Annotated in this window: 55 protein-coding genes and 2 pseudogenes (2 of these 57 only partly in view); 22 read left to right on the top strand and 35 right to left on the bottom strand. The window is 66.2% G+C overall.

Going from position 1 to position 56,609, the window contains the following annotated elements:
- Window positions 1–837, bottom strand: the 5' portion of a protein-coding gene (locus BST42_RS10595; RefSeq protein ID WP_083118542.1) for an acetyl-CoA C-acetyltransferase. Its footprint begins 375 nt before the window's first position; the window shows 837 of its 1,212 coding nt (coding positions 1–837); the start codon lies at window positions 835–837; the stop codon falls past the left edge of the window.
- 196 nt (window positions 838–1,033) lie between these two features.
- Here BST42_RS10595 and BST42_RS10600 point away from each other — a divergent pair, with 196 nt between their 5' ends.
- Window positions 1,034–2,248 carry a pyridoxal phosphate-dependent aminotransferase gene (locus BST42_RS10600; protein ID WP_083118543.1) on the top strand — a complete coding sequence of 405 codons (1,215 nt, stop codon included), beginning with the start codon at window positions 1,034–1,036 and terminating at the stop codon, window positions 2,246–2,248.
- Between the two features lie 3 nt (window positions 2,249–2,251).
- Here the strand turns inward: BST42_RS10600 and BST42_RS10605 are convergent, their stop codons facing one another.
- The 4 genes from BST42_RS10605 to BST42_RS10620 are packed head-to-tail and all read right to left on the bottom strand — an operon-like array spanning window position 2,252 to window position 4,776.
- Window positions 2,252–2,704 carry an SRPBCC family protein gene (locus tag BST42_RS10605; RefSeq protein ID WP_083118544.1) on the bottom strand — a complete coding sequence of 151 codons (453 nt, stop codon included), beginning with the start codon at window positions 2,702–2,704 and terminating at the stop codon, window positions 2,252–2,254.
- A gap of 59 nt (window positions 2,705–2,763) precedes the next feature.
- Window positions 2,764–3,843 (bottom strand): CaiB/BaiF CoA transferase family protein, encoded by a 1,080-nt coding sequence (locus BST42_RS10610; protein ID WP_083118545.1) that lies wholly within the window; start codon window positions 3,841–3,843, stop codon window positions 2,764–2,766.
- Window positions 3,844–3,857: 14 nt separating this feature from the next.
- Window positions 3,858–4,301: an SRPBCC family protein gene (locus BST42_RS10615; RefSeq protein ID WP_083118546.1), complete on the bottom strand. Its 444-nt coding sequence runs from the start codon at window positions 4,299–4,301 to the stop codon at window positions 3,858–3,860.
- A gap of 34 nt (window positions 4,302–4,335) precedes the next feature.
- The gene (locus tag BST42_RS10620) at window positions 4,336–4,776 is read right to left on the bottom strand and encodes an SRPBCC family protein (RefSeq protein ID WP_083118863.1); all 441 of its coding nucleotides are present in this window, start codon (window positions 4,774–4,776) and stop codon (window positions 4,336–4,338) included.
- Window positions 4,777–4,868: 92 nt separating this feature from the next.
- Here BST42_RS10620 and BST42_RS10625 point away from each other — a divergent pair, with 92 nt between their 5' ends.
- On the top strand, window positions 4,869–5,222 hold the full coding sequence (locus BST42_RS10625; RefSeq protein WP_083118547.1) for a UBP-type zinc finger domain-containing protein: 354 nt from the start codon (window positions 4,869–4,871) through the stop codon (window positions 5,220–5,222).
- On the opposite strand, the gene BST42_RS29595 is transcribed toward BST42_RS10625, so the two are convergent.
- Together BST42_RS29595 and BST42_RS10630 are read right to left on the bottom strand one after the other, a co-directional pair.
- A complete protein-coding gene (locus BST42_RS29595) occupies window positions 5,105–5,518 on the bottom strand; it encodes a hypothetical protein (RefSeq protein WP_165760821.1) in 414 nt (137 codons plus the stop codon). The genes BST42_RS10625 and BST42_RS29595 overlap by 118 nt on opposite strands.
- Before the next feature lie 50 nt (window positions 5,519–5,568).
- Window positions 5,569–5,961 (bottom strand): nuclear transport factor 2 family protein, encoded by a 393-nt coding sequence (locus tag BST42_RS10630; protein ID WP_083118548.1) that lies wholly within the window; start codon window positions 5,959–5,961, stop codon window positions 5,569–5,571.
- A 32-nt stretch (window positions 5,962–5,993) separates the two neighbouring features.
- Between BST42_RS10630 and BST42_RS10635 the strand changes: the two genes are divergently transcribed.
- Window positions 5,994–6,974, top strand: a complete 981-nt coding sequence (locus BST42_RS10635; RefSeq protein ID WP_083118549.1) for a cation diffusion facilitator family transporter — start codon at window positions 5,994–5,996, stop codon at window positions 6,972–6,974.
- Between the two features lie 60 nt (window positions 6,975–7,034).
- Window positions 7,035–8,249, top strand: a complete 1,215-nt coding sequence (locus BST42_RS10640; RefSeq protein ID WP_264048197.1) for an enhanced intracellular survival protein Eis — start codon at window positions 7,035–7,037, stop codon at window positions 8,247–8,249.
- Window positions 8,250–8,259: 10 nt separating this feature from the next.
- Here BST42_RS10640 and BST42_RS10645 read toward each other — a convergent pair whose 3' ends face one another.
- Window positions 8,260–8,859 carry a TetR/AcrR family transcriptional regulator gene (locus BST42_RS10645; protein WP_083118551.1) on the bottom strand — a complete coding sequence of 200 codons (600 nt, stop codon included), beginning with the start codon at window positions 8,857–8,859 and terminating at the stop codon, window positions 8,260–8,262.
- A 74-nt stretch (window positions 8,860–8,933) separates the two neighbouring features.
- On the opposite strand from BST42_RS10645, the gene BST42_RS10650 reads away from it, so the two are divergent.
- Entirely contained in the window at window positions 8,934–9,422 is a 489-nt protein-coding gene (locus tag BST42_RS10650) for a DUF2834 domain-containing protein (protein ID WP_083118552.1), read from the top strand.
- On the opposite strand, the gene BST42_RS10655 is transcribed toward BST42_RS10650, so the two are convergent.
- From BST42_RS10655 to BST42_RS10665, 3 genes are all read right to left on the bottom strand, one after another.
- Complete coding sequence (locus BST42_RS10655) at window positions 9,395–10,486, bottom strand: alkene reductase (RefSeq protein WP_083118553.1); 1,092 nt, start codon at window positions 10,484–10,486, stop codon at window positions 9,395–9,397. The genes BST42_RS10650 and BST42_RS10655 overlap by 28 nt on opposite strands.
- A gap of 42 nt (window positions 10,487–10,528) precedes the next feature.
- A complete protein-coding gene (locus tag BST42_RS10660) occupies window positions 10,529–11,884 on the bottom strand; it encodes an HNH endonuclease signature motif containing protein (protein WP_083118554.1) in 1,356 nt (451 codons plus the stop codon).
- Between the two features lie 98 nt (window positions 11,885–11,982).
- Window positions 11,983–13,011, bottom strand: a complete 1,029-nt coding sequence (locus tag BST42_RS10665) for an LLM class F420-dependent oxidoreductase (protein WP_083118555.1) — start codon at window positions 13,009–13,011, stop codon at window positions 11,983–11,985.
- A 62-nt stretch (window positions 13,012–13,073) separates the two neighbouring features.
- Between BST42_RS10665 and BST42_RS10670 the strand changes: the two genes are divergently transcribed.
- A complete protein-coding gene (locus BST42_RS10670; protein WP_083118556.1) occupies window positions 13,074–14,573 on the top strand; it encodes an acyl-CoA carboxylase subunit beta in 1,500 nt (499 codons plus the stop codon).
- Window positions 14,574–14,579: 6 nt separating this feature from the next.
- Here BST42_RS10670 and BST42_RS10675 read toward each other — a convergent pair.
- Window positions 14,580–15,285 (bottom strand): annotated as a pseudogene (locus tag BST42_RS10675) (SDR family NAD(P)-dependent oxidoreductase).
- Window positions 15,286–15,395: 110 nt separating this feature from the next.
- Here BST42_RS10675 and BST42_RS10680 point away from each other — a divergent pair.
- Window positions 15,396–15,998, top strand: coding sequence for a TetR/AcrR family transcriptional regulator (locus BST42_RS10680; RefSeq protein WP_083118557.1), 603 nt, complete (start codon window positions 15,396–15,398; stop codon window positions 15,996–15,998).
- 16 nt (window positions 15,999–16,014) lie between these two features.
- Here BST42_RS10680 and BST42_RS10685 read toward each other — a convergent pair whose 3' ends face one another.
- The 3 genes from BST42_RS10685 to BST42_RS10695 are packed head-to-tail and all read right to left on the bottom strand — an operon-like array spanning window position 16,015 to window position 18,478.
- Window positions 16,015–17,094, bottom strand: a complete 1,080-nt coding sequence (locus BST42_RS10685; protein ID WP_207569478.1) for a TIGR03857 family LLM class F420-dependent oxidoreductase — start codon at window positions 17,092–17,094, stop codon at window positions 16,015–16,017.
- Entirely contained in the window at window positions 17,058–17,432 is a 375-nt protein-coding gene (locus BST42_RS10690) for a nuclear transport factor 2 family protein (RefSeq protein WP_083118559.1), read from the bottom strand. Before BST42_RS10690 ends, BST42_RS10685 begins: the two co-directional genes overlap by 37 nt.
- Window positions 17,429–18,478, bottom strand: a complete 1,050-nt coding sequence (locus tag BST42_RS10695; RefSeq protein WP_083118560.1) for a phosphotransferase — start codon at window positions 18,476–18,478, stop codon at window positions 17,429–17,431. Before BST42_RS10695 ends, BST42_RS10690 begins: the two co-directional genes overlap by 4 nt.
- 34 nt (window positions 18,479–18,512) lie before the next feature.
- On the opposite strand from BST42_RS10695, the gene BST42_RS10700 reads away from it, so the two are divergent.
- A complete protein-coding gene (locus tag BST42_RS10700; protein ID WP_165760830.1) occupies window positions 18,513–19,121 on the top strand; it encodes a TetR/AcrR family transcriptional regulator in 609 nt (202 codons plus the stop codon).
- Here the strand turns inward: BST42_RS10700 and BST42_RS10705 are convergent.
- Both BST42_RS10705 and BST42_RS10710 read right to left on the bottom strand, forming a co-directional pair.
- A complete protein-coding gene (locus BST42_RS10705; protein ID WP_083118865.1) occupies window positions 19,109–20,218 on the bottom strand; it encodes an alpha/beta hydrolase family protein in 1,110 nt (369 codons plus the stop codon). The genes BST42_RS10700 and BST42_RS10705 overlap by 13 nt on opposite strands.
- Window positions 20,219–20,223: 5 nt before the next feature.
- Window positions 20,224–21,730, bottom strand: a pseudogene (locus BST42_RS10710) (flavin-containing monooxygenase).
- A 131-nt stretch (window positions 21,731–21,861) separates the two neighbouring features.
- Between BST42_RS10710 and BST42_RS10715 the strand changes: the two are divergent.
- The 3 genes from BST42_RS10715 to BST42_RS10725 are packed head-to-tail and all read left to right on the top strand — an operon-like array spanning window position 21,862 to window position 24,673.
- Window positions 21,862–22,866, top strand: a complete 1,005-nt coding sequence (locus tag BST42_RS10715; RefSeq protein WP_083118562.1) for an aromatic ring-hydroxylating oxygenase subunit alpha — start codon at window positions 21,862–21,864, stop codon at window positions 22,864–22,866.
- Complete coding sequence (locus BST42_RS10720) at window positions 22,863–23,471, top strand: cysteine hydrolase family protein (protein ID WP_083118563.1); 609 nt, start codon at window positions 22,863–22,865, stop codon at window positions 23,469–23,471. The genes BST42_RS10715 and BST42_RS10720 overlap by 4 nt, the downstream gene beginning before the upstream one ends.
- A complete protein-coding gene (locus tag BST42_RS10725; RefSeq protein ID WP_083118564.1) occupies window positions 23,471–24,673 on the top strand; it encodes a cytochrome P450 in 1,203 nt (400 codons plus the stop codon). The genes BST42_RS10720 and BST42_RS10725 overlap by 1 nt, the downstream gene beginning before the upstream one ends.
- A 43-nt stretch (window positions 24,674–24,716) precedes the next feature.
- Here BST42_RS10725 and BST42_RS10730 read toward each other — a convergent pair whose 3' ends face one another.
- Entirely contained in the window at window positions 24,717–26,180 is a 1,464-nt protein-coding gene (locus tag BST42_RS10730) for an aldehyde dehydrogenase family protein (protein WP_110918567.1), read from the bottom strand.
- A gap of 215 nt (window positions 26,181–26,395) precedes the next feature.
- On the opposite strand from BST42_RS10730, the gene BST42_RS10735 reads away from it, so the two are divergent.
- Window positions 26,396–27,607: a CaiB/BaiF CoA transferase family protein gene (locus BST42_RS10735; protein ID WP_083118868.1), complete on the top strand. Its 1,212-nt coding sequence runs from the start codon at window positions 26,396–26,398 to the stop codon at window positions 27,605–27,607.
- On the opposite strand, the gene BST42_RS10740 is transcribed toward BST42_RS10735, so the two are convergent.
- Window positions 27,604–29,790, bottom strand: coding sequence for a molybdopterin-containing oxidoreductase family protein (locus BST42_RS10740; RefSeq protein ID WP_237159358.1), 2,187 nt, complete (start codon window positions 29,788–29,790; stop codon window positions 27,604–27,606). The two genes, BST42_RS10735 and BST42_RS10740, sit on opposite strands and share 4 nt — an antisense overlap.
- A 68-nt stretch (window positions 29,791–29,858) precedes the next feature.
- On the opposite strand from BST42_RS10740, the gene BST42_RS10745 reads away from it, so the two are divergent.
- From BST42_RS10745 to BST42_RS10755, 3 genes are read left to right on the top strand one after another with little or no spacing between them, the layout of a single operon-like run.
- On the top strand, window positions 29,859–31,004 hold the full coding sequence (locus BST42_RS10745; RefSeq protein WP_083118566.1) for a thiolase family protein: 1,146 nt from the start codon (window positions 29,859–29,861) through the stop codon (window positions 31,002–31,004).
- Between the two features lie 4 nt (window positions 31,005–31,008).
- The gene (locus BST42_RS10750; RefSeq protein ID WP_083118567.1) at window positions 31,009–32,190 is read left to right on the top strand and encodes a CaiB/BaiF CoA transferase family protein; all 1,182 of its coding nucleotides are present in this window, start codon (window positions 31,009–31,011) and stop codon (window positions 32,188–32,190) included.
- Window positions 32,191–32,229: 39 nt separating this feature from the next.
- Window positions 32,230–33,459, top strand: a complete 1,230-nt coding sequence (locus tag BST42_RS10755) for an HNH endonuclease (protein WP_083118869.1) — start codon at window positions 32,230–32,232, stop codon at window positions 33,457–33,459.
- 100 nt (window positions 33,460–33,559) lie between these two features.
- On the opposite strand, the gene BST42_RS10760 is transcribed toward BST42_RS10755, so the two are convergent.
- The 10 genes from BST42_RS10760 to BST42_RS10805 form a co-directional block, all read right to left on the bottom strand.
- On the bottom strand, window positions 33,560–34,756 hold the full coding sequence (locus BST42_RS10760; protein ID WP_083118568.1) for a cytochrome P450: 1,197 nt from the start codon (window positions 34,754–34,756) through the stop codon (window positions 33,560–33,562).
- The gene (locus tag BST42_RS10765) at window positions 34,753–35,949 is read right to left on the bottom strand and encodes an acyl-CoA dehydrogenase family protein (RefSeq protein WP_083118569.1); all 1,197 of its coding nucleotides are present in this window, start codon (window positions 35,947–35,949) and stop codon (window positions 34,753–34,755) included. The genes BST42_RS10760 and BST42_RS10765 overlap by 4 nt, the downstream gene beginning before the upstream one ends.
- 9 nt (window positions 35,950–35,958) lie before the next feature.
- Complete coding sequence (locus BST42_RS10770) at window positions 35,959–37,197, bottom strand: amidohydrolase family protein (protein WP_083118570.1); 1,239 nt, start codon at window positions 37,195–37,197, stop codon at window positions 35,959–35,961.
- Entirely contained in the window at window positions 37,194–38,387 is a 1,194-nt protein-coding gene (locus tag BST42_RS10775; RefSeq protein WP_083118571.1) for an acyl-CoA dehydrogenase family protein, read from the bottom strand. The genes BST42_RS10770 and BST42_RS10775 overlap by 4 nt, the downstream gene beginning before the upstream one ends.
- Window positions 38,388–38,394: 7 nt before the next feature.
- Window positions 38,395–39,432: an acyl-CoA dehydrogenase family protein gene (locus BST42_RS10780; protein ID WP_083118572.1), complete on the bottom strand. Its 1,038-nt coding sequence runs from the start codon at window positions 39,430–39,432 to the stop codon at window positions 38,395–38,397.
- The gene (locus tag BST42_RS10785; RefSeq protein ID WP_083118573.1) at window positions 39,433–40,260 is read right to left on the bottom strand and encodes an amidohydrolase family protein; all 828 of its coding nucleotides are present in this window, start codon (window positions 40,258–40,260) and stop codon (window positions 39,433–39,435) included.
- A complete protein-coding gene (locus tag BST42_RS10790) occupies window positions 40,257–41,867 on the bottom strand; it encodes an acyl-CoA synthetase (RefSeq protein ID WP_083118574.1) in 1,611 nt (536 codons plus the stop codon). The genes BST42_RS10785 and BST42_RS10790 overlap by 4 nt, the downstream gene beginning before the upstream one ends.
- 2 nt (window positions 41,868–41,869) lie before the next feature.
- Complete coding sequence (locus tag BST42_RS10795) at window positions 41,870–43,078, bottom strand: amidohydrolase family protein (protein ID WP_083118575.1); 1,209 nt, start codon at window positions 43,076–43,078, stop codon at window positions 41,870–41,872.
- A 13-nt stretch (window positions 43,079–43,091) separates the two neighbouring features.
- Window positions 43,092–43,934 (bottom strand): enoyl-CoA hydratase, encoded by an 843-nt coding sequence (locus BST42_RS10800; RefSeq protein WP_083118576.1) that lies wholly within the window; start codon window positions 43,932–43,934, stop codon window positions 43,092–43,094.
- A gap of 242 nt (window positions 43,935–44,176) precedes the next feature.
- Entirely contained in the window at window positions 44,177–44,974 is a 798-nt protein-coding gene (locus tag BST42_RS10805) for an SDR family NAD(P)-dependent oxidoreductase (RefSeq protein ID WP_083118577.1), read from the bottom strand.
- 197 nt (window positions 44,975–45,171) lie between these two features.
- On the opposite strand from BST42_RS10805, the gene BST42_RS10810 reads away from it, so the two are divergent.
- A complete protein-coding gene (locus BST42_RS10810; RefSeq protein WP_083118578.1) occupies window positions 45,172–45,906 on the top strand; it encodes a TetR/AcrR family transcriptional regulator in 735 nt (244 codons plus the stop codon).
- A 43-nt stretch (window positions 45,907–45,949) separates the two neighbouring features.
- On the opposite strand, the gene BST42_RS10815 is transcribed toward BST42_RS10810, so the two are convergent.
- The 3 genes from BST42_RS10815 to BST42_RS10825 all read right to left on the bottom strand — a co-directional run bounded on the left by BST42_RS10815 (window position 45,950) and on the right by BST42_RS10825 (window position 48,857).
- A complete protein-coding gene (locus BST42_RS10815) occupies window positions 45,950–47,125 on the bottom strand; it encodes a thiolase family protein (protein ID WP_083118871.1) in 1,176 nt (391 codons plus the stop codon).
- Window positions 47,126–47,206: 81 nt separating this feature from the next.
- Window positions 47,207–48,073 (bottom strand): enoyl-CoA hydratase/isomerase family protein, encoded by an 867-nt coding sequence (locus BST42_RS10820; RefSeq protein ID WP_083118579.1) that lies wholly within the window; start codon window positions 48,071–48,073, stop codon window positions 47,207–47,209.
- A gap of 10 nt (window positions 48,074–48,083) precedes the next feature.
- On the bottom strand, window positions 48,084–48,857 hold the full coding sequence (locus tag BST42_RS10825) for a FadR/GntR family transcriptional regulator (protein WP_083118580.1): 774 nt from the start codon (window positions 48,855–48,857) through the stop codon (window positions 48,084–48,086).
- A 123-nt stretch (window positions 48,858–48,980) separates the two neighbouring features.
- Between BST42_RS10825 and BST42_RS10830 the strand changes: the two genes are divergently transcribed.
- Genes BST42_RS10830 through BST42_RS10850 form a run of 6 tightly spaced genes read left to right on the top strand, consistent with a single transcriptional unit; the run spans window position 48,981 to window position 53,622 of the window.
- Window positions 48,981–49,760 carry an enoyl-CoA hydratase/isomerase family protein gene (locus BST42_RS10830; protein ID WP_237159359.1) on the top strand — a complete coding sequence of 260 codons (780 nt, stop codon included), beginning with the start codon at window positions 48,981–48,983 and terminating at the stop codon, window positions 49,758–49,760.
- 17 nt (window positions 49,761–49,777) lie between these two features.
- Complete coding sequence (locus tag BST42_RS10835; protein WP_083118582.1) at window positions 49,778–50,590, top strand: enoyl-CoA hydratase/isomerase family protein; 813 nt, start codon at window positions 49,778–49,780, stop codon at window positions 50,588–50,590.
- Entirely contained in the window at window positions 50,581–51,372 is a 792-nt protein-coding gene (locus BST42_RS10840) for an enoyl-CoA hydratase/isomerase family protein (RefSeq protein WP_083118583.1), read from the top strand. The genes BST42_RS10835 and BST42_RS10840 overlap by 10 nt, the downstream gene beginning before the upstream one ends.
- The gene (locus tag BST42_RS10845) at window positions 51,372–52,823 is read left to right on the top strand and encodes a class I adenylate-forming enzyme family protein (RefSeq protein WP_083118584.1); all 1,452 of its coding nucleotides are present in this window, start codon (window positions 51,372–51,374) and stop codon (window positions 52,821–52,823) included. The genes BST42_RS10840 and BST42_RS10845 overlap by 1 nt, the downstream gene beginning before the upstream one ends.
- Window positions 52,813–52,980, top strand: coding sequence for a hypothetical protein (locus BST42_RS29600; protein ID WP_165760822.1), 168 nt, complete (start codon window positions 52,813–52,815; stop codon window positions 52,978–52,980). The genes BST42_RS10845 and BST42_RS29600 overlap by 11 nt, the downstream gene beginning before the upstream one ends.
- A gap of 33 nt (window positions 52,981–53,013) precedes the next feature.
- Window positions 53,014–53,622 carry a maleylpyruvate isomerase N-terminal domain-containing protein gene (locus tag BST42_RS10850; RefSeq protein ID WP_083118585.1) on the top strand — a complete coding sequence of 203 codons (609 nt, stop codon included), beginning with the start codon at window positions 53,014–53,016 and terminating at the stop codon, window positions 53,620–53,622.
- Here BST42_RS10850 and BST42_RS10855 read toward each other — a convergent pair.
- The 3 genes in view from BST42_RS10855 to BST42_RS10865 are tightly spaced (at most 1 nt apart) and all read right to left on the bottom strand, a layout consistent with a single transcriptional unit that may run on beyond the window.
- Entirely contained in the window at window positions 53,607–54,290 is a 684-nt protein-coding gene (locus BST42_RS10855; RefSeq protein ID WP_083118586.1) for a GntR family transcriptional regulator, read from the bottom strand. The genes BST42_RS10850 and BST42_RS10855 overlap by 16 nt on opposite strands.
- Window position 54,291: 1 nt before the next feature.
- Window positions 54,292–55,485 (bottom strand): acyl-CoA dehydrogenase family protein, encoded by a 1,194-nt coding sequence (locus BST42_RS10860; protein WP_083118587.1) that lies wholly within the window; start codon window positions 55,483–55,485, stop codon window positions 54,292–54,294.
- Window positions 55,482–56,609 carry the 3' portion of an acetyl-CoA C-acetyltransferase gene (locus BST42_RS10865; protein ID WP_083118588.1) on the bottom strand. The gene runs 93 nt beyond the window's last position, so the window shows 1,128 of its 1,221 coding nt (coding positions 94–1,221); its start codon lies off the right edge, out of view — the gene reads right to left on this strand; the stop codon is at window positions 55,482–55,484. Before BST42_RS10865 ends, BST42_RS10860 begins: the two co-directional genes overlap by 4 nt.

The following is a 56,609-nucleotide window of genomic DNA, read 5'->3' on the forward strand; positions in this document are numbered from 1 at the left end:
GCCCTGAGACTTGCCCGCGGCTTCGCTGCCGATGAGCACCAGAGCGGCGCCGTCGACGATGCCGGAGCTGTTGCCGCCGGTGTGGACGTGGTTGATCTTCTCGACCCAGTGGTACTTCTGCAGCGCCACGTCGTCGAAGCCGGCCATCGCGGCCAGTCCCTCGAATGCGGACTTGAGCTTGCCGAGGCCCTCCACGGTGGTGCCGGGGCGCATGTGCTCGTCGTGGTCGAGGATCAGCAGGCCGTTCTGGTCCTTGACCGGGACCACGGACTTGGCGAAGTAGCCGCCCGACCAGGCCGCGGCGGCGCGCTCCTGGGACTGCGCGGCGTAGGCGTCGACGTCCTCACGGGAGAAACCCTCGATCGTGGCGATCAGGTCGGCGCCGATGCCCTGCGGCACGATGTAGTTGTCGAACACGGTGGCCGGGTCGGTGAACATCGCACCGCCGTCGGAGCCCATCGGGACGCGGCTCATCGACTCGACGCCACCGGCGAGGACCATGTCGTCCCAGCCGGAGCGGACCTTCTGCGCTGCGGTGTTGACGGCTTCCAGACCGGATGCGCAGAAGCGGTTCAGCTGGACGCCACCGACGGTGTCGGGCATGCCTGCCGCGATCACCGCGGTGCGGGCGATGTCGGCGCCCTGGTCGCCGACCGGGGACACGCAGCCCAGGATGACGTCGCTGATCAGGTTCTCGTCGAGGTCGGGGAAGCGCGAGCGCAGTTCCTCGATCAGGCCGACCACGAGGTTCAGTGGCTTGACTTCGTTGAGCGATCCGCCGCGCTGCTTACCGCGCGGGGTTCGGATGGCCTCGTAGATGAAGGCTTCTTCGGACATGTGTGTTTTCTCCAGGTCCTGTTCGGAATTGGGCGTGACGACCTACTCGACAGTCGTCCTCTGCCCGCGAAGCCTACCAAGGCCGCCCAACCGGATGGTTGGGCAGTCGCTCAGGTCAGGCCGGTGCGGTGAACCCAACTGCCGATGAGAATTGACGAAACCGCTGATAATCGAGCCTCCGGCTAAGCTCCGCACCATGACGGGTTCGCATGAAGGCGGCCGTCCGGCTCCGGTCGACCGGTTGCAGCCGTACGCGGTGACGATCTTCGCCGAGATGTCGGCACTGGCCGCCCGGATCGGCGCGGTGAACCTGGGCCAGGGCTTCCCGGACGAGGACGGCCCGGCCGGGATGCTGGCGGCCGCGCAGAAGGCGATCGCCGAGGGCGTCAACCAATACCCGCCCGGGCTGGGCATCGCCCCGCTGCGCGAGGCGATCGCCGCCCAGCGCAAGCGGCAGTACGACGTCGACTACGACCCGGAGACCGAGGTGCTGGTCACCGTTGGCGCCACCGAGGCGATCGCGGCCGCCATCCTCGGCCTGGTGGAGCCGGGCTCGGATGTGCTGTTGATCGAGCCGTTCTACGACTCCTACTCCCCTGTCATCGCGATGGCCGGCAGCCGGCGGGTGCCGGTGCCGCTGGTGCCCGACGGCCGCGGCTTCGCCCTCGACGTCGACGCCCTGCGCGCCGCGGTGACGCCGAAGACCCGCGCGCTGATCGTGAACTCGCCGCACAACCCCACCGGCATGGTGCTCGCGGACCGAGACCTGCGGGCGCTGGCGGCACTTGCGGTCGACGCCGACCTGCTGGTGATCACCGATGAGGTGTACGAGCATCTGGTGTTCGACGACAAAAAGCATCTGCCGCTGGCGGCCTACCCCGGCATGGCCGAGCGCACGCTGACGATCTCCAGTGCCGCCAAGATGTTCAACTGCACCGGCTGGAAGATCGGCTGGGTGTGCGGCAGGCCGGATCTGATTGCCGGGGTGCGGGCGGCCAAGCAATACCTGACTTACGTGGGTGGCGCACCGTTTCAGCCCGCGGTCGCCTACGCGCTGAATTTCGAAGAGGCCTGGGTGAGTGCGCTGCGAGATTCATTGCAGGCCAAGCGGGATCGGCTCTCGACGGCGTTGTCCGAGTTGGGCTTCGGCGTCCACGACAGCGCGGGCACCTACTTCCTGTGCGCCGACCCGCGGCCGCTCGGCTATTCCGACAGCACCCAGTTCTGCGCGGAGTTGCCTACCAAAGCCGGGGTCGCGGCAATCCCGATGTCGGCGTTCTGCGATCCACACTCTCCCCATATCGGCGAGTGGAATCACTTGGTGCGCTTCGCCTTCTGCAAGCGCGACGATACTCTCGACGAGGCGATCCGCAGGCTCGGCGCGCTAGCACGCGGCCGCGACCTCGCCTAGCGACTATTCGCGCTGAAGCGATCCCTTGCCGCTGAGTACGAAGCCACGGAGGCCTTCGGTCGCGGCGATCAGGACCGCTTTCTTCGCCCGCTTGACCAGGAAGTGCGGCAACGGTGTGGACGGTTCCAGGGTGAGATCGAACCGGACGCGGGTCGCCTCACCCTCGGGGTGCAGGGTGTATTCGCCGTGCTGGGCATGCTGTTGCGCGGTCCGGTCGGCGTCCCAAACCACCCAGTCTGGTCCCCAGTGGTATTCGACGATTTCGTGGTCGATGATCCCGAGCACCTTGACGGTGACCTTGACCCGCCGCGGCCGTCCGTCCGGATAGCGATCCACGACATGGGCATGCTTGTGGACCGACGACCACGTCGGCGCCGCCTCGATATCGGCGATGGCATCGAGGATGGCCTCCGGCGGGGCGTCGATCACGATCTCGCGCGATGCCCGTACCGCCACAATCAGCAAACTTAGTTACTCGGTGGGCCCGCTGTGTCGGCTTTGGCCCAGTTGAACCATTACCAATCTATGTCGGCCAGCGATGTGGTGGTTTGCGGCGGCTGCCCCACCGGTCCGGCGGCGCTGCGGGAAAACCGCGGCGCCGGAGCTGCCTGGTCGGTGCCATCAACGTTAATAACGGTGCGGCGCGCCAGAAGATGCTCGTTGCAGGCGGCCTCGGTCCAGCTCAGCACCGGCGTGACGCACGCGTCGGTGCCTGCGAAGATCGCGGTCCACTCCGCACGGGTCTTATCGGCGAAGGTCGTCGCAAAGAGCTCACGCATCTCGGGGTAGCGGTCCCGCTCGAATTGGCCGGGCACATCTTCGGCCGGCAACCCGAGCCCGGCCAGCAATTGGGCGAAGAACTGGGGCTCGATCGACCCGACCGCCATGTACCCGCCGTCGGACGTCTCATAGGTGCGGTAGAACGGTGCACCGCCGTCGAGCAGGAAGGACTCACGCTGGTCTGCCAGCGAGCCGGTCGCCTTCATCGTCCACATCATCTGGGCCAGCACGCTAACCCCATCGACCATCGCCGCGTCGATCACCTGGCCCTGGCCGGACTTCTCCCGTTCGTAGAGGGCGGCGACGATGCCGAGCAGCACCAGCATCGAGCCGCCGCCGAAGTCCGCGACGAGGTTCAGCGGTGCCACCGGCGGCCGGTCGCGGTAGCCAATCGCGCTCAGCGCGCCGGTCTGCGACAGGTAGTTGATGTCGTGGCCGGCGGTCGACGCCAGCGGCCCGTCCTGACCCCACCCGGTGATGCGGGCGAAGATCAGCCGCGGGTTGACCGCCGCACAGTCGTCGGGCCCGATGCCGAGGCGCTCACAGGTGCCGGGCCGGAAGCAGTCCAGGAGCACGTCGGCTTTCGCCGCCAGGCCGAGCAGCGCGCCGGGTTGGTTCTTGACGTCCAGGTCGACGACCCGCTTGCCGCGGTGCATGAGGTCGACGTTCTCCGGCGGCATCTGCAACCCGCCAGGTCTGCGCACCCGCACCACGTCTGCGCCCAGGTCGGCCAGGATCATGCCGGCGTGCGGGCCCGGGCCGATCCCGCCGAGTTCGATCACTCTCACCCCGGCCAGGGGTCCGGTATTCGTCACGACTGAAAGGTAGCTCAGCCGTTCTTCTTGGTCCGCAGAACCTGCTTGCGCAGCCCGTCTGTTGCGGTCTCCATCAAACCTTTGGCGCCGCGCTTGATCACGAACCCGGGCAGCGGAACCAGCGGGTCGACGGTCAGCTCGAACCTAACCCGCGTCGACTCACCGTCGGCGGTCAGCGTGTATCGACCCTCTTGTGCGCGTTGCTGTTTGGAGCTGGCCAGGGTCCAGCTGACCCCGTCGGCATGGACGGCGTAATCCAGCACCTGCTCGTCGTTGATGCCGACGACCTTGACCGTCTGGCGGGACTTGCTCGGGCGACCCTCGGAGTCTCGCTCGAGCACCTCCACCTTCTGGTGCGCCTGCGACCACTTCGGCAGGGACTCCAGGTCGAACAGCACGGCGAGGATCTCCTCGGGCGTCGCCTCGATGGTGACCTCGCGAGTTTCGGTGACGGCCATGTCCGCACCATTGCCCGCGAGCGCGATTCCGAAACTATCCCTTGTTGACCTTCAGCACCTGCTTGCGCAGTCCGTCGGTCGCGGTCTCCATCGCACCCTTGATGGTGCGCTTGACCACGAACCCGGGCAGCGGCACCGCCAGGTCGATCGACAGGTCGAACCGCAACTTGGTCTTGTCGCCGTCGGGCGTCAGCGTGTACTTGGCGTCCTGCGAACGCAATTGGCCGGCCTTGACCAGCGTCCAGCTCACCTCGTTGTCGGCCCAGGTGTATTCGACGATCTGCTCGTCGGTCAGACCCGCCGCCTTGATCTTCATCTTCACCTTGTGTGGTCTGCCGTCGTCGTAGGCCTCCAGCACCTCTGCGCTCTGGTACTGCGGCGACCAGGTGGGTGTCGATTCGACATCGGCGATGACATCGAGGATCGCTTCGGGACTGGCCTCGATCACGACCTCGCGGGAATCTTTGACTGCCATGGGCGTGACCATAGTTGGTGCGGACGATTTGCACGTGAGTTCTCCCGTGAGGGCCAACTGTTTTCGCGGCCGCGTCCCCTAAGCTCGCAGACATGGCTGAAGCGGTAGATCCGTCGGTTCCACCGAGTGGCACCGGATGCGTCGAATGCGACGCCGCCGGCGGATGGTGGGTGCACCTGCGGCGCTGCGCCGCCTGCGGGCATATCGGCTGTTGCGACGATTCGCTGATGCGGCATGCCGCCGCGCACTGGCGGTCGAGTGGACATCCGATCATCAGATCGTTCGAGCCGGGTGAGGACTGGTTTTGGGACTACCAGACCAACCAGTACTACGACGGTCCGGATCTGGCCCCGCCGGAGAGCCGGCCGTCCGAGGAGACCACCCCGGGTCCGCGCGGCCGGGTACCGAGCGACTGGGTGGAGATCCTGCGCAGCCGCGCCGACTGAGTCAGCGCGTCGGCGCCGCCGCGGGGCCGCACGCACACGGTCGCGTAGAGGTCGTCGCGGGAAGCCAATGTCTCGTCGTCGACGATGACCCGCTTTTTGCGCAGCACCGAGCGGCCACACGCGACGAACGGAACGGGGGTCGCCCGGCCGTCCGCGGACACTTGCACCGAGTCCGCGAATCGGGTGCCGAGCTCTCCCGCCTCGAAGTGCACGATGTACCGGATGGTGAAAAGCCAAGTGCCGTCGGGACGCAATTCACCGCGGACGATCAGGGAGTCGTCGCCGATCCGCGCCATGCCTCATAGTGCTCCGCCGGCGCGGCGGATGTGCGGACCCACGCCGAGGATTACGCCAATCCGGCGGCGGCCATTTCCTTTTCAAATTCCACGGCCATCAGCTCGGCGAATTTCGTGACGGCCTTCAGCGGGCGCAGCATCACGGTGAACTCGTCGATGAGCCCGTCCTCGCGGACGTGCAGGAAGTCACAGCCGTTGATCTCGAGGTCGCCGACCTTGGCGACGAACACCAGCGCGTGGTCGGCCTGGCCTTCGCCGCCGATCTCCTTCACGTAGGTGAGGTCGGCGAACACTCGCGAGACCGCCCGCAGGATGACGCCGATCTGGTCGCGGCCCTGGTAGGGCTTGTGCGCGATCGGGCTGCGGAAGACCACGTCCTCGGCGCAGAGAGCGGGCAGGGCATCGAAATCACCGGCTTCGACGGCGGCGCGGAACGCATGCATGTGGTCAGCATGCCACGGGTACCCCAGCGGGGATGACTGCGACGAAGAACCTCCTCGGTGAAGACGCGGCCGGCGCGGCGCAGGGTGAGAGCACGAAGACGGTGGCCATCGCGTTCGGCGCCAACCTGGTCGTCGCGGTGGCCAAGACGCTCGCGGGTGTGATGTCCGGGTCCGCATCGATGGCGGCGGAGGCCGCGCACTCGTGGGCCGACACCGGCAACCAGGCGTTTCTGATGATCGCCAATCGCCGCGCCAGTCGTGCCGCGGACCGGGAGCGCCCGCTCGGCTACGGCCGGGAGGCCTACGTCTGGTCGCTGCTGGCGGCAGTCGGACTGTTCGTCGTCGGCGGGACGGTCTCGGTGTGGCGCGGGGTCAACGAACTGCTCGACGACCGGCCTGCCGATGAGCACTACCTGGTGGCCTATGTGGTGCTGGGGATCGCGCTTGTCATGGAGGGCATCTCGTTGACGCAGGCCGTGCGACAGCTACGCACCGCTGCTCATGTGATGGACCGCGAAGTGCTCGAGTACGCGATGCAGACGTCCGATCCCACGGTGCGCGCGGTGTTCGCCGAGGACACAGCCGCGTTGATCGGCATCGTGCTGGCCGGTGCCGGTATCGGTCTACATCAGCTGACCGGGGTGGCGGCCTGGGATGCGGTCGGCTCGATTCTGGTGGGGCTGCTGCTCGGCGTGGTGGCGGTGCTGCTGATCGACCGCAATCGCGGGTTCCTGACCGGAGAGCCGGGGACCCCACAACTTCGTGACGCCGTGGTCGCGCGGATCGAGGCGCTCGACGAAGTGGCGTCGGTGCGCTTCGTTCGGCTCGAATTCGTCGGGCCACGACAGCTTTTCGTGGTGGCCAGCGTGGACCTGGTGGGCGATCAGATCGAGTCGCGAATCGCGCACACCCTGCGCGAGCTGGAGGGCAAGCTCGAGGCCAACCCGCATATCGTCGATGCCGTGTTGACGATCGCGGAGCCGGCCGAACTCGACGACACCGTGCGCCACTGAGCCTCGACCCTCGGAAAAATCCGAATGCGATTCGACCGAGGATGTGACAGCGTCGCAGGTGTGGCCGGCCCGATTTCGACATCCCCCGATGTGACGTTGCGATTCGCCGGCGATGACGACTGGCCGGCGATGAGACGGTTGGCAGCCACCTGCTTCGGGTCCTTCCGTGACGCCGAAACCACGGCTGTCTGGCGGTCGATGGCCGCGCGCGACGGCGTGGTGATCGCCTGTGACGGTGCCGATCTCGTCGGCATGGCGCTGCCGTTGGATCTGGAGCTGACGGTGCCGGGCGGGAAACTTCTGCGCGCTGCCGGCATCACGTGGGTGGCGGTCGCCCCGACGCACCGCCGGCGCGGTGTACTGCGGGCGATGTTCGTCGAGCTGCACAACTGGATCACGCGCGCGGGGTACCCGATCGCCGCTCTACTGGCCAGCGAAGCCACCATCTACAGCCGGTTCGGATACGGGCCGGCCACCGATGAGATCAGCGTGTCGGTCGATCGCCGAGGCGCCGAAATGCACAGCTCCGTCCCCCGCATGGGCGGGGTTCGGGTGGTCGACCCGGTCACCCACCGCGACCAGCTCGCCGACATCTATGAGCGATGGCGCAGGCGCACTCCTGGCGGGCTGCACACGCCCGCGGCCCTGTGGGATGAGGTTCTGGCAGATCGCGAATCCGCCCGCCGCGGTGGTAGCCCGCTGTTCGCACTGCTGCATGCCGACGGCTTTGTCATGTATCGCACGCACGTCGCGGAAACGAAGTCCGTCGAGGTCACCAAGTTCACCGCGGTGACCCCGGACGCCCACATCGCGTTGTGGCAGACGCTGCTCGGACTCGATCTGATGACGTCCATCACAGCCGACATTCATCCCGGCGATCCGCTGCGGTACCTGCTCGCCGACCCCCGCCGGATGCGCACGGTCAACACCGAGGATGCGTTATGGCTGCGGATCATCGACATCCCCGCAGTGTTGGAGGCCCGCTCGTACCTCCATGAGGTCACGGCCGTCCTGGACGTCTCGGACGATGAGCTCGGCGGCGGGGGCCGCTATCTTCTGAGCATCTCCGACGGCCGCGCCCGGTGCGTGCCCAGTGACGCGCCAGCCGATGTGCGCCTTGATCTTTCGATACTGGGCAGCATCTATCTCGGGGCGCACCGGCCGTCGGTGTTCGCGGCGGCACATCGCCTGCAGTGTCCGGATCCACAACTGCTTCGCGGGCTCGATCTCGCCTTCGGGTCCGAGGTCCCCGCCGAACTCGGCTTCGGGTTCTGACCCGACCCGGTCACTCGTCGATGATGCCCTTGCGCAACGACTCCAACGCGGTGCGGCACAGCCTGCCCAATTCGGCCAGTGACGTGTCTTCGCCGATCATCCAGAGTTCCATCGCACCGAAGACCGCGGCGGCGATGCACCGTGCCGTCACGATCACCCGCAGACGCTCGTCGGGCGTGGTGGCCGGGGCGCTCTGCGACAGCTGGTCTGCAATGGCGTCGGCGAATTCGGCCTCCACCTGGCGGGTGTGCCGAACGATTCGACCCGCGTCGAGTTCCTTGGCCCGCAGCGCCGCGATCTGCGCGACGGCTTCGGGGTCATACGGCGAGGCGTCGATGGCCGATTGCACCGACTCGATGATCGATTCTCCGGGCGAGCGGGCCTGCAGGGCGGCCCGGAACCACTCCAACCCGACGTCATAGTCGGCGAACAGCAGGTCGTGCTTGGAGGTGAAGTGCCGGTAGAAGGTGCGCAGTGATACCCCCGCGTCGTCGGCGATCTGCTCAGCGGAGGTGTCCTCGACACCCTGGGCCAGAAAACGCACGAGCGCCGCACGGCGCAGGGCGTCGCGCGTGCGCTCGCTGCGCGCTGTCTGAGCAGGGCGAACCACGGAGGTAACCTACCTCAAAAAGAATTGTCAAAATTGACAAAACGATTACCCAACTTCACTACAGTTACGAAGCCATGACGCTCCTCGTTCATGCAGTGCTGGCCGTTCTCGTCATCGCGTGGATCATCGGATCCAATTCGGCGGTATTCCGCCGGCCGGCCAACGGTCCCGCGGTCAGTGCCCTCGAGATCGTGTACTACCTGGTGGGCATCGCGTCGGTGGCGCTGGGCTGGTACTTCAACATTCAGTTCGTGCATCAATACGCCGACGGCTCGGGCAACGTGTTCACCGGCGCGGGCAGCTGGTGGCAATTCATCACGTTGGGCTACGACAACCCGGCAGCGGCGTCAGCCAGCCAGGACTACACGATCGGCAATGTGATCCTGCTGCCGCTGTTCACGATCGTCGACGGTTACCGGCGCGGGATTCGCCGGCCGTGGCTGTTCTTCGTGTCGAGTCTGTTCACCAGCTTCGCTTTCGCGTGGGCGTTCTATCTCGCCACCGTCGAACGCCAGCGGCTGCACGAGAAGTCAGCTCAGGCAGTCGGCGCCAGCGTCGGGTAGTCGACGTAACCCGCCGGGCCCGGCGAGTAAAACGTCGCCACGTCGGGCTCGGTCAGCTCGGCACCGGTGCGCAGCCGTTCGATGAGGTCGGGATTGGCCAGGTATGCCCGGCCGACCGCGGCGGCGCTGATGGCACCCCAGTCGGCCAGGTTCTCCAGCTCGCAGAAGCTGGTGTCGACTTCGCGACCGGTGTTCAGGACGAACGGTCCTGACCACAGCGCCCGCACGATTCCGAACTCCGGAGAGTCGGGATTGATCAGGACGTGCAGGTACGCCAGACCCAGCGGCGAAATGCGTTCCAGCAGAGCCTCATAGGCCGAGACGGTGTCGACCTCGTTGACATCACCGGCCCCGTTCCCGGGCGAGATGCGCAGACCGACCCGATCGGCACCGATCTCGGCGGCGACCGCTTCGACGACCTCCGCGGTCAGCCGAGCCCGGTTCTCTGCCGATCCGCCGTACCGGTCGGTGCGGGTGTTGGTGGCGTCGGCCAAGAATTGGTGCAGGAGATAGCCGTTGGCGGAATGGATTTCGACGCCGTCCAGGCCCGCGTCGACAGCGCGGCGTGCGGCAGCGCGGAATTGCGCTACCACTCCGGCGATTTCGTCGGTAGCCAACGCCCGCGGCACCGGCAGCGGCTTCTTGCCGGTCGGGGTGTGGGCGAGCATTTTCGCCGCGATTGCGGACGGCGCCACCGACTCCGCACCACTGATGTCCGGGTGCGCCATCCGGCCGACGTGCCAGATCTGCATGAACATCAACCCGTCTTGGGCGTGCACGGCGGAAGCCACCTCGGCCCACTTCTCCTGCTGGCTGTCGGTGTAGATGCCAGGGGTGTTGACGTAGGCCCCGTTGCCCGCCTGGGAGATGGCGGTGGCTTCGCTGATGATCAGCCCGGCCGACGCACGCTGCGCGTAGTACTCGACCTGCAGGTCGCTCGGCGTGCCGTCCGGTTGGGCGCGCGACCGGGTGAGCGGCGCCATGAAGAGGCGATTCCGCGCGGTGTTCGCCCCGATGGTGATCGGCTGGAGCAGGGCTGAGTCGTCGGTCAGCGTGAACGTCATGCTTGCCTACAAGCCCCACGAGGCTCCATTCATTCCCCGGCCTCACGGATCCTCGTCTTTCGGCAGGAAACGTTCAGGGTGGTGATAGTCGTTGACCCCGCCGATCAGCATCGGTAGGTGTGGCGGTGGGATCCATTCGGTGTCGCCGCCTGCGAGTTTGCGGGTCGTCCAGCCGCCGGTTTCCACGAGCTGATTATCCGGTGGGCAGGCGAAGGCCAATTCGTCGATATCGGTGGCGCCGCCGTGTTTCCAGTCTTTGGCGGCGTGGTGGACTTGGGTGGCATATCCGGGCACCGTGCAACCCGGCTTGGTGCATCCTCGATCTCTGGCGTGCAACACAATTCGTTGATCGGCCGAGGCGATGCGTTTGGTGCGGCCCAACCACAAGGCTTGGCCGGTGACTCCGTCGAAGATGGTCAGGTAGTGGTAGCTGTGCCGGGCCATCCGGATGACGTCGGTGATCGGCAGCATCGTGCCGCCGCCGGTGATGCCGTGGCCGGTCGCGTTCTGCAGTTCCTGCAAGGTGGTCGACACGATCACGGTGACGGGTAGGCCGTTGTGCTGCCCGAGTTTCGGATCACCGAGGGCGCTGCGCAACATCGCCATCAACGCATCATGCTGGCGCTGCCCGATCGTACGAGAATCCACTTGTGCCTGTTCGTGGGTAGGCTCACCCTCGGTGACCGCGGTTTGATCGGCCGGGTTGCACATGCCCGGGGCAGCGAACTTGGCGAACACCGCCTCGACGTAAGACATCATCTCCGGGGTGGCATTGATCCGGATCTCGGTCATCCCGTCGGGCTGTTGGCGGCCCGCCACCGCGGAGCGTTTGCGGGCTCGGTCCTCATCGGAGAACTGACCGTCCGGGTTGATCTCCAACGCCAACCGATGCGCCACCCGGCTCAATTGATCCGGGCGCATCTGTGTCGCCTTCTCGGCCAGGAACAGCTCGGCGCCGTCACGGACCTCGGCGGGCACATCAAAGGGCAACTGTGCGAGGAACTTCGCAATGATCCGCACATGCTCGCCATCGAGGTTCCCGTCGCGCCACGCCTGCGCCGTACCGGGCTGACGCGGCGCCAGCGGCTCCCCGCTCAACGCGGTGCGCGGGCTCAGAGGCTCAACTACCTCGGCGCGGCGCTTGGCCTCCGCCGGCGTGATCCGCAACCAATCGGCCAGCACCTTGCCCGGCTTACCACCGATCTCGCTGACCTCACGCCGATGCAACTCATGACTGAGGTCGTAGCGCACCACATCGTGATGGCGGGTCGCCTTCTCACACCGGGCGGCCAACTCCAACACATCCATCACCGCAAGCCCGGCCACATCCACCTTCGACAACGTGGACAACGCCGCATCGATCGCGTCGAGCGCCTCACCCACCTCGATCGAAAGCATGTTGGAATTTTATCCCGGGCAACCGACAAAAACAGACGTCGAAATCGATCTGTGGATGAAGTCGGATCTGGGGATAAACCACTGAGCCCCAGAAGAACTCAGCCCGCGCGCACCTCATCGAGAAACGCACGTGCGGTGTCATCAGACGCGGACGACGGCAACCCGATCATCACCCGGTCGATGATCCCGTCGCAGCGCTCCCGCAGCGCGGCAGCCAGACCGTCCAGGGGCGCCACAACCGCGAACGTGGACAGGATCTCATCTGAGATCAGCGTCGCCATCGTGTCCCACTGGCCGTCCAGCGACAGGCGGTGCAACTCGGTCTGCAGATCGCCCCAGCCGTGCAGCTCCAACACCTTTCGGTAAGCGGGCGTGGAGGCGTAGAACGCGATCTGTTTACGCGAGGCTGCCGCCGCGGCCGCCATCTCGGCCTCATCCGCACCGGTCACCACGAATACCGGTGCCATAATCTGAAATTCGTGGCGGGCGCGCCCCGACGTGGCCAGCCCCCGCTGCAATGCAGGAATCGTCACCTCGTCGAAATACCGCTTGGTGGTGAAGGCGTGCGCGATCAGACCGTCGGCCACCTCGCCGCACATCTGCGTCATCAATTCACCGACGGCGGCGATCATCACCTTCGGCGACCCGTACGGGTGCGGTTCGGGGACGAACATCGGTGTCATGAGCCGATGGGTGTAGAACTCGCCATCGAACCTCAGCTTGGTGCCGTCGCGCCAACTGGCCCAAATCTCGTGCAGCGCAGTGACGAACTCGCCCATGCGTCGGACGGGATGGCTCCACGGCATGCTGAACCGCTTCTCGATGTGCGGTTTGATCTGCGTTCCCAGTCCGAGCAGGAGCCGACCGCGTGAGTAGTCCTGTAGATCCCACCCGATGTTGGCCACGGTCATCGGATTGCGGGCGAAGGCCACCGCGATCGACGTTCCCAATTCGATCTGCGTGGTGTGCTCTGCCGCCAGCGTCAGAGGAAGGAAAGGGTCATGGTTGATCTCCGCCGTCCAGCACCCGTCGTAACCGAGCCGCTCGACCTCGCGGGCCCCGTCGACAACGCCGGCAAGCCGGCTGATCACCCCTCGGTCGACTTTGAGACTGCCGACCTCGCCCATGTCGGCAGACGCTACAGTAAGCAATTCAGTATGGTCAACGCCGCCACGGTAAGGACACGTCGATGAGCAATGCGCAGGACTGGCAGGAGACGCTCCACGACCTGAGCCGACGCCGTCAGCATGCGCATTCCATGGGCGGCGAGGAACGCCTGGCCAAGCACCACGGCAAGGGAAAGCTCGACGCCCGCGCGCGCATCGACCACCTCCTCGACCCCGGCAGCTTCCAAGAGTTCGGCACCCTCGTCGGTGGCGAGGTCGCGGCGGACGGCTTGGTTGCGGGTGCGGGTCGCGTCGACGGGACGCCGGTCATGGTGGGCGCCGAGGACTTCACCACCCTGGCAGGCAGCATCGGTCCTGGCGGCAATGCCAAGCGCTATCGGCTCGCCGAGCTCGCGCTACGCAACAAGATCCCGTTGGTGATGTTGTTGGAAGGGGCCGGTTTCCGCGCCGCCGGCGGCGAACACTATGGCCGCACACCGACCGATCTGATCGCGCAGGCGCGTTGCTCAGGCAAGGTTCCGACCATCTCCGCCGTACTGGGCCCATCGGCGGGCCACGGCGCACTCGTGGCTCCGGTCTGCGACTTCTCGATCATGAGCGAGCAGGGTGCAATCTTCACCGCAGGCCCTCCGGTCGTCAAAGAGGCGACCGGCGAAGACATTTCGAAGGAGGAGCTTGGCGGACCGACGGTCGCGCTGCCCAGCGGTGTGATCCACAATGTCGCCGACAGCGATGAGGCGGTACTCGACGACATCCGGCGCTACCTGTCCTACTTCCCGTCCAGTGCGTGGTCGTATCCCCCGACTCGGTTGTACGACGAGGAAGCCGGGCCTCGCCCTACCCCCGAGCTTCTCGACATCATCTCTCGTGACAACCGCAACATCTACGACATGCGCACTGTCCTCGACATCGTCTTCGACGAGCCGGACTGGTTCGAGATCCAGCCGAAGTTCGGCCAGGCCATCATCTGCGCGCTGGCGCACCTCGGCGGCTATCCCGTTGCGGTCGTCGCGAATCAGCCCACCGAGCTGGCCGGGTCGATCGACGCCGACGCCGCCGACAAAGCTGCGCATTTCATCATGGTCGCCGACTCGTTCCACCTGCCGATCGTGTTCCTGGCCGACAACCCCGGCATGCTGCCGGGCAGCCAGTCCGAGCGCAACGGCGTACTCCGAAGCGGAGCAAGGATGTTCGCCGCCCAGACGGCAGCGACGACGTTGAAGCTGCATGTCACCCTGCGCAAAGCGTTCGGGTTCGGATCGATGGTGATGTCGCTCTTGGGTTTCGACAATCAGGTGGCGACATTCGCCTACCCCGGAGCCACCATGGGGGCGATGAGCGCGGCCGCGTTGAGTCGCGCCTCACACGCCAACGAAGACGTCACCGAGATTCTCAAAAGCATGGAACTCGAGGCCTCCTACCGTTCGGCAGGCAGCCTCGGCTTCGATGAACTCATCTCGCCGGAGGAGACCCGCAACGCATTGGTCCTCGCCCTGCAGCGCGGCATCTTCAGCCGTCAGGAAGTGGCGGAGCCGGTGAGCCGGACGGTGATCACGCCCTAGCCACCCTCAGAGCACAAAGGCTTGCGGTGGCCCGGACAAGGTGGCCTTGGCCCGCAAACCGATCGCGTCGGCGATCTCGATATCGCCTGCTTCCAGCCCGTCGAGGGCCAACTCGACGAGTGCGGCAGGTTCGGTGACCGAACCGTCGGGGAACTCGATTCCGGCACTGCGCGCGAAGTCGAACAATGTCTCGGTTCCGATGAGTCCTGGCATCAGACCGACGACTTGCGTTCCCTGACTTGCCAATTCGACGCGCACACCGTTGGTGAGACCCCATTCGGCCGACTTGGCCGCAGCGTAGGCGGTGTTGCCGTCCACAGTGAGCCACGCGGCCGCCGACAGCACGTTCACGATGGCTCCGCCGCCGTTGCGTGCGAGAACCGGCGCGAACGCCCGGATGACGTTCAGTGTGCCGAAGTAGTTGGACTCCATCACCCGCCTGACGGCCGCCAGGTCGCCCGTTACCAGGTTGCCGCCCGCGGTATCGGCGGCGTTGTTGATCAGGACGTCGACGTCGCCGGCGATCTCGGCGGCGGAGCGCACCGATTCCGGGTCGAGGATGTCCAGGCGCAGTACCTCGGCCCCCGGAATGTCGACGAGCTCGGGCCGTGGCGTACACCCTGGCCCCGCGACGGAGCAGTTCAGTCGTGAACTGCGCCCCGATTCCGCGATTGGAGCCGGTGACCAAAGCTGTGGAACCTGCCAATTTCATCTGTTCTCCGCGTGATTCGAGGCCGGGGGGATAACCTGACCGGTCGGTCATGTTGACTTCTCCACCGTATGCGAAAGATGACCGCACGGTCAACTTGCTAGCATACGGGGGTGACCTCATCCGCTCGTGCCTTGCGTGCCGACGCCGCGCGTAACCGCGAGTCGCTACTGGCTGCGGCGGAGGAGGTGTTCGCCGAGCGCGGCGTGGAGGCTTCGGTCGCCGATATCGCGCGTCGTGCTGGGGTGGCCAAGGGCACGGTGTTCCGGCACTTCGCCTCCAAGGAGGATCTGATCGCCTCCCTGGTCTGCGACCACCTGGTCACCCTCACCGACGCCGCGCACCGGTTGGCGGATGCCCAGGATCCTGGCGCGGCGCTGCTGGAATTTCTCACCATCGCAGCCGACCAACGGCGTCAGCACGACCTGACCTACCTGCTGACGTACAGCGCGAATGACACCAGGGTGGTAGCGATCCGCGATGAGGTGCATGCCGGCGTGGAAAAGCTCGTGTCGAACGCCCACGCTGCCGGCGCGATCCGCCCCGATGTCACCGGGACCGACGTCTTCCTGCTGATGTGCGCACCGGTGCACGTGATGGATGGTCTTTCCGATCCGCCGCCCGACTTGTGGCGGCGCTACCTGGCGATCATTTTCGACGGGTTACGTCCGGAGGGTGCAAGCACGCTACCGCTGCCTGCGCCGGAATTGTCCTGAGCCGTAACGCCTTCGGCTACCCCACCGCATGCCGGTAGGCCGCGACCACCGGCTCCAACTCGTCCGGGGTGGCGCCGTGCATGATCACCGCGTCGGCACCGTAGTCGAACTCCTTGCGGATGCGGTGGACACACTGTTGCGCCGACCCGGTGGCCGACGGCTCCAGCCACTCATCGGGAATCAGCGTCGCGATGTGCTCGATCTGTTCAGCCGTTGCCTTGTGATCGATCCCGCCACCCACCGACTGCACCACGGAGTCCGCGCGGAAGCGTTCCAGCACAGCGGGATCCCAGTTGTTCGTGGTGACCATCAGCTCGCCGTAGCCCTGCAGATAGGTGGCCAGCCGCGCGACGGTCTTCTTCAGCCGCAACTCCTCGGGCAGATGATCGCCCACGGTGGCGAAGCATGACCAGACCCGCACGTCGGCCGGATCTCGGCCGGCCTGTTCGGCGGCGTCCTTGACCGTCTTGACGCAGCGAGTCAACGTCTCCGGGGTGAAGTAGGTGTGCAAGATGACGTCATCGAATGCCCGGCCGCCCAGCTTCAACGTCTCCGGGCCGAACGCCACCAGCGCCAGCCTGATGTCCTCGTTGAAGTCCGGATCGAGGAACAACACCGGGTACTTTCCGAGTGGCCCTTCATGATTGAAGATCAGCTCGCCGTGCCACAGCCGCCGCATCACCTGGGCGAAGTCTTCCATCTGCGCGGTGGTCACCGGTGGGATACCAAACGCCCCGTAGATCGCCGCAATGCCGCGACCGATGCCGAGCGTGAACCGGCCGCCGGAAAGGCGGTGCATGGTGGTCGCCCACGAGCCGGTGATCAATGGATGACGGGTGTTGTGATTGGTTGCCGCGGTGGCGATCTGCATGCGGCTGGTGACGGCAAGCGCCGCACCGACCAATGACGACGCCTCCTTGACGTTCCAACGCTCGGAGATGAACCCGGTACCGAAGCCCAGCTCCTCACCGCGGCGCGCTTCGTCCATCAGCGTGGCCGGCCCCTCGCCGCCGGCTCCGGCCAGCAGGTAGTAGCCGAGCTCATCGAGCACGCGTTCACTCACGCCCAAACTCCTTGTTTGTAGCCGCAGTTCCATACTTCGGTGATCCGGCCGTCGACGACGCGGAAGATCTCCATACTTCCCACGTCGACTCGCGTGCCGTCTTTGAGCGTCATGGGTGACTGGTAGACGATCGCGACGTGCTCGCCGTCATCGCCGGCCACCATCAGGTTCAGGTCGAAGCGGATCTCGTCGAACATCTCCAGATGGTCGACGACGCGCTGAACGGCCTCGGCATGGGTGAGCACCACGGCTTCACCGACCTCGTGCCGAATCACACTGTCGCCCAGCAGTTCCTCGGCCAGCGCGACATCCCGGTCGTTCCAGACCACCAGGTTGTACAGCTCGACGACCTCGCGTGCGCTGCGGCTCATCCGAACACCTCGAGCGCATCGATGTCGGTGATCGCCGCCACGGCCCGATCGGTCAGCGTCAGACAGAGGTCACGTGAGCGCTGCGGCAGCGCATCCCAACCGAGCAATGTGATGACGGGCAACACGATCAGGAATCCTGTCGCCAGCCGGTAGTGCCGCCACGCCTCGTCGAACGAGTAGCCGATGTCGCCGAGGTCCTGGAGGTATCCGCGCACCAGCGTCTCGTCCTGGCCGCGCCGGATCTCGGTGGGTAATCCCTGGCTGACCAGGTAGGCGATATCGGCCGCACCCGCACCGACACAGGCGAACTGGAAGTCCACCACCTTCATCTCCTCGCCCGAGAAGAACATGTTGTCGGCGCGGATGTCGCCGTGCAGCAACATCGACCGCTCAGTCAAGCCGTCGAGCGCGCTCGCAGCATGCTCGGTGAACCGCTCCGCGAAACGCGACACCGACTCGGGCAACGGTGCCGCCGAGTGCGTTCGGTAGATCTCCCAGCCGGGCCCGAAGGCTGGCACCAGTAGATCGCGGACGGCGGGCATGTCGAAACTGGGAAATACCCGCAGCGCAGCGATATTGGACGGTTCGACCGACCAGGCGTGCAATCCGGCCAACTGCTGGATGCACAGCCGCGCGCGTTCGATCGACAATCCGGCGAGGTGGTCGGCGTTGTCCCAGTCTCGGAGGTCCTCCATCACCAGCACGAAGTCGGCGCAATCGTCGGCCATCCGAGCCGCGTAGACGTGCGGCGAGTCCATCGGTGCGCGGCTCGCGATATCGCGATAGAACGCCAACTCCCGCCGGTAGCCGCCAAGCAGCTCCATCGCGCCGCGGGCTTCCGACTGTGCGGCCAGCTTGGCGATCACCGTCGGCGGAACTCCCTCGCCGGTGAGGTGCAGGCGATACAGCAGCGACGAGAATCCGCTGTCCTGGGCGATCTGCTCGGCGACGACGTCGGTCACGGTCGCGCCCAATGCCTCGGTGAGCCATGCCGGGTCGACTGCGTGGATGCTTGACGGCACCCTTGCCGTCGCTGAAGTCACCATCGCAAGATAGTTGCGAGGTGTTTAATATGCAAGGGTGCCCTCCCCCGCACGCGGTCTGACGCAGCCCGAACGAGTCGAGACGTCCCGGCGCCGCCTGATGGAAGCCGCCGCCGAGCTCATCGTCGAGAAGGGCTGGGAGGCAACCACTGCCGCCGAGATCGGGCGCCGAGCCGGCTACAGCCGCACCATGGTGCACGCCCGTTTCGGCGGCAAGGAGGCGATCCTCGAGGACTTCCTGCAGGAGTACGTCAGTCGGCTCAACCCGGAACTCGTTCCGTACCCGACCGGCATGGACCAGGTGCTTGCCCACATCGACCGGATACGTGACCTGTACGCCCATGACCGGGACGTATTGCGCGCGATGTTCGTCTCCACCTTCGAGGCGATGAAGACAACCTCGCCACTGCGCGACCGCGTCCAGGGCCAGTTGACCGGGGGCATCGCCAACGTGGCCGACGGACTACGGAAGGGACAGCGCGACAACTCGATTCGACCGGACATCGATCTGGACCGCGCGGTCACCGATATCACCGCCGCGTTCTTCGGTCTCGCCTTCCAGTGGGTCGCGCTGCCCCCAGGCTTCGACCTGGACGCCGAGCTGGTGCACGCGCGGGAGCGGATCGTCCGCGACTACGGCGCCTGAGTCAAGGCCCGCAGGAACTGCTCGGTCTGGGCGTGTACCGCACCCGAGAACAGATGCCCGACGTGCCCGCCGTCGTGCCAGTACAGCTGCCCGCCCCAGCGTTCGTGCAGAGCCAACGCGGACTGCCGGTAGGCCATCTGGTCGTGCCACGCCCCGACGATCAGCCGCCGGTCCGGAGGCGGTAACGGGTCGAGGGCGAGCGGGTCGATCACCGAGGTCAGGTCGGACACGATGTCGGATGCCATTGCCGCACCGATGATGTCGGCCGCCGACCCCCACCGGTGCAGATGCCGGGCGATCATCCCATTCAGTCCGAGGATCGGCGTGTAGAGCGCGACGGCGCGAACCCGGTCGTCCAGACCCGCCACCAGCGCCGCGACCGCACTGCCCAACGACAACCCGGACACCGCGATCGTGGTCGAGTCGGGTTCGAGCCAGTCGATCACCGCACGTACTTCGGAGACAGCCCGGACCATTCCCGCGACGTTCGCGACCGGGTCGGTGCCGGGATACGCCGGCCAGCGGTCGCGCCGCGGACCATGTCCGGGCTGGACGGGCAACGCGACATTGAAGCCGAGCTCCCGGTGGATGCGCCCGACCCTGGCGACGAGGATGTCGGACATGCCGCCCTGGCCCGCGCCGTGTACCCACACCAGCCAGGGCCGCGGTCCGTCGGAGTGGCGGAACAGCACGACCTCGGCTCCGGCGGGGCCGTCGTGACCTTCCGCGGCCAGCGCCGTGGGCAGATGCGGGTCGTGGTCGTAGCTCATCCGGTCATAGGAAAGCACCCCGGCGCTGACCTGACGAATGCTCTTGACCTCCAATGGCTCCGGCACAGGATGCGCTCCGGCCACGCCGAGCGCGGCCACTTCGGCCGCGACCCCGGCATAGTCTTCGACCGGCCGGTCCAGCCGCGGTGGCGACGACATCAGGGTCATCCCGGTGACCACCAGTTCGTCAAGGGCGACCTCGGCGACCTGCCGTAGACCGCGCCCGGACAACGGACTCCAGTCCTGCGACAGCTGCAACGCGGCCAGCGACCGCGGCAGCACGCCGCCCAGTTGGGTAGCCAGCCGGTGTGCGCTGCTCAGCCCCATCCCGCTCACTCCAGCAGGAAGCCGGCGTAACCCGCGTCGGCGATCTCGTCGCAACGGCGCCGGTACTCGGGAATGCCTGCCGTGTAGCCCATGTACATCCGTTTCTTACCGGGAACGTTGGCGCCGTTGTACCACGAATTGCAGCTCGGGTGGACCAGAACTGTCGCTGCCACAAGTGATGTGGTGTGCTCGATCCACTCGCGCTGCGCCTCGGGCGTCGCCTCGATGGTCCGGTGGCCGTTGGCCATCAGGTAGGCGATGCAGTCGCCGATCCATTCGACATGCTGTTCGAGCGCGGTGACGAAGTTCGTCGCCGCCGACGGGCTGCCCGGTCCCTGGACGGTGAACAAGTTCGGAAACCCGGTGACGGCCAACCCGAGGTAGGACACCGGACCCTGTTCGGCCCATACGTCCCGCAACAGCACGCCATCGCGGCCGCGCACATCGATGCGGGTGAGTGCACCTGTCATCGCGTCGAATCCGGTGGCGTAGATGATCACGTCGAGGTCGTAGTCCTGAGTTGACGTGGAGATACCCGCCGGGGTGATCGTGCGGATCGGATTCCTGCGGAGGTCGACCAGCGTGACGTTGTCGCGGTTGTAGGTCCGGTAATAGCCCTGGTCGATGATCGGCCGTTTGCAGCCGAATGGGTGGCTCGGCACCAGCGCCGCGGCGGTCTCCGGATCGTCGACGACCCTGGCGACGGCCTCGCCGTACAGTGCGGTGGCCATCCGGTTGGCTTCGATATCGAAGAAGATGTCGCCCCAATTGAGTGCACCCATCACGCCGCGCTCCTCGACGGCACGCAACTGCTCCTCGCGGCTGGCCGTCTTGATCGGCGGGCTGGCGAGCATGTCGATCAGCACTGAGAAGGCCGAGAGTCGTGCCGCACCGACCGGGTGCTGGCGCTGCGCTTGCCGGATCTCGCTGTAGTTCGACTTCAACTCGTCGAGTTCGCCGGCCTCGAACTGCCGAACCTCCCACGGCAACGTGAACGCAGGCGACCGCTGAAAGACGAAGAGCTGCGCCACCTCCCGCGCGATCACCGGGATCATCTGCACTGCGGTCGAACCGGTGCCGATGATGCCGACCCGCTGGCCGGACAAGTCGAAACCGCCCTCGGGCCACTGGCTGCTGAACAGCGAGTCGCCGGCAAAGGTACCCATCCCGGGGATGTCGGGTTCCAGCGGGATCGACAGGATGCCCGAGCCGGATATCACGGCGCAGGTCAAGGCGGTCGGCGACGAAGTTGAGGTACGCCTCGATCTCCGGCTGGGCGGGCATGGTCTCGGTCCACACCCACTCCTGCTGAATCTCTTCGGAGAAGCTGTACGAGTACTCGATACTCTCGATGTCGCACCGGGCGCCGGGATATCGGTTGAACAGCCAAGTGCCGCCGATCTTTTGGGCCTTCTCCAGCACCTGCGCCCGGAGCCCGAGCTGCCGTAGCCGGTGCAGCATGTACAAACCGGAGAACCCCGCTCCGATCACAAGCACATCTGCACGATCCATCATCCGACCCTTCGCCGCACCGCACAGCGGATGCGACTGTAATGATTACAGTATTGGAACCGGCCGGATCGCCGGTTCCGCCAAACCCTCAGGTGGGCGATGCGGTACACATCGGTTCGAGGAGGTTCCGCGTGAAGGTTCCGTTCACTTGGAAGGTCACCGGCTGGTTCATGATCGGCTGGTCGGCGGAGTACGCCGTCGGTGACGTCCGGCCGCTCCACTACTTCGGCGAGGACATGGTGATCTATCGCGACCAATCCGGCGAGCTGCACGTGCTCGAGGGCCACTGCAAGCACCTCGGCGCGCACATCGGGCACGGCGGCACCGTCGTCGGCGACTGCATCGAGTGCCCGTTCCACGGCTGGCGCTGGGGGCCCGACGGTGCCAACACCTATATCCCCTACCAGCCGGATCGGCCCAATAAGGGACTACGCCTTCGGACCTACCCCGTCGAGGAGCAGCACGGCTGCATCTTCCTGTGGCACCACCCGGGCGGTGAGCCACCCCGGTGGGAGCTGCCCGACATGTTCGCCAAGTTCCCGCAATTCACCGCCGCCCCGGACGAGTACTACCGCCCGTACCCGGAGTTCTCCCGCTTCGCCGGGAACGAACCGGTGCACCCGCAGATCGTGGCCGAAAACGGGCCGGACAGTTCCCATTTCCACTACGTCCACCACGCGACGGTCACGCCGGTCTGCCTGGAGTGGGAGGCAGTCGATGAGGAGTGGCGGTTCGTCACCGGCTGGCCCGATGCACGCAGCGGCGACCCGAACGCCATGGCCTTGCGGATCCACAGCCACTTCTCCGGGCTTGGCTTCGCCATCAGTGCGTTCGAGGGCACGTCGAACCACCGGCTGATCTTCGCCTGCACACCCGTCGACGACGAAGTGTCCAATATGTTCTATTCGATCTGGTGGCCGCGAAAGACTGGGGACACCAGTGACATTCCGCCGGCCGACATTCGCGAACGGGTGGAGAAGCAGTATCTGGGCACGGTGTGGGACGACCTCGAGATCTGGCGGTACCAAAAGTACGTCGAACACCCGGCGCTGGCGAAAGTTGACGCGAAACCCTATATGGCAATGCGCAAGTGGGCTCTGCAGTTCTATGACGTCTCGGCGGCGGCACCGGTATGAACGCCGATCTCGTCGACCCGGGCCATACCGTCATCGTCACCCAGGAGTTACAGGGCGCCGTCGTCGGACCCGGTGCCGGACTGGCAGCATTGGCCCGCGAAGCCGAGCGTGAGGCGCTACCCAACATCACCCGCCTGTTGCCCGCGGCGCGGACGGCCGGGGCGACCGTGGTGCACTGCCTGGCTCAGCGCAGGCGTGATGGACTCGGCTCCAACCACAACGCCACGCTGTTCGCGATCGGCGCGCGGGCGGTGGACATCGCGCCGGGCAGCCCCGGTGCCACGCTGTTGCCGCAATTCGGGCCGGAGCCAACCGATCTCGTCCTGAGCCGGTGGCATGGCCTTGGCCCGATGGGCGGTACCGATCTCGACCCGATCCTGCGCAACCTCGGTGCGACCACCGTTGTCGCCGTCGGGGTGTCACTGAACGTGGCGATTCCGAATCTGGTGATGGACGCCGTCAACGCCGGCTACCGGGTGGTGCTGCCGCGCGATGCGGTGGCCGGGGTACCCACCGAGTACGGCACCGCCGTCATCGAGAACACCCTGGCCTTGCTTGCCACCATCACCACCACCGACGAACTCATCGCGGCCTGGGAGGCATGATGGACACCGATACCGCAGTGCCGCAATTGCCTGCTGATTATCTGCGCGATCCCTATCCGTTCTTCGCCGAGATGCGCCGCGGCCCTGGGATCTTCCGCGGGACGGTGATGGATTACTCGAAGACGCCGGAGTCGCTGCGCCCGAAACAGGAGTATGCCGCGGTGTCCTTCGACGCCGTGAACAAGGTGCTGCGCGACGGGCGGGTGTTCAACTCCTCCATCTACGACTCCACCATCGGACTGTTCATCGGGCCGTCGTTGCTGGCGATGGAAGGCAAGGCCCATTGGGATCACCGCAATCTGGTCTCCGCGGCATTCAAGTCGAAGTCGTTGGCGCGCTGGGAACCTGAGGTGGTCCGCCCCATCGTCAACGGTCTGATCGATGAATTCATCCGCGACGAGCACACCGACCTGGTCCGGGCATTCACCTTCGAGTTCCCAACCCGCGTCATCACCCGGCTTCTGGGTCTACCCGAAGAAGATCTGCCCACCTTCCGGCGCCGCGCGGTCCAACTGATCAGCTACGCCGTCGATTACCGGAAAGCATTCGAGGCCTCGACGGCGCTCAAGGACTATTTTCTCGAGCAGATCGACAAACGTCGGTCGACGCCGACCGACGACATCATCGGCGATCTGGTGAGTGCCGACATCAACGGGGAGAAGCTGACCGACGAGGCGATCTACTCGTTCCTGCGACTGCTTCTGCCGGCCGGGCTGGAAACCACCTACCGGTCGTCGGGCAATCTGCTCTATCTGTTGCTCACCCATCCCGAGCAGTTCGCGGCGGTACAAGCCAACCGGGAACTGCTGGCGCCGGCCATCGAGGAAGGCCTGCGCTACGAGACCCCGCTGACCACCGTGCAGCGGTTCGCCACCGAGGACAACGAACTGGAAGGTGTTGCGATAAAAGCCGGTTCGGTGATCGACGTGTGCATGGGCTCGGCCAACCGCGATGCGAACCGCTGGCCGGACCCGGAGAAATTCGACATCTTCCGCAAACACACCCCGCACATCACGTTCGCGGCGGGTGAGCACACCTGTATGGGGCTGCACCTGGCCCGGATGGAGACCCGTGTCGCGCTGGAGTCTCTACTGGATCGACTGCGCGACATCACGCTGATCACCGACGGCGATCCGCACATCCACGGCCAGCCGTTCCGGTCACCGACCGCGCTGCCGGTGACTTTCACCGCGGTCCGCTAGGCGACGGCAACCTTGTTGTCCAACTTGCTCATTGGGCCTCCTCCTATGACTGGCGTGGGGCGCGGAACGCAAGTGTCTTTGTTTCCAGGTACTGCTCGAATCCCTCGAGGCCGCACTGGCGGCCGACGCCGCTGTCCTTGTAACCCCCGAACGGGGCATCGGCGCCGTAGAACATTCCGCCGTTGACACCGACCGAGCCGGTGCGGATCCGGCGCGCGACAGCGGTGCCACGCTCCACGGACCCCGACAGCACCGCGCCGGCGAGCCCGTAGACGCTGTCGTTGGCGATGCGGACGGCTTCGTCGTCATCGCGGAACGGGAGCACCACCAGCACGGGCCCGAAGATCTCCTGCTGAGCGATCGCGGACCGGGGGTCGGCACCGATGATCACCGTGGGTGCGACGAAATACCCACCGGCGAGGTGCTCCGGCAGACCGTCGACATCGCCTCCGCCGACGACGATTTCGGCGCCGTCACGACGAGCCTGGGCGCACGCGTCGAGCACCCGCTGCTTCTGCGTGGCGCTGACGAGCGGGCCGACGAATGTGCTCGGCAGCGCCGGGTCACCGACCGGCACCGACTGGAAGGCCGCGGTGATCGCGGCCAGTGCCTCCGGGTAGCGCGATTCATGGATCACCAACCGCGTGGTGAGCGCGCAGGCCTGCCCGGCATGCACGCATACCCCGACCGCTCCACCGACGATGTGCGCCGGGTTGGCATCGTCGAGCACGATCAGCGCCGACTTGCCGCCCAGTTCCAGGAATGTGCGCTTCATGGTGTCGGCACCGTCACGCATCAACTGCTTGCCTACCGCGGTAGATCCGGTGAACGACACCATGTCCACCCGCGGGTCGGTGGCCAGCAGTCCCGCGACACCGTTGTCGGGGGTGGGCACCACGGCCAGGACACCGGGCGGGACGTCGGTGTGCTCGGCGACCAGCCTGCCGATGCGGGTGGCGTTCCACGGGGTGTTGGGATCGGGTTTGAGGACGACGGTGTTGCCGGCCGCCAGCGCGGGGCCGAGCTTGTTGAGGATGACCTCGATCGGGTAGTTCGACGGGGTGATCGCCGCGACCACGCCGACCGGCTCCTTGACGACGGTGCGGACGTTGCGATCGCCGAAGAGACCCCCGCCGTCCAGCGTTCGCTCCCAGCCGAATTCGTCGATCAGCCGGGACGGGTAGCGCAGCGAGTCGGTCAGCGACCACTCCAATTGAGCGTCGCCCGTCGACATCACCGGGCACCCGACCTCCGCGACGAGTTCCTCGCGCAGGTCTTCCTTCTCGGACTCCAGGGCGGCCTGTAGCTGGGCCAGGCACCGCTTGCGCAGCGGGCGGTTGGTAGACCAGTCGGTGTCGTCGAAAGCCCGCCTGGCCGCTGCGATGGCGCGGTCCATATCGGCGGGCCCGGCGGCGGCAGTCGCCCCCAACACCCGTCCGGTCGCAGGACTGACGTTGTCGAACTCGGCGCCGTCGGCCGCCGCAGCGAGTTGCCCGTCGATGAGCATCCGGGTTTCGGCCCGCTGTGCCGCCCGCAGCCCGAGCTCCACGCTCGCTCCCTGCTCACACACTTCAGACACCACCTTCCGCTCTGGGATGGTCAACGGTAAACGTTACAGTAGCCGCCTGGAGGGGTGTTGAGCCCATTCCTCGACCCGCCGAGTCCGGGGTGTGAGAATGTGGTTACCACGGTCGGGCGAGAGGAATGATCTTGATCAAGGTGATGGACGGCATCCGGGTATTGGAGGTCGCGCAGTTCACGTTCGTTCCGGCGGCCGGGGCGATCCTGGCGGACTGGGGCGCCGACGTCATCAAGGTCGAGCACCCGGTCCGCGGCGACACTCAGCGCGGCTTCATCAACATGGGTGGTTTTCAGCTCGACCCGAACCGGCACCCGCTGATCGAACATCCCAACCGCGGCAAGCGCAGCGTCGGCATCGACGTTTCCACGCCGGACGGCCAGGAGGTGCTCTACGAGATCGCCAAGACCGCCGACGTCTTTCTGACCAACTACATGCCGCAGGCCCGGCAGAAGAACAGGTTCGACGTCGAGCACATCCGCGCGGTCAACCCGAACATCATCTACGCCCGCGGCAGCGCGTATGGCGACAAGGGACCCGAGCGCCTGGTCGGCGGCTTCGACGGCACCGCGTTCTGGACACGCAGTGGCGTCGGCCACGCGCTCACCCCGGAGGAGCTCGGAGGCGCTCTGCCGCAGGGCATTCCGGCGTTCGGTGATTCGATCGGCGGGATGAACATCGCCGGCGGCATCTCCGCTGCGCTGTTCCATCGGGAGCGGACGGGCGAGGCGGTGGAGATCGACGTGTCGCTGCTGAGCACCGCGTGGTGGGCGGCCGGCGCAAGCGTCACCCAGGGCATGGAGACCGGCGAGACCATGCGGTCGCTGATGCCGGGCTCCATGACATCGGTCAATCCGTTCATGGCCAACTACCTGACCTCCGACGGCGGCACGATCAACCTGTGCATCGTCAGCCCGACCGGCTACATCCGCGACACCTGGGAACATCTCGGCTTGGCAGAACTCGCCGACGACCCCCGGTTCTCCGACGTGATGCCGCTGATCCAGAACGCCGAAGAGGGTGTCCGGCTCATCACCGAGGCCATCGCCGCCAAGCCGTTCGAGTACTGGCGTCAGCACCTCAAGACGATGAAGGGCCAGTGGGCGCCGTTCCAGAGTCTGGTCGATCTGGCTACCGACGAGCAGGCGATCGCCAACGACATGATCGTCGAGGTGGAGGCCGCTGATGGCGGGGCACCGTTCAAGGTGGTGCGCGGGCCGGTCCAGTTCAATCATGAAGCGCTGCAAACCACCCGCGCCCCGCAGGCCAGTGAGCACACCGAGATCGTGCTGATGGAGATCGGCATCGACTGGGACCGCATCGAGGCGCTCAAGGAGTCCGGCGCGATCGCTTAGGTGTCGACTCGCTCGACGCGAACCGGGACGCCGGTCAGCCAGGCCATCCCCGCCAGCGACTCGACGTCTTCGGGCTCGCTCGACGTCAACCGGTTGACGTTGGACCCGCCTGCGCGATTCGCCAGTTTCCAGGTACCGGTGCCGGTGTGCCCCCAGCCGTGCGGAACGGCGATCACTCCGGCCATCAAGTCCTTGGTGGTCATCACCTCGACGGTGATCTGGCCGTACGGCGACGATACCCGCACCACGTCGCCGTCAGCGATGCCGTGTTCGGCTGCGTCGTCGACTCCGATGAGTGCCCGGTGACCCCGCTGGCCTCGCATCAGCAGGGGCGCATTGTGCATCCACGAGTTCTCCGACCGCGGCTCGCGCATCCCGATCATCCGCAGTGGATAGCCCTCGGGATGTCCACTGCTGCCGAGCTTCTCGACCTCGGCGCCGATAGCGGAATGATTCAGCCGGACCCGGCGGGACAGATAGGCCACCGAGTTGCGCAGCGCACCGGTGCGGATATGCGGTGCCACCACCACACCGTGCGGATGGTCCTCGATCAACCGGCGATGGGTCAGCCCGCCGCGACGCAAGCCGAACAGGTCACCGCCCTGTGACAATCGGATCAGCGCGTCGATCATGATCCGCGGCTGGAGGTTCACCCCGAAGCGGCCCAGTACTTTTCGGGCAGTCGTGAACACCGCGAAGGCCGGTATGCCGGGGGCCAGCCGGGCCATCAGATCGGCAATGATGTCCCATTCCGGCCGGGCCTGTCCTGCCGGGGCGACCACAGCGTCGGTGGCCTGCCGAAACGGCGTGGCCTGGAAGGCCTGGAAGGTGTACGGGAAGTCGTCGCGTTCGTACATCGTGGTCACCGGCAGGATGTAGTCAAACCTGCCGGTCGTCTCGGTGACGTAAAAGTCAAGGGCGACAGACAATTCCAGGGAGTCGAAAGCCGACTCGAGTTCGTCGCCGTTGGGCACCGACAGGACCGGGTTGCCCGCCGAGACGAACATCGCCCTGATCTGGCGGTCGCCCGGCGTCATGATCTCCTTGGCCATCAGCGCGGCCGGTTCCATCGCGACGGCGATGGGGATCCCCCCGATCCGCGACCGATTGCGATACGAGCGGCGCATCGCAAGACCCATCATCGTGGCCTGCCAGCGTCCACCGACGGTCTCCATCGAGCTGAACACCGATCCGCCGGGCGCATCGAGGTTTCCCGCAACAAGATTCACCGCATCGATCAGATAGGTGGTCAGTGTGCCGTAGCGACCGACGCACGTCCCGAGCCTGCCGTAGACGGCCGCCCGCGGTTCGCGCACCAGATCCCGGGCGAGGGACCGGACACTGTCGGCATCGATGCCGGTGTGCGCCGCGGTGACCTCCGGGGTGAACGGCGCGCACAGCGACTGCAGCCAGTCGAGGCCGTCGGCCTGTGCGTTCACCCGTGCGGTGTCGACGAGGCGCTCGGCGAACATCACCTGCAGAAGCGACAACAGCAGGAACGAATCGGCGTCGGGCACGATGGGCAACCACTCGAAGGCCGCCGCCGTCTCGGTGCGGCGCGGGTCGACCACGACGACACGCCCGCCCTTCTTGACGATGTCGTGCATTCGATCTTTGATCCGCGGCGCGGTCAGGAAGCTGCCATGGGAGACAACGGGATTCGCGCCCATCATGACCAGAAGGTCGGTTCGGGTCAGATCCGGGATCGGCACCGACGTCGGAGACCCGTACAACATCTGGCTGGCGATCAGCCTGCTGTTGGTGTCCTGCGATGACGCCGTGAAGTAGTGGCCGCCGCGGCCGAGGCCCTTGATGAACCCCAAGGCCGCGAAGGTGTGCGCATAGCTGAAAGCACCGGGGTTGCCCATGTACCAGCCGACCGCCCCCGCCCCGTGGGCGTTCAGGATTCGCGTCAACCGGGCGGCGATATCGGACAGCGCCTCGTCCCAGCTCACGGGTTCGTAGCCAGCCCGGCTTTTGCGAAGCGGTGTCGTGACCCGGTCCGGATCGTTCTGCACCTCGGTGAACGCGATGCCCTTCTGGCAGGCGAAACCGGCCGAGAGCGGATGGTCCTTGTCCGGGCGCAGTGCCGTCAACCGGCCGTCCTCGACGGTGGCCACCATGCCGCACAGCGGTTCGCAGATGCGGCAGAAGGTGGTCTTGTGCTCGATCGTGGAAGCCACGTAGGACACGATACTGTAAGTGTTACAGTTCCTGCGCGTCTCCGCGGATCCCGAGAGGAAGACCATCGATGAACGATGTCGCCATCATCGGCGTCGGCCTGCACCCCTTCGGCCGGTTCGAGGGTAAGTCCGCGATGCAGATGGGTGTCGACGCGATCTTCGCCGCCGTCGCCGACGCCGGCATCGAATGGAAGGACGTGCAGTTCGCCACCGGCGGCAGCTGGACCGTCGCCAACCCGGACGCCATCGTCGGCATGGTCGGGTTGACCGGGATCCCGTTCACCAACGTCTTCAACGCCTGCGCCACAGCGGCCAGCGCCGCCAAGGCGTGTGCCGACGGAATCCGGCTGGGCGACTACGACATCGGCATCGCGATCGGTCTGGACAAGCACCCGCGCGGCGCCTTCACCGAGGATCCCGCGCTGGTCGGGATGCCGCGCTGGTATGCCGAGAACGGCCAGTACCTCACCACGCAGTTCTTCGGCATGAAGGCCAACCGCTACCTGCACGACCACGGTATCTCCCAGTCCACCCTGGCCAGGGTGGCCGCCAAGAACTTTCGTAACGGCGCACTGAACCCGAATGCGTTCCGCCGCAAGCCGATCCCCGAAGACCAGATCCTCAATTCGACGATGCTGAACTACCCGCTGACCCAGTACATGTTCTGCGCGCCCGACGAGGGCGCCGCGGCGGTGGTGATGTGCCGGGCCGACATCGCGCACCGCTACACCGCCAAGCCGGTGTACCTCAAGGCCGTCGAGATCCGCACCCGAACCTACGGCGCCTACGAGGTCAACACGACCTTCGGCCCCGTCGACGAGGTGCCCGCACCGACGGTGTTCGCCGCCCGCGCCGCGTTCGAAAAATCCGGTGTGTCACCACACGACGTCGACGTGATCCAGCTACAGGACACCGATGCCGGCGCGGAGATCATCCACATGGCCGAGTGCGGGTTCTGCCCGGACGGCGACCAGGAGCGGCTGCTGGCCGACGGCGCGACCGAGATCAACGGCTCCATGCCGATCAACACCGACGGCGGGCTGATCGCCAACGGCGAGCCGATCGGCGCGTCCGGGCTGCGGCAGATCCACGAGATCGTCCGTCAGTTGCGCGGCGAGGCGGGCGACCGGCAGGTTCCCGGTCAGCCGAAGGTCGGTTTCACCCAGCTCTACGGCGCACCGGGGACCGCGGCAGCGACCATCCTGACGCGGTAGACCCATGGGCGTTCTCGACGGGGTGCGGGTGCTGGACTACGGCAGGTTCATCGCCGCGCCCTGGTGCAGCGCGCTGCTGGCCGACATGGGCGCCGACGTCCTGCGCGTCGAGAAGCGGGAAGGCGGCGAGGACCGCTGGGTGCAGTCGGTCACGAGCGGAGGTGAAGGCGGCACCTTCCTGCAGTGCAACCGGAACAAGCGCTCCTTGACACTGGACTCGACGACGCCGGAGGGCGCCGACATCACCCGCCGGTTGGTGGCCCGCTCCGACATCGTGATCGCCAACATGCCCGCAGCAGGCATGCGGGCCAGCGGGCTCGACTACGAGTCCCTGCGTGCTGTCAAGCCCGACATCATCCTGGCCAGCGCAACGGCATACGGCGAGGGTGGCCCCTACAGCGATCGGATCGGATTCGACGGGGCGGGTCAGGTGATGTCCGGCGCCGTCTACCGCCAGGGGCTCCCGGAGCTGCCGATCCGAACGGTGGTCCCCCAGGCCGACTTCGGCACCGCCCTCACCTTGACCATCGGCGTGATGATGGCGCTCTACCACCGCAGCCAGACCGGGGAGGGCCAGCACGTGGAAGGCGCGCTGCTGCCCACGGCGTTGATGCTGTCCAACGCCTTCCTCATCGAACGTGAGCTGCTCGGCGTCGACAAACCCCGCGCCGCCAACCGCGGCACCTCGGTCGCACCGTGCGATCTGTACGAAGTCACCGACGGCTGGGTGCTGCTCCAGGTCGCCGGCCGGCCGATGTTCAAGCGGTGGTGCCGGCTGATCGGCCGCGAGGATCTGTTCGACGATCCGCGCTTCGCCGACGACGACTCCCGATGGCGGCACGGGGACGTCCTCAACGATCTGATGCAGCAGTGGTGTTCGGGCAAGACGAAAGCCGAAGTGCTCGCAGCGCTCGAAGCTGCGAAACTGCCGGCGGCGCCCCTGAATTCGCCGCAAGAGGTGCTCGACGATCCGCACGTCGAGGCGATGGGCTACCTCAAACGGGTGCCGTTCCCTGGTGCGGCCAAACCGGTGCCGCTCATCGAGACGCCGTTTCGCCTCTCGGCGACACCCGGCTCGATCCGGCGGCGCGCCCCGCTGCTCGGCGAGCACACCGACGAGGTGCTGGCCGAGATCGGTTACGGCGCCGACGAGATCGCTCAACTGCGGGGCAATCGCATCGTCTAGGCACTTGACATCGAACATATGTTCGAATACTGTGACGACATGAACGCCGCCACCGCGGAACTCATCCGGATCGCCGAGGAACTGCGCGACCTGGAGCTCGATGGTGCTGACGTGATCGAGGAACTACGGGCGGTTCTGGCGGTACGCCATCTCGCCGACCACCGTGCCGCGATGCTGGCCAACGTTCTGGCGGGTCTTGATATCGCGGCTCGTGGCGGCCGACGGCCGCGAGAAGTCCTGATGTCGTTGGGGTGCGCACCATCAGTGGCCGCGCGGCTGCTCCGTGTCGGGGCAGCTGCTGAGGCGTTGCCAGTGGCGATGGCCCACGCTGCCGACGGGGCGTTGTCCGGTGAACATGTGGATGCAGTCGTGAAGGGCGTCAACCATATACAGGTACGGGCGGCGAAGCCGGTTGATGAGGACACCCGGTATCAGCATCAAGTCGATCTCTTGAGTCAAGCCTTATCTGGCGCCACTCCGGCCGAGATCGGGGATCGGGCAAGAAAATTGGGCAACCAGATCGCCGGGGAGAAGGGCGGGCTACCGGCGGCGGAGGACCGCTCGATTAACGAAATGCACTGTGTCAAGACTTGCGACGGGCGTTGGCGGGTGCGGGGAGATCTGGATGCCGAAGTAGGGGTGAAACTCGCCGCCGCCCTGGAGGAAGGGTCAGCGCCACGCCCTGAGCCAGATGGCACACCCGATTTGCGGAGTGCTGAGCGACGCCGCGCCGACGCCCTGGAAGCGGTACTCGACACCGCCTCACGCGCCGGTGACAGCGCATCACCGCCCCGCACGCAGTTGTTGCTGACCGTACCCGCCGACACCCCTGATGCCGCCGAGTTGGAATTCATGGGACCGATCAGCCTTGCCAGCCTGAGCCGGTTGTCCTGCGATACCAGCGTGACCACGATAATCGTTGACGGCCAACAGGTTCCCCTCGAAATGGGACATGACAAACGTCTGTTCCCGGCGCATCTGCGTAAAGCGCTATATCTGCGTGATCGGTGTTGCATCAAGTGCGGTGCTCCCGCCAGCAGGACCCATTGCCATCACATTCAGCACTGGATCCACCACGGTGAAACGAGCCTGAACAACGGCTGTCTGCTCTGCCCAGGCTGTCACGCCGATATCCACCACAACGGCTGGGACGTCATCCTCGGCTACGACAAACACCCCTGGCTCATCCCGCCCGCAACGGTCGACCCACAGCGAAGTCCACTACCCGCATACAACCGACGCACCATGCATCTCGACGCCGCGGCCTAGCGGTCAGCACTGAAAAACGTCTTGCAGCTTGATAACTCCACAGTGGCACCACCATCGCCAACGTCGCCCAGTACTGAAAACCGGTGGCCTCACCGGCTGGTCAGGCGAGCACCCTTACCGGCACATTGCTCCATCCTGCGACGTTCTGCATGTTGACCCGGCGGCACCCGTCGAAGTCCACCTCATATTTGGGCATGAAGTCGAGCATCTTCTCCAGTGCGATCGTGCTCTCCAGGCGGGCCAGGGCCGCGCCCAGGCAGCTATGAATTCCGTAGCCCAGCCCCAGATTCTGGGCCTCGGTGCGATCCCGCTCGATGTCGAATCGGTCCGGGTCGGTCCACGCCAGCGGGTCGCGGTTCGCGGACCCCCCGACCAGGAAGACGGGCTTGGCCGCCGGAATAGTGGCGCCGTGCAGAGTCACCTCCCGCAGCGAGCAGCGTACGTTGTACTGCGCCGGGGCCTCGTAGCGCAACAGCTCCTCGACGGCCAACGGTATCTTGCTGCGGTCACTCTGCAGCAAGTCCCACTGGTCCGGATTCTGCGCGAAAACCACCGCCGCGTTGCCGATCAGCTTGGTCACGGTCTCCGCGCCGGCACCACCCAATAGCGTTGCGAATTCCGTGATTTCAATATTGTCCAGCGGCTCCATCCGCCCGTCATCACGTTCGATCTCGGCACAGATCAGCTTGCTCAACAGGTCGTCGCCCAAGTTCCCGCGCCGCTTCTTGGTCAGCCGGAAGTAGTAGATCGCCATGTCGACGGCGGCCTTCTGGCCGGCTTCGGTCATCTCGACGTCACCGCTCTCGCGGTGCAGCAGTTCGTCGATCCACAACCGGACTTGTTGGCGGTCTTCGGCGGGGACGCCCTGCATGCCGGTCATCACGTCGACCGGGAACAGCGCCGAAAAGTCCTGCACGAAGTCGAATCCGGCAGGGTCGACGGCCGCGAGATGCTTGTCGACCAGCTCGATGACCAGGGCCCGCTGCGCTTCGATCGCCCGCGGCGTAAACACCTGGTTGAGCAGGCTGCGCATCCGCCGGTGCGCAGGCGGATCCATCGCGATGATCGACCCGTGCTTGGTGACCTCACCCTTGCGTACCTGACCGAGATCCACACCGTAAGCCGAGGAATAGGTCTCGAAGTCCTTGAACGCCGCGGCAACATCGTCGTGCCGGGTCAGCGCGTAGAAGTCGTATTCCTGGCTGTAATAAACCGGGGCCTCCTCACGCATCCGCCGGTACGTCTCGTAGGGGCTGAGGAAGAAGTCTTCCGAGAACGGGTCGAAGACGACGGTCATTTAGCTGCCGGGACTTTCGGTGGGAAGTAGTTCGGCTTGCCGAGCCCGAGCACGTGTTGGGCGATCATGTTGCGGAACACCTCGAGTGTGCCGCCGTAGATCCCGAACAGCGGCGCGAACCGGAAGGCATATTCGGAAGCACCGTTGTCGGCCGCCCCGTCGGTGTCCACCGGCAACACCGAGGCCGCTCCGGCGAGATCCATCAGGTCCGGTGCGATGTCGCGCATCGTCTGGGCCTGGGCCACCCGCCCGAAAATGCTTGGTGTGGAGAGGGATGCCTCCAGCCGCGCGGCACAGCGGCCGAGCCGGTAGGCGACGGCGCCGTCGTCGACCATCCGTCGTCCGGCGGCGTCGACCCGTCCGGCCCGGGCAGCAACGGCGTCGACGGCGGCGGCAAGAACGCCGGCCTGATGAGCCATGATCGACACGTCGGAGAGCCCATCTGCTTCCGTCGGCGCGGCCCCGTGTTCGGCGTCGAGCGGTCCGCGCAGCACCGTCCAGCCCCCGTTGGCTTCGCCGAGCAGATACTTCTCATCGACCCGAACGTCGGTGTAGTACACGATGTTCGTGCGGTCGCCGTCGACGGTTCGGATGCCCTGGATCTCGATGCCCGGAGTGTCCAGGGGAACCAGGAACATGCTCAGGCTCTTGTGTTTCGGCGCGGTCGGATCGCTGTTGGTCAGCAGGAACAAGTACTGGCAGTTGTGCGCGCCGGTGGTGAACATTTTCGAACCGTTGATCACCCACTGGTCACCGTCGCGGACGGCGCGGGTCTTGCAGGTGGCCACGTCCGAGCCACCCTCAGGTTCGGTGTAGCCCAGACACATTCGCGCGGTGCCGTCGAAGACCCGCGGCAGCACCTCGTCGACCAGCTCGGGCTTGCCGAACGCGGCGACCGCCCTCGCCACCATCACGGTGGTCCCCCACGTCACCCACGGCACATGCGCCCTGCGCCGTTCGAGATCCCAGATGCGGCGGCGGATTCGGCTGAACCCGCCGTCGGTGCCCGTCTTGAACTCGGCCTCCAGGTACCCGCGAGCACCGAGTGCCAGGTGCACCCCCTCGTCGAAGTTGTCCCCTGTCTGCCGGTCCCGCAGACGCACCTCGTCGGTGACGATGCCGGACAGGAATGACCGCAGGTCGCGCTGGAAGGCCGCGTCGTCGGCGCTCAGCTCGACTTCGGTGAAATCCATAGCAGCTCCTCAATACGGCGCGGCCAACACGGGTGGCTCGAGTGCGGCCGGGTCGGGGTTGGCCAGCGGCAGACCCATGAACCGCCGGGCGTTGTCGCCCATGAAGTCGTAGGTTCGGCGTTCGTCCATACCTTCGGCGTACTTCCAGAACCCGCGCGGCTCGGCCAGCCCCTCCGGGTGCGGATAGTCCGACCCGAACAGCACCCTGTCCCAGCCGACGGTGTTCACCACATCCGAGACGCTGCCCTCCCAGAACGGGCTGACCCAAATGTTGCGCCGGAATACGTCGTGCGGGTGCTCGGGGAAATTCTGCGGCATCTTCCTGTAGAGGTCGTCGAAATCGTTGAAGAGCTGGCCTATCCACGAACTGCCGTTCTCGACGCTCGCGATCCGCAGCCGCGGGAACCGCGTCAGAGTGCCGTGGCAGATCAGGCTGGTGATCATGTCGGCGATCTCGCGGTGGCCCAGCACCATCCACCGGAACGCACTCATCGCCATGAAGTTCTGGGTGTGCGGCGGCTCCCACTTGTTGACGTAGGAATCGAGCGGCGGGTAGCTGGCGTGCAACACGATCGGCAGGCCGGCAGCCTCGACATCACGCCAGAACGGATCGAATTCCGGTAGTGCCGGGGAACGCCAGCCGCGTACGCCGCGGACCGGTCCCGGTTTGATCAACGCCACTCTGGCCCCGTGGGACAGGATGTAGTCGAGTTCGGCTTGCGCGCCTGCGACTTCGGACAGATTGATGATCGGGGTGGAGAACAGCCGGTCGTCGTAGACGTAGGACCAGTGCTCGGCCATCCACTGGTTGAGGGCGTGGATGATCGCCAGCGTCAGCTCCGGATCGTCGGCCGACGAGTGCTCGACGAGGCTGGCCAGCGTCGGATAGTTCAGCGCCTGCACGACACCCTGGCGGTCAAGCTCGGCGATCCGGTCCGCCGGGTTCCTGGTGGCCGCCGGCGCTTCGATTGCCGGGCCTTGCATTTCGCGCAACGTCAGGCCTTCGGAATTCTCCCCTGCGAAGAACTTCTCGTGCGCGCCAGGGGCGGCGACCCGCTCGAACGTCGGGTTCGGGATGAAGTCGCTGACGTGAGAGTTGATGACCAGCCTGGTCTGCTTGCCCATCTGCGCGTACTGCACCGCATAGCGATACCGTTCGGGCAGATACCTGGTGAGCGCCTCGCGTTTTTCGTACATGTGCTGATCGGCGTCGAAGATCGGCACGTCGCGCCGCTGCGCTTCGGTCATGACACCTTCTTCGGTTGCGGTGCGTACGCGGGCTTGCCCAGCCCCAGCACGTACTGGCCGATCATGTTGCGGAAGACCTCCAGCGTGCCGCCGTAGATCCCGGACAGCGGCGCGAAGCGGTACACGTACTCCGACGCGCCGTCGTCGGCAGCGCCGTCGGTCTCCACCGGAAGCGTTGCGGCAGTACCGAGAATGTCCATCAGGTCCGGTGAGATGTCCCGCATGGTCTGCGCGATCGCGACCCGGCCGTAGAGACTCGGTGAACTCAGGGCGGCCTCCATCCGGGCCGTGCTGCGCCCAAGCCGGTAAGCCACCGATCCGTCGTCGACCGCACGGCGGCCGTTCGGGTCGGACCGGCCGACGGCGGCGGCCACCTTGTCGACGGCAGTAGCCATGAAGTTGGCCTGGTGCATCATGATCGACACATCGGCCAATCCGTCGGCTGCCGCGGCCACCGCCCCGTGCTCGACGTTGAGCGGTTCCCGCAAGACGGTCCAGCCGCCGTTGACCTCACCGAGTCGGTACCTGTCGTCGACGCGGACGTCGCTGTAGTACACGATGTTCGTCCGGTCACCGTCGACGGTACGCAGACCCTGGATCTCGATGCCCGGAAGGTTCAGCGGGACCAGGAACATGGTGAGGCTCTTGTGCTTCTGCGCATCGGGATCGGTGTTGGTGATCAGAAACACGTACTGGCAGTTGTGCGCGCCGGTGGTGAACATCTTGGAGCCATTGATAACCCACGTTGATCCATCCTTCACCGCGCGGGTTTTGCAGGTGGCGACATCCGAGCCGCCTTCGGGTTCGGTGTAGCCCAGACACAGCCGGATGTGCCCGCTGAAAACCCCCGGTAGCACTTCGGCTTTGAGCTCATCGGAACCGAATGTGTCGACCGAGTGTGCCACCATCGACGTCGTCCCCCAGGTGACCCACGGGACTGCGAACCGTCGCTTCTCGAGTTCCCAGATCCGCCGGCGCACCCGGGTGAAGCCGCCCTCGGATTCCGGCTTCCACTCGGCCTCGAGGTAGCCGGCCGCTCCGAGCGCCAGATGCACGCCCTCGTGGAAGTTGTCACCGGTCTCTCGGTCGTGCCGGATCACCTCGTCGGTGATGTGCGTCGTCAGGAAGTCGCGGACCTCGTCGAGGAACAGCTGGTCCTCGGCGGTCAGCTCTACGCGTGAGAAGTCCATGACGGTCCTAGGCGGTTTCGCGGTCTGCCAGGATGCGCCCGATCTGCTTGGCGCTGGCGCCGGGGTCGCCACCGGCCAGCGGCCAGCCCCTTGCCCGCACCAGGTACGCGGTCGCGGCGGCCTCCGAGGACACTCCGAGGCCACCTTGGATGTGCACGGCCATCGTCGCCGCCTTGGACGCCTCTTCTGCCATGAATACGAACGCCGACGGCGCCAGTTCGCGACGCGCCTGCGGCTCGTTGTCGAGGAACCACGCAGCGCGGCGGGCCAGGTTGCGTCCGCCTTCGACGGTGATCACCATGTTGGCCAGCGGGTGCGAGATGGCCTGTAGCGTGGCGATCGGGACGCCGAGCGTGTAGCGGGACTTGGCGAATTCGGCGGCGATGGTCATGGTCTCCTCGACGAGGCCGACAAGCGCCGATGCCGTCAGAAGTCGCCATTCATCCAGTGCGCGAGCATATTCGGCGAGCGCGTCCGGCCCACTGCCCAGCACCGTGCGGCTGTCGGCGGCCGCCGGGTCGACCCAGGCCATCGGGAGGCGGCCGATGTTGTCGACCTTGGCCGGACGCGTGCCGAAGGTCAGCGCGACGACCTCGTCGCCGTCGCGGATGATGATGTGGTCGGCGATCGACCCGGTCGGAATGAGCCGCACCCCGGAGACGCTGTCCAGCGAGGCGTCCAGGCCGGCGATCTGGTTGCCGCTCATCACCTCGTCGGTGAGGGCGCCCAAGCCGGCCAGCAGACGGGCAGCGCACACATGGTCGATCCACGGTACCGGGGCAATGCAGCGTCCGAGTTCCTCGGCCACCAGTGTCAAGTCCACCAGCGTGGCACCGTCGCCACCCGCCGACTCCGGGACGGCCATCGTCGTTGCGCCCATGGTGCACAACCGTTCCCACAGACTCTTGTCGAATCCGGTGGCCTCGGCAGCCCGCACCGTCTCGATCGTGCTGTGGGTCTTGAAGAATTGCCGATAGGCGGTCTGCAGATCGGTGTGGTCCTCGGAGAGGCTGTAGTCGAGCCTGCGCAGTTCGTAGCGGTCCATTCAGCGCTCCCTGAAGAAGAAATCGTTGGCGTTGTCGTACAGATAGTTCTCGAGGACGTCCGGCGGTAAGTCGAGTGCCTCGGCTTCCGGCACGACGCGGTGCATCCTGAGGACCGGCCAGTCGGAGCCGAACATCACCTTGTTCGGTCCACGGGTGCGCATGTAGTGAAGCAGGCTGTCCGGCAGCCGCTTCGGCGACCACGCCGACGTCATCATCCGCAGGTTCTCGTACTTGATCATCAATCGGATCGCGACGTCCCACCAGGGGTCGGCGCCGTGGATCATGCACAACCGGAGTTCGGGGAACCGCACGCACACCCGGTCCAGGTGGATCGGATTCTGCACCTCACCGGGAATCGGCGGACCGGGCAGTCCGGTGTTCAGGCACAGCGGCAGGTCAAGCTCCGCGCATTTGGTGTATAGCGGGTAGTACACGGCATCACTCGGCGGATACTGAGCGTCGCCCCAGAAGCTGGGTCCCACGGCGGCATACACAACCGGTAGGCCGGCAACCGCCGCCGTCAGCTCGCGCAAGGTGGGCATCGGTGTGAGCAGGTTGAGGCCACCCATCGCGAGGGCGAACCGGTCCGGGCGCGTTTCGGCGAACTTGCGGGCGGTCGCAGACGGCTTGACGAGGTTGTCCATCAGGACGGCCTTCTGCACGCCCTGGGCATCCATCTCGTCGAGCAGTTCGGCCATGTCCACCTGGGCGAACATCGACTTCGGGCCCTTGAAGTAGTCATCGCGGACCTTGAGCATCCACGTCGGCTGTTGTTCGATCTCACCGAAGTGGACGTTGACCAGACCGTCTATCACCTTGCGCGTCATGGCAGCGAAACCTTGCTGTTGGCAGTCGCTTTGGCCCAGCGATAATCGGCCTTGCCGTTGCCGAGGCGCTTGACCTGGTGCACGACGATGAACTCCTTCGGCGCCTTGTAGCGGGCCAGTTGCGCTGTGCAGTGCTCGTGCAATGCGTCATGGGCAACGTCGGTATGCAGCGCCACCAGCGCGACGAGCTCCTGACCCCACCGCTCGCTGGACCGCCCCACCACCAGAGCGTCGGCGACATCGGGGTGCGCGCGCAGCACCTCTTCGACCTCCTCGACGAACACCTTCTCCCCGCCGGTGTTGACCACCAGTGAATCTCGGCCGAACAGCCGCAGCGTTCCGTCCGGCGCCAGCGAGCCGCGGTCACCGGATATCACCACCCGCCCTCCGCCTACCTCGGGGAAGGTCCTGCGGGTGGCCTCAGCATCGTCGAAATAGCCGAGCGGGATCCGGCCCGCGCGGGCCACCCAACCGACCTGGTCCTCGCCGGCGTCGAGGAAGCGGCCGTAGTCCTCGGCGAGAACCAATGCGCCGTCCCGTAATTCGAAGGTGTCCTTGTGGTCACCGCGCATGCTGCGCCCGAACCCGACGTTGCCGGTCTCCGACGAACCGTAGCCGTTGATCAAGATGATGTCGGGCAGCAGTTCGAGCAAGGCGTGCTGATGCTTGGGGTTGGTCGCCGCGCCCCCGGTCGCCAACGCGAACAAGGAGGACAGGTCGTAGTCGCCCCGCCGCAGCTCCTCGACCAGAGGGGCGGCGTAGGCGTCGCCGACCATCGTCATCATGCCGACCTTGTGCCGCTGCGCCGTCGACAGAACGCGTTGCGGATCAAACTTCGGGGAGTCGTAGAGCACCACGGTCTGCCCGTTCAGGACTCCGGCGAACGCCGTCCACATCCCGGCCGCGTGCATCAGCGGGGACACTGCGAACCACGGCGCACCGGGCGTGCCGAGCTTGTCGTGGATCTCACTGACCGACTCGTGATCGGCACCGTTCATCGAGATGGCATAGGTGTCGGCTTGCCGCCACATCACCCCTTTCGGTCGGCCCGTGGTGCCGCCCGTGCAGATCATCAGCACGTCGTCTGGCGAGGCCTCGATGCCCTGATCCTGATCACCCTGCGCCAGAGCGTCATTCAGATCTATCGCACCGGGAAGATCGGGTCCGGCACTGGCGTCGTCGATCGAGATCAGCAGCTCGGCACTCTCCGGTGGTAGCACGTCGGCGAACTTGACGCCCAGTGAGCGGTGGTAGATCACGCCGCGCGGCTTGACATAGTCCAGCAGTTCGGCGACTTCACGCGGCGTGTAGTGGTGGTTGACATTGACGGGTACGACTCGGCCCTTGAGGCAGCCGATGACCATGTCCGGGTAGAGATCGTTGTGCATGATCAGCGCGACCCGGTCCTGACCGCACTCCCAGTTCTGTAGGTCGGAGCGTTCGCGGTGCGCGCCGAATCCCCTGCCGGCCAGGAAGTTCGCCAACCGGCGCGTGCGGTCGGCCGCATCGGCGAAGGTGCTGGTGAGTTCGCCGCAGATCGTCATCGGCCGGTCTGGAACGACCTCGGCGATGGCGTCGAGCACCGCACCGATCGTCCATTCGGGCACGCTCAGACCGCCGACGACACGGAGACACCCAGCAAGTCCAATGCATTGTCCCGCATCACCTTCCGGGTGTCTTCGGCACTGAACTCCGGGAACTGCGGGATGTCGGCGGTGAAGCTCATCGGATCGGCCAATCCCTCACCGTGCGGCCAGTCCGAGCCGAACAGGATCTTGTCGACACCGATCGTGTCCGCCAGCAGCTTTACGTCATCCTCGTAGTACGGGGCGATCCACACGTTGTTCTTCAGCTGCGCGACCGGGTCTTCCGTGAAGTGGTACGGCGCGGTGTTGGCGGCCTTCTTCAGCCGCTTGATCAACCGGTAGACGAAGTAGGAGCCGTTCTCGATGCTCGCCACCTTGAGCTTGGGATGCCGGGTGAAGACCTGGTGCACGATCATCGATGCCATCGAGTCGTGGATCGCGCGGTCGTCGAGTAGCACGTTGTCGAGCGGATCCCGCTTCCCGAATCCCTCGAAGGTCCCGGTGCCACCCCACAGCGCCGAGATGGCCAGGTAGCCACTGTCGGACAGGTGGAAGACCACCGGTGCGCCCGCTTCGGCCAGCCGGGCCCACACCGGGTCGTGCACCGGATCGCCCAGTGAGCGCGGCTTCACTCGTCCCGGCACCGGCGCCGGCCGCACGCAGACGATCTTGGCACCGCGACTCAGCACGAACTCGACCTCGGCCACCGCCAGGTCGGGGTCGGCCAGCGAGATGATCGGGGCCGATAGGAACCGGTGGTCGGGGCGGTCGAAGCCCCAGTCCTCGTCGAGCCACAGATTGAAGGCATGCACCGAGGCCATCGTCGCCTCGATGTCTCGCTTGAGCGCCTCCTCGACCCCGCACGCGAAGGTCGGCAGCATGAACACGGTTTCGAGATTCTGCTTGTCCAGGATCCTAATCCGGGCATCCCGGTTCTGGTATTCGGGATGATCGGCCAACCGGTCGACCTTCATCAGCGACCCCGGGTCGACACCGTCGGGGATCTCGCCCCGGAACAACAAGTCCAGACATCCCGGCTCGATGATCGGGTCGAACGTCGGGTTGGGGATGAACTGGTTGACGACGCCGCCGATGACGGCGAACGTGCGTTTGCCCTCGGTGAGCATCTGCACGCCACGGCGCTTGAACTCCTTCGGCAGATGCCGGGTGAACGAATCGATCGGCTCGTAATAATGGTTGTCGACGTCAATCGCCCGGTAATCCAAACTCATCGGTGTCGTCCTCTCACGTCGGGGGCGGGAAGTTCGGGGTGCGCTTCTCGAAGAACGCGGTGATGCCCTCGATGAAGTCGGGCCGGTGCATGGACTCGTGCATCAGCGCCTCGGCCCGCCCGCTGGCGTCGGCCGCCTCGCGCAGCGCGTCGCCGTAGACCTGGCGTTTGATGACGGCCAGTGAACTGGGTGCGCAGTTGGCGGCGATATCCTCCGCGTATTCGATTGCACGGCCCAGCAACTCGTCCGGTGCGACGACTTCTTTGACCATGCCGAGTTCGAAAGCCTCCTCGGCATAGAACACCCGGCCGCTCAACAACAAATCCAAGGCAGCTCCCCAACCGACCACCTTGGGCAGGATCCACGAGATCCCGTACTCGGCGATCAGGCCGCGGCGCACGAACGAGGTGGTGAACTTCGCTCCGGCAGCGGCGAATCGGATATCGCACATGAGCGCCTGAGTCAGCCCGATGCCGGCGCACGCACCGTTGATGGCCGCGATGACCGGCTTGCTCACGGTCGTGACGAACAGCGGGTGCCGCTCTCCCACCATCTTGGTCAGGTCGGCTTCTCCGGCGGTGCCGACGCTGGCCGAACTGATCGACGACAGGTCGCCCATGTCGGCTCCGGCGCAGAACGCCCGGCCGCTGCCGGTGACGACGATCGCGCGAACGTCCGGGTCGGCTTCGGCGGCGTCCATCCCCGCGTAGAAACCCGCGGCCAGCCCACCACCCCAGCCGTTCATCCGCTCCGGACGGTTGAACGTCAGAACCGCGACGCCGCGCTCGCGTACCTCGTACAGAACCGGCTTGGCCGCAGCGGAATTCGCGGTGAGATCGGCGTGGGTGTCGCTCACCTACGGGTACCTCCGGGAATGGCCGGGCAACGTGCGGATTTGTCCATACTGTACACCTATCGGTAACACCTTCCGCAATGGCCGCTCGAGCCGGCCGAGCTGCTGGTGGGCCTGCTCGTTCTGAGCCCTTCCAGCCTCGGGCAATTCGGTCCGCGGCGGGCCCGAATACGGATAGTCGCCGATCGGCAATCCCACGGCCTGGCGTCGCGTGCCGTCACCATCACCGCTCCTCGGTCTCACGCTCAGGTGAAGTCGGATCCGCCGTCGACGTTGACGTTGGCGCCGGTCATGTACGAGTTGCGTCTCGACGCCAAAAAGGCGACCACGGGCCCGATCTCGTCGGGCAGCCCGGCTCGCGGCAGATGTGCTGGATGGCCGAAATGCTCGTCGATGGCGGCCATCAGCGCATTGGGGTCGGAGCCGTCGACTCCGACGGATTCGGCCCAGCCGGTGAGCGCCTCGGACGCGATGCTGCCCGGCGAAACGACGTTGACCAGGATTTCGTCGGGCGCCAGCGACAGCGACAGGTTCTTGGAGACGCTGGTGACCATCGCTTTGGCCGCGGTGTAGGCCGCCAGCCGCGGGCTCTGCCGTTGGGTCGACTGAGCGGCGAAGTTGACGATGCGCGCCCACTCCGCGGCCCGCAGCAGGGGTAGCGCCGCGCGCACGCAGCGCACCATGCCCATCGCACCCTCGTCGATCGCGGTGTGCCACTGCGCGTCGGTCAAATCGCCGAAAGTGCCGTGCACACTTGGCCCTACCGCATTGATCAATATATTGAGCTGCCCTCCCCAGCGCTCACCGATGCGACCGAACGCGCGCTGAACCTGCGCGTCATCGCCGGTGTCGGCCACCACCGCCAGCGCATCCGGGCTGCCTCGTCCGCTCAGCTCGTCGGCCGCGGCGTCGAGCACCGCCGAACTGCGGCCGATCAGCGCGATCCGCGCACCGTCGTCGGCCAGGCACCGTGCGGCAGCCAAACCCATTCCGCGGCCGCCACCGACCACGACGGCGGTGGCGTCACCGAGCCCGAGATCCACGGCCTTGGCGTTCCCGCGGAACTGCGTCCGACATCCGCGGCTCCTCCATGGTGCTTCGCTGGTATCGGTAAAACCTACTATAGGCTTTACAGTAACGGGCCGAGACTGACGGATCCGGAGCGGGGACGGGGCTCCACACACCACTTCCGGGGTAAGGTTTCCACCCGCTGATTCTCGAACGGAAGGGTGGACCTGCAGTGGCCAAGCCAGCGACCGCCGCCAAGCGGCCCCGGCGCGAGCGTGGGTCGATCAATCCCGATGACATCATCGCCGGCGCTTTCGAACTCGCCGAGCAGGTGTCGATCGACAACCTCAGCATGCCGCTGCTTGGCAAGCACCTCGGCGTCGGAGTCACCAGTATCTACTGGTACTTCCGCAAGAAGGACGACCTGCTCAACGCGATGACCGACCGCGCACTGGGCCAGTACGTGTTCGCCACGCCATACGTCGAGGCCGCCGACTGGCGTGAGACTTTGGCCAACCATGCGCGTGCGATGCGAAAGACGTTCATGGGCAACCCGATCCTGTGCGACCTGATCCTCATCCGCTCCGCACTGAGCCCGCGCGCGGTGCGGGTAGGCGAGCAGGAGGTCGAAAAGGCGATCACCAGTCTGGTCGAGGCCGGCCTGTCCGCGGAGGACGCGTTCGACACCTATTCCGCGGTCTCGGTGCATGTTCGCGGTTCGGTTGTGCTGCACCGGCTTTACGAGAAGAACCGGGCCGCCGGCGAGGATGCCCACCAGCTCGAGGACGCGATCATCGGCACCGCCGAGAGCACCCCGCTGCTTGCCAAGGTGAGCGCAGAGGGGCACCGGATCGGCGGCGCAGACGAGCGTAACTTCGAGTTCGGCCTCGAGTGCATCCTCGACCACGCGGCCGCGCTCATCGAGGAGGGCAAGAAATCCTCCGCGAGCAGACGCAAACGGTCCTGAACCACCGGAGTGTCGGGGTCGTTTGCGTCTGCTCGGCGTAAACCTAGACCTCGACGACGACGGCGCCGCCCTGGCCGCCGCCCGCGCACATCGCCGCGACACCGATGCCGCCGCCGCGACGGCGCAGCTCGTAGATCAAGGTGGTGATCATCCGGGCGCCCGACGCCGCGATCGGGTGGCCGAGGCTGCAGCCGCTGCCGGAGAAGTTCACCAATTCCTCGTCGATGCCGTACTCCTTGCAGGCCGCGATCGGCACCGAGGCGAAAGCCTCGTTGATCTCCCACAGCGCGATGTCCGACGGCGTGAGCCCGGCCCGGTCGAGCACCTTGCCGATCGCGGCGACCGCGCCGAGGCCGGTGTCGCGCGCGGGCACGCCCGCCGCTCCCCACGCCTTCACCGTGGCCATGACGTCGAGCCCGTTGGCGCTCGCGTAGTCGCGGTCGGTCAGGGTGACGGCGGCAGCCGCGTCGTTGGTGCCGCTGCTGTTGCCTGCGGTGATCGAGAAGCCCTCGATCTCCGGGTGCAGGACCTTCAGCCCGGCCAGCTTCTCGACGGTGGTGTCACGTCGCGGGTGCTCGTCGACGGAGAACTCGGTGACCGAGCCGTCGAATTGCTCCACCTTCAGCGGGATGATCTCGTCGGCGAACTTGCCGGCATCCTGGGCTGCCACGGCACGCTGGTGGCTGCGCGCGGCCCATTCGTCGAGCTGCTCGCGGCTGATGCCGTAGGACTGCGCGGTGTTCCAGCCGACCGTGATCGACATGTCGCGAGCGGGCGCGTCGGGGGTTTCGACGTGGATCGGCGGTAGCCAGCGCTCCTCGAACTTCAGCTCCGGCCCGGGGATGCGCTGGTTCATCAGCGGCGTCATCGACAGTGACTGCACACCACCGGCGACGAGAACCCGCTCCATCCCGGAACCGATCTGCGCCGAGGCGTTGCCGATGGCGGTCAGGCTGCCCGCGCAGTGCCGGTTGACGGCCTGGCCCGGCGCGTTCTCGAAGCCGGCGACGAGTGCGGCGTAACGGGCGAGATCGCCTCCGCCATAGTGCGATTCGGCGATGATGATGTCATCGATGGCACTCGGGTCGACGCCTGCGCGGCGGACCACCTCGGGGAGCACCGCACCGAGCAGGACATCGGGCGGGGTGTTGGCCAGCGTCCCCTTGAACGAACGACCGATCGCGGTCCGGACGGCACCAACGATGACTGGTTCGGGCATGTTCTCCACCTCGGGATCGGCAGCTCTACGGCGTTACAAAAGTAGCAGATAATGTATCGGTATCGGGAGGGGGTACGCCGCTCACGGCTCCGGCACGTAGAAGTGTTCGTCACGCAGCCGGAACGCCTCTTTGGTGCCGACCTGCGCCCGGGTCTTGACGAAGTTGAACTCCCCCGGCGCGAACTGCAGGTTGGTTCCGTACGCGTGGAACAGATAGCTGGCCACTTCCTCGCCCTGGTAGGCCTGGCTCTGCTCGACCAGCCGGAAGGCTTCTTTGGCGATGACCACACCGTCGGCAGGCATCTTGGCCGCCTTCTCGGCCCAGTACCGGGCCCGGGCGCTCACCGACGAGGCGTCGCAGGTGTCGGTGAAGACGCCAAGATGCTCGACGTCGCCGGCGGTGATCGTGTCACCGGTCAACAACAGCCGCCGGGCCAGCACGGGGCCGAGTCGGTGAAAGAACATGTGCAGGCTGCCCAGTGCGGGCCCCAGGAACCGGGTGGCCGGCATGCCGATCTTGGTGTCGCGGGCGATGACCGAGATGTCGGTCATCAAGGCCATCTCGAAACCACCGCCCAGTGCGTAGCCGCAGATCTCGCCGACCGTGACCTTCGGAAAGCCCATGAGGTTGTGGTAGAAGCCGAATGACTTGCGGTCCACCGTGAGTCGGCGACGTTGACTGGGACGCCGGTTGGCCTGCGCCTCAGATTGGTCGCCGTACCAGGCATACGCGTTGTTCATGTTCGCACCGGTGGAGAACACCCCTTCGGCGCCGCGCAACAACACCACGGTGATGTCGTCGTCGTCGGCGACGACATCCAGGTAGCGGCCGACGGTCTCGCGCATCGCCGCGTCGTACGAGTTGCGCTGGGCAGGGTTGTTCAGCGTGATGGTCGCGATGCGCGTATCGCGGTCCATTTCGAACAGCACACGGTCGTCGTCGGTCATGATCGGTTCCTCACCTGGTGTCCGGATTCGAGATGAGCTTGGCCTCAATGGTTCTGTCCCGGCCGAAGGCCAAGGTGGTGCGGCGCGCGGCGGCCAGATGATCCTGGGCCAGCCGGACCGCCCGCTCGGCGTTGCCGTCGCGGATCGCGGTCAGCATCTTGTGATGGTCGCTCAGCGCGGCCCGCATGGTCTTGTGCCGCATCGGGTCCGGTTCGTCGCTCCACACCGACGACTCGTGGGCCGACCAGATCAGTTCGAGCGACCCGATCAGCAGGATCATCGGCTCGTTGCCGCAGCGCGACACCATCGCCTCGTGGAAGCGCCGAGCATTGGGAACGTACTGCGAGGTGTTCTCGAATTGCGCTTCCTGGCGGTCGATTTCGGCCTGCAGATAGGGCACGACCTCGGTCATGCGGTCTTCCCGCGCGGCGCACATCCCCGCACAGATCGGCTCCAGATGCATCAGCGCCCCGCTGACGTCGGCCGGGGTGGACGAACGCGATTGCAGCACCATGCTGATCATGTGGGCGGTGCGGTCGGCCGACGGCAGATGCACGACGGCACCACCCACGTTGCCGCGCCGCACCGACACCAAACCGTCGACCTCGAGGATGTGGATTGCCTCACGCAACGCGGGCGGGCTGACGCCGAACTCGGTGAACAGGTTTTCCTGGGTGGGCAGGACGTCACCTTCCCGCAGCCGGCCGGACAGAATGTCGTCGCGCAGCCGCGACGCGACGATCTCGGCGACGCGGGGCTGGCGGATACGCGGAACGGCTGCCATCGACTCCCCTCGCCACACCATCCTTGCTATCTTGTACAAGATAGCACTACTGTTGGGCTATCCGTAAAGTCGCAGAGGGCGGAGTTCTGGGTGGGTGACGAGGCCCGATCGGCCGACGGAGTAGTGACCACATCACGCGATGGCGCGGTCCTGCACATCCTGCTCGATCGGCCCGGGCGCCGTAATTCATTGAGCCCCAGCATGATCGACTCCCTGAACAAGGCGTTGGTCGCCGCGGCCGGCGACGACGAGTTGCGCGCGGTGCATCTGAGCGGAGCCGGGCCGGACTTCTGCGCCGGAGTGGACTGGGTCGGCTCCAACAGCGGCGGTCAGCGCCCACGCACCGGCGACCTCGTCCGCCGCATCCCGCACACCGCGCACCGCGCCATCGAACTCATCCACACACTGCACCTACCGGTCGTGTGCGCGGTCCGCGGCTGGGCCGCAGGGATGGGCTGCAACCTGGCGCTGGCGGCCGACTTCACGGTGGCGGCCGCCGATGCCGTGTTCTGGGAACCGTTCGTGGCCCGCGGCTTCAGCCCGGACTCCGGCGCGACATGGCTGTTGCCGCGACTGGTGGGTGTAGCCCGCGCCAAGGAAATGCTGCTGCTCGGTGAGAAGGTCGAAGCCGCGACTGCTGTGCAGTGGGGCCTGATCCACCGCAGCGTCGACGAGTCCGAGCTCGATACCACCGTGGCCGCCCTGCTGGACCGGCTGGCATCCGGCCCGACGGTTGCGATCGGTCTGGCAAAGCAGGCCATCAACCACGTCCAGCACGCCACCCTGAACCAGGCCATGACCCAGGAGTTGTTCAACCTCGAACTGTCCTGCCGGACATCGGACTTCAAAGAGGGCCTGGCGGCATTTCGGGACAAACGCCCGCCCGGCTTCACCGGGCGATGAGAGATAGGGAAGCACAGATGTCGGCACAGTCGTACGCCACCATCGGCTACGAGGTCACCGGCCACACGGCAACGATCACGCTGAACCGGCCTGAGGCGCTCAACGCGCTGAGCCCGCACATGATCACCGAACTGCGCAGCGCCTACCACCGGGCGGAGACTGACGACAACATCTGGCTGTTGATCGTCACCGGCACGGGGCGCGCATTCTGCACCGGTGCCGACGTCAAGGAAATTCCCGAAGACGGCAAGGTGATCGACGAGCGGCCCTATCTGTCCACATACGACCAGTGGGAGGCACCGCAGGAAGGCACCCCGCCGTTCCGGCGAATGGCCAAACCGGTGATCGCGGCGATCAACGGAATCTGTTGTGGCGCAGGCCTGGACTGGGTGACCACCGGTGACATCGTGATCGCCTCGGACAAAGCGACGTTCTTCGATCCGCACGTGTCGATCGGTCTGGTGGCCGGCCGGGAGATGGTACGGCTGGCCCGGGTGTTGCCACGCACGGTGGCGTTGCGGATGGCGATGATGGGTAAGCATGAGCGGATGGACGCTACTCGCGCCTACGAGCTCGGACTGATCACCGAAATCGTGGAACATGACCGGCTTCTCGAGCGGGCTCACGAAATCGCCGAGATTGTGACGCGCAATGCGCCACTGGCGGTTCGCGGCACCCGCTTGGCGATCATCAAGGGACGGGAGATTCCGATGCACGAGGCCGAGATGCTCGCCGAGGCGTTCCGGGAGCGCAATCTGCACACCGAGGACTCGCTCGAAGGGCCCAAGGCCTTCGTCGAGAAGCGCACACCCGAATGGCAATGCCGATGACCGCCGCGTTCGAGACCATCCTGCTCGACTTCGACCGGGTCGATCACGTCGCCACCATCACGCTGAACCGACCTGACCAGCTCAATGCGTTCAACCGCACCATGTGCGAAGAGGTCGCCGCCGCATGGCGAATCGTGAAGAACGACAACGCGATCAACGCGGTGGTCCTGCGCGCGGCCGGCGAACGCGCGTTCAGCGCAGGTCTGGACATCAAGACCCCGTACGGCCAGCCGCAGAACGTGTGGAACCACGAGGACCCGGGCGAGCTGCTCAGCCCCAAGTGGCAGAAGATGTGGAAACCCGTCGTCTGCGCGGTGCACGGCATGTGCACCGCCGGGGCGTTCTACTTCGTGAACGAGTCCGACGTGGTGATCTGCTCCTCCGACGCCACGTTCTTCGACTCCCATGTCAGTGCCGGCCTGGTCTCTGCGCTCGAGCCGATCGGCCTGATGCGCAAGATCGGACTCGGTGAGTCGCTGCGAATCGCGCTGATGGGCAACGACGAACGTGTCAGCGCCGATACCGCACTGCGCATCGGTCTGGTGTCAGAGGTCGTCAAGCCGGACGATCTCTGGTCGCGGGCCCACGAGATCGCCGCCACCATCGCTGCCAAGCCGCCGTCGGCCACCCAGGGGACGGTCAAGGCGATCTGGGAGTCCCTGGACAAGCCATATCGGGTGGCCATGGAGCAGAACCTGATCTACACCCGGCTGGGCAACCCGCTGGGTCAGGCCGAGCTGGCTGAACAGGAGAAGACCCGGATCGTCCCGAAGGTGCGGTAGTGCACGCCCTGAGCCGCCGGATCAGCGACGTCCTGGGGCTGGACCCCGGGGTTCACGCGATCGAATACGACGGCCACTGGTACACCTGGCGGCAGCTCGCGGACGCGAGCAAGCGAATCGCCTCGGCCGTGCAACCCGGTACCGACGTGGGACTCCTGCTGCGCAACAGCCCCTCTCACGTGGCCGCACTGCTGGCGGTACTGGCTGCGGGTGGCTCTGTCGTCGTCATCAACCCGTCGCGCGGCGACGAACGGATCAGGGCCGACATCGCCGCGTTGGCCCTGCCGGTCATCGTCGGCACCGAGGACGACATCACCCTGCTGGCGCACCCGGCCGATGTCGCCACCGTGGTGTCGATCGGCGATCTCGACACCGCTCCGCGGATCCGCCCGGGGGTGCCAACCGATGCCGGCGCAGGGCGGGTGGCCGTCCGAATGCTGACCAGCGGCACCACCGGACCACCCAAACGCGTGGACCTCACCTACGACATGCTGGCGGTCTCGGTGATCGGCACCGACTTCACGACGGCGCCCGAACCGACCGGGGTTTCCGGCAACGTCGCGATCGTCAACGCACCACTGGTGCACATCGGTGGGGTCTACCGGGTGTTGCAATGTATCTGCCAGGCAAGGCCGTTCGTGCTCCTGCCGCGCTTCGAGCTGGCATCCTGGGCCGCCGCGGTGCGCCGCTACTCCCCCAAGGCGGTGTCGCTGGTGCCTGCGGCGCTACGGATGGTGCTGCAGTCCGATCTCGGTCCGCACGACCTCGCCGGGGTCCGCGCCGTCACGTCCGGGACGGCACCGTTGTCGGCCGAGGACGCCGACGCCTTCTTCGAGAAGTTCGGGATCCCGGTGCTGACGTCCTATGCGGCAACCGAATTCGGCGGTGGGGTGGCCGGTTGGACGCTGGCCGACCACCGGAAGTACTGGAAGTCCAAGCGCGGCAGCGTCGGCCGGGCCAGCTTGGGCGCCGACCTGCGGGTGGTGTCCGATGATGGGGTGCCCCTGGGTGCGGGCCAGGTCGGACTGTTGGAGGTCAAGCCCGGGCAACACGGCCGCGACGCCGCGTGGGTGCGCACCACCGATCTGGCACGCATCGACGCCGATGGGTTCCTGTGGATCCTGGGCCGGGCCGATCAGGCCATCATCCGGGGCGGCTTCAAGGTGTTGCCCGACGACGTCCGCGCGGCGCTGGAGAACCACCCCGCAGTACTCGGCGCATCGGTGGTGGGGATGGCCGACGAACGCCTCGGTGAGACACCGGTGGCGATGATCGAGCTGCGCCGCGGCGAGTCGGTCACCGATGCGGAGCTGGTGGAGTATCTGCGGTCCCGGCTGGCGCCCTACGAAATCCCCTCGGAGATCGCGATAGTCGAGGCGATCCCGCGTACACCGTCGGGTAAGGCGGATCTGACTGCGGTTCGGCGACACTTCACCGGCCGTGACCGCTGACACCGTCGGACGGCTTCTGCGCCATCAGGCCGCCGCCCGTGGCGAGCACCCCCTGCTCGTCTGCGATGCCGAGCGGCTCACCTACCGCGAGGCCGATGGCTCCCGACCGGCTGCCACTGATGTCCAGCGGCAAGCTCGATGTGCACCGCCTGCGTGAGCTGTTCGCCGGACAGGCGTAACTTTTAGGTCCATGACGCTGCAGGCGCATGTCGAGACGTTCCGCCGAGCCGGTGACCACGCCGTGTCGGTGGCTGAGCAGGTCAAGCCCGACCAGTGGGATTCTCCCGCGCTCGGGACATGGAGCGTCCGAACACTGGTCGGCCACATCAGCCGCTCGTTTACCACCGTGGTCGACTACTCGGCACGGCCGGCCGACCGGGTGGATGTCTCCGATGCCGCTCAGTACTACGTGGTGATCGCGCCGATGCTCACCGACTCCTCGCAGATCGATGCGCGCGCCGTGCAGGCCGGCCTGGCGCTGGGGGACGATCCGCTGGATACCCTTCGCGAACTGCAGGATCGCGCTGCTGCCGTGCTGGACATCGACGATCAGGTCATCCAGACGATCGCCGGAGGTATGCGCCTGTCGGACTACCTGCCCACGCGAATCTTCGAACTCGGTTTGCACAGCATCGATCTGGCCCGCGCCATCGGCGCGTCCGAGGCTCTACCGGCCGAGGTCGCCGACAGTATCCTTGCCCTCTCGGTCGCCGTCGCCCAGCGTCGTGACGACAGCCAGGCGCTGCTGTGCGCGCTCACCGGGCGGGGCCCGCTCACGCCGGGCTATTCCATAGTCTGAAAGCGCTGCGCCACACCCTGTTTGACGAGGTGCTCGATCAGCGGAGCCGCACCCGCCGCCAGGTGATCCGACATCGCGGCCCGGGCCCGATCTTGGTCGTGCAACTTGAGCGCTGCCAGGATCCGCTTGTGATCGGCGATCGACTTGGCCGGCCAGCCCTCGATGGTGGGAAACACCGATTCCGGTGCGTACCGGGTGATCTGAGACATCAGCTGAGCGAGCTTCGGTGAATCAGCCGCGACATTGATCGCACGATGGAATTCATGGTTGAGCCGCACCGCACGCGCATCATCGTCCGCGTAGGCCGCGACCAACTCGTCGTGAATCGACGACAAGACGGCCAGTTGGTCGTCGGTGATGTTCAACGCCGCCCGGGCGGCCAGCTCACCGCCGACATAGGCCTGCAGGTTCGAGACATCGGTGATGTCCCGATCGGTGAACGGCAGCACGACGAAGCCGCGCCGCGGCAACTGGTCCAGCAGGCCCTCGCCGCGCAGCTCGAACAACGCTTCCCGGACCGGCGTGACGCTGATACCGAGCTCGGCGGCCAACTGCTCCAGCCGGATGTACTGACCGGCGGGATAGGTGCCGTTGAATATCCGGGTCCGGACAAAGCGCGCGACGTCCTCGGCCAGCTGCGGGCGAGGAGCGAAATCCGGTGCGCTCATGTCAGATCCGGTAGTCGGCCAGCAGCCGCTTGCTGATGATGTTCTTCTGGATTTCGCTGGTGCCCTCGCCGATGAGCAGGAACGGCGCGTCGCGCATCAACCGCTCGATCTCGTACTCCTTGGAGTACCCGTAGCCGCCGTGGATGCGGAAGCTCTGCTGGGTGACCTCGGCGCAGAACTCGCTCGCGAGATACTTCGCCATCCCGGCCGCGACATCGTTGCGTTCGCCGGAGTCCTTGAGCCGCGCGGCGTTGACCATCATCAGGTGTGCGGCCTCGACCTTGGTGGCCATCTCGGCCAGCTGAAACGCGATGGCCTGATGCTCGGCGATCGGCTTACCGAAGGTGTTGCGCTGCTGGGCATACCGCACAGCCAGCTCGAACGCGCGGATACCGACACCGCAGGCACGGGCCGACACATTCACCCGGCCGACCTCGACCCCGTCCATCATCTGGAAGAAACCCTGCCCGGGCTTGGCGCCGAGAACGTCGTCGGCGCCGGCGACGTATCCGTCGAAGATCAGCTCGGTGGTGTCGATGCCCTTGTAGCCGAGCTTGTCGAGCTTGCCGGGGATCGTCAAGCCCGGAGCGACTTCGCCGAAGCCGGAGGGCTTTTCGATCAGGAAGGCGGTCAGGTTGCGATGCGGCTTGTCGGCACCTTCGTCGGTGCGCACCAATGCGGCCACCAGTGTCGAACTGCCGCCGTTGGTCAGCCACATCTTCTGGCCGTCGATGGTGTAGGTGCCGTCGCCGTTGTCTCTGGCCCTGGTGCGGATGGCCGCGACGTCGGAACCGAGCTCGGGCTCCGACATCGAGAAGGCGCCCCGGATCTCGCCGGTGGCCATCCGCGGAAGGAAACGCTGCTTCTGCTCATCGGTGCCGTGCTGACGAATCATGTAGGCCACGATGAAGTGGGTGTTGATCACCCCGGAGACGCTCATCCAGCCGCGAGCCAGCTCCTCGACGCACAGCGCGTAGGTCAGCAGCGACTCCCCCAGCCCGCCGTACTCCTCGGGGATCATTAGCCCGAACAGACCCATCTCGCGCATCTGGTCGACGATGGCCTGCGGGTAGGTGTCGGCGTGCTCGAGCTCTTGGGCGTTGGGGATGATCTCCTTGTCGACGAATTGCCGCACTGTGGAGATGATTTCGGCCTGAACCTCGGTAAGGCCGAGCGTCTGGGCAATGCGTGTCATTCGCTCCCAACCCTTTCGAACACCGCGGCCAGGCCCTGGCCGCCGCCGATGCACATCGTCTCCAGGCCGTAGCGTGCCTCGCGCCGGTGCAACTCCCGCGCCAGCGTGGCCAGCATCCGCCCACCGGTGGCGCCCACCGGATGCCCGAGCGAGATCCCCGAGCCGTGGACGTTGGTGCGCTCGTGGTCGGCAGCGGTGAAGTTCCAGGCCTTCATACAGGCCAGCGCCTGGGCGGCGAAGGCCTCGTTGAGTTCGATGAGGTCGATGTCGGCCATCCTCAGATCGGCTTTGGCCAAGGCCGCTTCGGTGGCCGGCACCGGCCCGATGCCCATCACCTCGGGGCCCACCCCCGCCGACGCCCACGACACCAGTCGGACCAGCGGAGTCAAGCCCAGTTCGGTGGCCTTCTCCGGAGTGGTCACGATGCACATCGACGCGGCGTCGTTCTGCCCGCTGGAGTTGCCCGCAGTGACGGTGGCCTCCGGATCCTGCTTGAGCAGAACCGGTTTGAGCTTGGCCAGCGATTCGACGGACGTGTCGGCGCGGGGATGTTCGTCGGTGTCGATCACGTCCTCACCCCGGCGGGTGGTGACCGTGACGGGAATGATCTCCTCGGCCAGGATGCCATCCTTCTGCGCGGCGACCGCCCGCTGATGGGACGCCACCGCCAACTCGTCCTGCTCCTGGCGGGAGATGCGGTACTCGCGGCGCAGATTTTCGGCGGTCTCGAGCATGCCGCCCGGCACCGGGTGGAACTTGCCGCCGGCCGTCGTGCGACCCCGAGCCAGACCGTCGTGCACCTGCACCCCGGTGCGGCCGCCGCCCCAACGCATGTCGGTCGAGTAGAAGGCGACGTTGCTCATGCTTTCCGCGCCGCCGGCGACGACGAGATCGTTGTCCCCCGAGGCGACTTGGAGGCACGCCTGGATGACGGCCTGCAGGCCCGAGCCGCAGCGCCGGTCCACCTGCATGCCGGGTACCGTCACCGGCAGACCGGCGTCGAGTGCGACGACGCGGCCGATCGCGGGCGCCTCGCTGTTCGGATAGCAGTGCCCGAGGATCACGTCCTCGACGGCGCCCGGCGCGACCCCGGTGCGGTGCAGCAGACCCTGGAGCGCGGCAAC

The organism is Mycolicibacterium rhodesiae, from assembly GCF_002086695.1.
In the GTDB taxonomy this organism is placed as follows: domain Bacteria; phylum Actinomycetota; class Actinomycetes; order Mycobacteriales; family Mycobacteriaceae; genus Mycobacterium; species Mycobacterium rhodesiae.

Coding starts and splice junctions, on each gene's coding strand:
- BST42_RS10600 (WP_083118543.1), top strand. CDS start 1,034: ATGACGGGTTCGCATGAAGGCGGCCGTCCGGCTCCGGTCGACCGGTTG.
- BST42_RS10615 (WP_083118546.1), bottom strand. CDS start 4,301: ATGGCCGTCACCGAAACTCGCGAGGTCACCATCGAGGCGACGCCCGAG.
- BST42_RS10620 (WP_083118863.1), bottom strand. CDS start 4,776: ATGGCAGTCAAAGATTCCCGCGAGGTCGTGATCGAGGCCAGTCCCGAA.
- BST42_RS10625 (WP_083118547.1), top strand. CDS start 4,869: ATGGCTGAAGCGGTAGATCCGTCGGTTCCACCGAGTGGCACCGGATGC.
- BST42_RS29595 (WP_165760821.1), bottom strand. CDS start 5,518: ATGGCGCGGATCGGCGACGACTCCCTGATCGTCCGCGGTGAATTGCGT.
- BST42_RS10630 (WP_083118548.1), bottom strand. CDS start 5,961: ATGCATGCGTTCCGCGCCGCCGTCGAAGCCGGTGATTTCGATGCCCTG.
- BST42_RS10635 (WP_083118549.1), top strand. CDS start 5,994: ATGACTGCGACGAAGAACCTCCTCGGTGAAGACGCGGCCGGCGCGGCG.
- BST42_RS10650 (WP_083118552.1), top strand. CDS start 8,934: ATGACGCTCCTCGTTCATGCAGTGCTGGCCGTTCTCGTCATCGCGTGG.
- BST42_RS10655 (WP_083118553.1), bottom strand. CDS start 10,486: ATGACGTTCACGCTGACCGACGACTCAGCCCTGCTCCAGCCGATCACC.
- BST42_RS10660 (WP_083118554.1), bottom strand. CDS start 11,884: ATGCTTTCGATCGAGGTGGGTGAGGCGCTCGACGCGATCGATGCGGCG.
- BST42_RS10665 (WP_083118555.1), bottom strand. CDS start 13,011: ATGGGCGAGGTCGGCAGTCTCAAAGTCGACCGAGGGGTGATCAGCCGG.
- BST42_RS10670 (WP_083118556.1), top strand. CDS start 13,074: ATGAGCAATGCGCAGGACTGGCAGGAGACGCTCCACGACCTGAGCCGA.
- BST42_RS10685 (WP_207569478.1), bottom strand. CDS start 17,094: ATGGAACTGCGGCTACAAACAAGGAGTTTGGGCGTGAGTGAACGCGTG.
- BST42_RS10690 (WP_083118559.1), bottom strand. CDS start 17,432: ATGAGCCGCAGCGCACGCGAGGTCGTCGAGCTGTACAACCTGGTGGTC.
- BST42_RS10695 (WP_083118560.1), bottom strand. CDS start 18,478: ATGGTGACTTCAGCGACGGCAAGGGTGCCGTCAAGCATCCACGCAGTC.
- BST42_RS10705 (WP_083118865.1), bottom strand. CDS start 20,218: ATGGGGCTGAGCAGCGCACACCGGCTGGCTACCCAACTGGGCGGCGTG.
- BST42_RS10720 (WP_083118563.1), top strand. CDS start 22,863: ATGAACGCCGATCTCGTCGACCCGGGCCATACCGTCATCGTCACCCAG.
- BST42_RS10725 (WP_083118564.1), top strand. CDS start 23,471: ATGGACACCGATACCGCAGTGCCGCAATTGCCTGCTGATTATCTGCGC.
- BST42_RS10730 (WP_110918567.1), bottom strand. CDS start 26,180: ATGCTCATCGACGGGCAACTCGCTGCGGCGGCCGACGGCGCCGAGTTC.
- BST42_RS10735 (WP_083118868.1), top strand. CDS start 26,396: ATGGACGGCATCCGGGTATTGGAGGTCGCGCAGTTCACGTTCGTTCCG.
- BST42_RS10745 (WP_083118566.1), top strand. CDS start 29,859: ATGAACGATGTCGCCATCATCGGCGTCGGCCTGCACCCCTTCGGCCGG.
- BST42_RS10750 (WP_083118567.1), top strand. CDS start 31,009: ATGGGCGTTCTCGACGGGGTGCGGGTGCTGGACTACGGCAGGTTCATC.
- BST42_RS10755 (WP_083118869.1), top strand. CDS start 32,230: ATGAACGCCGCCACCGCGGAACTCATCCGGATCGCCGAGGAACTGCGC.
- BST42_RS10760 (WP_083118568.1), bottom strand. CDS start 34,756: ATGACCGTCGTCTTCGACCCGTTCTCGGAAGACTTCTTCCTCAGCCCC.
- BST42_RS10765 (WP_083118569.1), bottom strand. CDS start 35,949: ATGGATTTCACCGAAGTCGAGCTGAGCGCCGACGACGCGGCCTTCCAG.
- BST42_RS10770 (WP_083118570.1), bottom strand. CDS start 37,197: ATGACCGAAGCGCAGCGGCGCGACGTGCCGATCTTCGACGCCGATCAG.
- BST42_RS10775 (WP_083118571.1), bottom strand. CDS start 38,387: ATGGACTTCTCACGCGTAGAGCTGACCGCCGAGGACCAGCTGTTCCTC.
- BST42_RS10780 (WP_083118572.1), bottom strand. CDS start 39,432: ATGGACCGCTACGAACTGCGCAGGCTCGACTACAGCCTCTCCGAGGAC.
- BST42_RS10785 (WP_083118573.1), bottom strand. CDS start 40,260: ATGACGCGCAAGGTGATAGACGGTCTGGTCAACGTCCACTTCGGTGAG.
- BST42_RS10795 (WP_083118575.1), bottom strand. CDS start 43,078: ATGAGTTTGGATTACCGGGCGATTGACGTCGACAACCATTATTACGAG.
- BST42_RS10815 (WP_083118871.1), bottom strand. CDS start 47,125: ATGCCCGAACCAGTCATCGTTGGTGCCGTCCGGACCGCGATCGGTCGT.
- BST42_RS10820 (WP_083118579.1), bottom strand. CDS start 48,073: ATGACCGACGACGACCGTGTGCTGTTCGAAATGGACCGCGATACGCGC.
- BST42_RS10825 (WP_083118580.1), bottom strand. CDS start 48,857: ATGGCAGCCGTTCCGCGTATCCGCCAGCCCCGCGTCGCCGAGATCGTC.
- BST42_RS10835 (WP_083118582.1), top strand. CDS start 49,778: ATGTCGGCACAGTCGTACGCCACCATCGGCTACGAGGTCACCGGCCAC.
- BST42_RS10840 (WP_083118583.1), top strand. CDS start 50,581: ATGCCGATGACCGCCGCGTTCGAGACCATCCTGCTCGACTTCGACCGG.
- BST42_RS10850 (WP_083118585.1), top strand. CDS start 53,014: ATGACGCTGCAGGCGCATGTCGAGACGTTCCGCCGAGCCGGTGACCAC.
- BST42_RS10855 (WP_083118586.1), bottom strand. CDS start 54,290: ATGAGCGCACCGGATTTCGCTCCTCGCCCGCAGCTGGCCGAGGACGTC.
- BST42_RS10860 (WP_083118587.1), bottom strand. CDS start 55,485: ATGACACGCATTGCCCAGACGCTCGGCCTTACCGAGGTTCAGGCCGAA.